The organism is Shewanella mangrovisoli, assembly GCF_019457635.1.
Lineage (GTDB): Bacteria > Pseudomonadota > Gammaproteobacteria > Enterobacterales > Shewanellaceae > Shewanella > Shewanella mangrovisoli.
Genome location: NZ_CP080412.1, coordinates 461,372 through 519,042, shown reverse-complemented (window position 1 = coordinate 519,042; position 57,671 = coordinate 461,372). Strand labels below are relative to the sequence as shown.

The 57,671-nt window shown below is 49.6% G+C and carries 49 protein-coding genes and 4 tRNA genes (2 of these 53 running past the window's edge); 33 read left to right on the top strand and 20 right to left on the bottom strand.

Features of this window, described 5'->3' with window-relative positions:
- Positions 1-425, bottom strand: partial view of a Ppx/GppA phosphatase family protein gene (locus K0H60_RS02400; RefSeq protein WP_220057148.1) — the start only. Its footprint begins 502 nt before the window's first position; only the first 425 of its 927 coding nucleotides appear in the window; it begins with the start codon at positions 423-425; the stop codon falls past the left edge of the window.
- Positions 426-1,745: an ATP-dependent RNA helicase RhlB gene (gene rhlB / locus K0H60_RS02395; RefSeq protein ID WP_220057147.1), complete on the bottom strand. Its 1,320-nt coding sequence runs from the start codon at positions 1,743-1,745 to the stop codon at positions 426-428.
- A 152-nt stretch (positions 1,746-1,897) separates the two neighbouring features.
- Here rhlB and trxA point away from each other — a divergent pair, with 152 nt between their 5' ends.
- The gene (gene trxA, locus K0H60_RS02390; RefSeq protein WP_011070766.1) at positions 1,898-2,224 is read left to right on the top strand and encodes a thioredoxin TrxA; all 327 of its coding nucleotides are present in this window, start codon (positions 1,898-1,900) and stop codon (positions 2,222-2,224) included.
- 211 nt (positions 2,225-2,435) lie between these two features.
- Positions 2,436-3,701, top strand: coding sequence for a transcription termination factor Rho (rho, locus tag K0H60_RS02385; RefSeq protein ID WP_011621213.1), 1,266 nt, complete (start codon positions 2,436-2,438; stop codon positions 3,699-3,701).
- A gap of 175 nt (positions 3,702-3,876) precedes the next feature.
- On the opposite strand, the gene K0H60_RS02380 is transcribed toward rho, so the two are convergent.
- Positions 3,877-4,806, bottom strand: coding sequence for a LysR family transcriptional regulator (locus K0H60_RS02380; protein ID WP_220057146.1), 930 nt, complete (start codon positions 4,804-4,806; stop codon positions 3,877-3,879).
- Between the two features lie 119 nt (positions 4,807-4,925).
- On the opposite strand from K0H60_RS02380, the gene K0H60_RS02375 reads away from it, so the two are divergent.
- Positions 4,926-5,948, top strand: a complete 1,023-nt coding sequence (locus K0H60_RS02375) for a zinc-binding alcohol dehydrogenase family protein (RefSeq protein ID WP_220057145.1) — start codon at positions 4,926-4,928, stop codon at positions 5,946-5,948.
- Entirely contained in the window at positions 5,945-6,229 is a 285-nt protein-coding gene (locus K0H60_RS02370) for a putative quinol monooxygenase (RefSeq protein WP_220057144.1), read from the top strand. The genes K0H60_RS02375 and K0H60_RS02370 overlap by 4 nt, the downstream gene beginning before the upstream one ends.
- 60 nt (positions 6,230-6,289) lie before the next feature.
- On the opposite strand, the gene K0H60_RS02365 is transcribed toward K0H60_RS02370, so the two are convergent.
- The 4 genes from K0H60_RS02365 to K0H60_RS02350 all read right to left on the bottom strand — a co-directional run bounded on the left by K0H60_RS02365 (position 6,290) and on the right by K0H60_RS02350 (position 10,692).
- Positions 6,290-7,021, bottom strand: coding sequence for a fumarate reductase iron-sulfur subunit (locus K0H60_RS02365; protein ID WP_220057143.1), 732 nt, complete (start codon positions 7,019-7,021; stop codon positions 6,290-6,292).
- Entirely contained in the window at positions 7,021-9,027 is a 2,007-nt protein-coding gene (locus tag K0H60_RS02360) for a fumarate reductase flavoprotein subunit (protein WP_220057142.1), read from the bottom strand. Before K0H60_RS02360 ends, K0H60_RS02365 begins: the two co-directional genes overlap by 1 nt.
- A gap of 63 nt (positions 9,028-9,090) precedes the next feature.
- Entirely contained in the window at positions 9,091-9,762 is a 672-nt protein-coding gene (locus K0H60_RS02355) for a fumarate reductase cytochrome b subunit (protein WP_220057141.1), read from the bottom strand.
- Between the two features lie 204 nt (positions 9,763-9,966).
- Positions 9,967-10,692 (bottom strand): fumarate reductase cytochrome b subunit, encoded by a 726-nt coding sequence (locus tag K0H60_RS02350; protein ID WP_088211919.1) that lies wholly within the window; start codon positions 10,690-10,692, stop codon positions 9,967-9,969.
- Positions 10,693-11,133: 441 nt separating this feature from the next.
- Between K0H60_RS02350 and prmA the strand changes: the two genes are divergently transcribed.
- The 5 genes from prmA (at position 11,134) to K0H60_RS02325 (ending at position 15,081) form a co-directional block, all read left to right on the top strand.
- A complete protein-coding gene (gene prmA, locus K0H60_RS02345) occupies positions 11,134-12,015 on the top strand; it encodes a 50S ribosomal protein L11 methyltransferase (RefSeq protein WP_088211920.1) in 882 nt (293 codons plus the stop codon).
- A gap of 174 nt (positions 12,016-12,189) precedes the next feature.
- Complete coding sequence (gene dusB / locus K0H60_RS02340; RefSeq protein ID WP_220057140.1) at positions 12,190-13,158, top strand: tRNA dihydrouridine synthase DusB; 969 nt, start codon at positions 12,190-12,192, stop codon at positions 13,156-13,158.
- A gap of 16 nt (positions 13,159-13,174) precedes the next feature.
- On the top strand, positions 13,175-13,480 hold the full coding sequence (gene fis, locus K0H60_RS02335; protein WP_006083371.1) for a DNA-binding transcriptional regulator Fis: 306 nt from the start codon (positions 13,175-13,177) through the stop codon (positions 13,478-13,480).
- 252 nt (positions 13,481-13,732) lie between these two features.
- On the top strand, positions 13,733-14,479 hold the full coding sequence (gene ric / locus K0H60_RS02330) for an iron-sulfur cluster repair di-iron protein (protein ID WP_220057139.1): 747 nt from the start codon (positions 13,733-13,735) through the stop codon (positions 14,477-14,479).
- Positions 14,480-14,577: 98 nt separating this feature from the next.
- Entirely contained in the window at positions 14,578-15,081 is a 504-nt protein-coding gene (locus tag K0H60_RS02325; RefSeq protein WP_011715618.1) for an AlbA family DNA-binding domain-containing protein, read from the top strand.
- A 4-nt stretch (positions 15,082-15,085) separates the two neighbouring features.
- Here the strand turns inward: K0H60_RS02325 and K0H60_RS02320 are convergent, their stop codons facing one another.
- The 7 genes from K0H60_RS02320 to lptM form a co-directional block, all read right to left on the bottom strand.
- Positions 15,086-15,664, bottom strand: a complete 579-nt coding sequence (locus K0H60_RS02320) for a HupE/UreJ family protein (protein ID WP_220057138.1) — start codon at positions 15,662-15,664, stop codon at positions 15,086-15,088.
- A gap of 146 nt (positions 15,665-15,810) precedes the next feature.
- The gene (locus tag K0H60_RS02315) at positions 15,811-16,533 is read right to left on the bottom strand and encodes an HAD-IA family hydrolase (RefSeq protein ID WP_220057137.1); all 723 of its coding nucleotides are present in this window, start codon (positions 16,531-16,533) and stop codon (positions 15,811-15,813) included.
- Complete coding sequence (gene xerC / locus K0H60_RS02310) at positions 16,533-17,432, bottom strand: tyrosine recombinase XerC (RefSeq protein ID WP_220057136.1); 900 nt, start codon at positions 17,430-17,432, stop codon at positions 16,533-16,535. The genes K0H60_RS02315 and xerC overlap by 1 nt, the downstream gene beginning before the upstream one ends.
- Positions 17,433-17,480: 48 nt before the next feature.
- Complete coding sequence (locus tag K0H60_RS02305) at positions 17,481-18,116, bottom strand: DUF484 family protein (RefSeq protein WP_011627404.1); 636 nt, start codon at positions 18,114-18,116, stop codon at positions 17,481-17,483.
- Positions 18,113-18,940 (bottom strand): diaminopimelate epimerase, encoded by an 828-nt coding sequence (dapF, locus tag K0H60_RS02300; RefSeq protein WP_220057135.1) that lies wholly within the window; start codon positions 18,938-18,940, stop codon positions 18,113-18,115. The genes K0H60_RS02305 and dapF overlap by 4 nt, the downstream gene beginning before the upstream one ends.
- Positions 18,941-19,010: 70 nt before the next feature.
- Positions 19,011-20,255 carry a diaminopimelate decarboxylase gene (lysA, locus tag K0H60_RS02295; RefSeq protein WP_220057134.1) on the bottom strand — a complete coding sequence of 415 codons (1,245 nt, stop codon included), beginning with the start codon at positions 20,253-20,255 and terminating at the stop codon, positions 19,011-19,013.
- Between the two features lie 42 nt (positions 20,256-20,297).
- Entirely contained in the window at positions 20,298-20,492 is a 195-nt protein-coding gene (gene lptM, locus K0H60_RS02290; RefSeq protein WP_088211940.1) for an LPS translocon maturation chaperone LptM, read from the bottom strand.
- A gap of 67 nt (positions 20,493-20,559) precedes the next feature.
- Here lptM and cyaY point away from each other — a divergent pair, with 67 nt between their 5' ends.
- Complete coding sequence (gene cyaY / locus K0H60_RS02285; protein ID WP_011621196.1) at positions 20,560-20,889, top strand: iron donor protein CyaY; 330 nt, start codon at positions 20,560-20,562, stop codon at positions 20,887-20,889.
- 39 nt (positions 20,890-20,928) lie between these two features.
- Here cyaY and K0H60_RS02280 read toward each other — a convergent pair whose 3' ends face one another.
- Positions 20,929-23,343, bottom strand: a complete 2,415-nt coding sequence (locus K0H60_RS02280) for a class I adenylate cyclase (RefSeq protein ID WP_220057133.1) — start codon at positions 23,341-23,343, stop codon at positions 20,929-20,931.
- A gap of 202 nt (positions 23,344-23,545) precedes the next feature.
- Here K0H60_RS02280 and hemC point away from each other — a divergent pair, with 202 nt between their 5' ends.
- The 19 genes from hemC (at position 23,546) to K0H60_RS02185 (ending at position 51,033) form a co-directional block, all read left to right on the top strand.
- A complete protein-coding gene (gene hemC, locus K0H60_RS02275; protein ID WP_088211942.1) occupies positions 23,546-24,478 on the top strand; it encodes a hydroxymethylbilane synthase in 933 nt (310 codons plus the stop codon).
- A gap of 4 nt (positions 24,479-24,482) precedes the next feature.
- Entirely contained in the window at positions 24,483-25,223 is a 741-nt protein-coding gene (locus tag K0H60_RS02270) for a uroporphyrinogen-III synthase (RefSeq protein WP_220057132.1), read from the top strand.
- Between the two features lie 60 nt (positions 25,224-25,283).
- Positions 25,284-26,513 (top strand): uroporphyrinogen-III C-methyltransferase, encoded by a 1,230-nt coding sequence (locus K0H60_RS02265; protein ID WP_220057131.1) that lies wholly within the window; start codon positions 25,284-25,286, stop codon positions 26,511-26,513.
- A complete protein-coding gene (locus K0H60_RS02260; RefSeq protein ID WP_220057130.1) occupies positions 26,510-27,676 on the top strand; it encodes a heme biosynthesis HemY N-terminal domain-containing protein in 1,167 nt (388 codons plus the stop codon). The genes K0H60_RS02265 and K0H60_RS02260 overlap by 4 nt, the downstream gene beginning before the upstream one ends.
- Before the next feature lie 388 nt (positions 27,677-28,064).
- Positions 28,065-31,952 carry a beta strand repeat-containing protein gene (locus K0H60_RS02255; protein ID WP_220057129.1) on the top strand — a complete coding sequence of 1,296 codons (3,888 nt, stop codon included), beginning with the start codon at positions 28,065-28,067 and terminating at the stop codon, positions 31,950-31,952.
- A 9-nt stretch (positions 31,953-31,961) separates the two neighbouring features.
- Positions 31,962-32,120 carry a hypothetical protein gene (locus K0H60_RS02250; RefSeq protein ID WP_220057128.1) on the top strand — a complete coding sequence of 53 codons (159 nt, stop codon included), beginning with the start codon at positions 31,962-31,964 and terminating at the stop codon, positions 32,118-32,120.
- Complete coding sequence (locus tag K0H60_RS02245) at positions 32,092-32,463, top strand: Ig-like domain-containing protein (RefSeq protein ID WP_220057127.1); 372 nt, start codon at positions 32,092-32,094, stop codon at positions 32,461-32,463. Before K0H60_RS02250 ends, K0H60_RS02245 begins: the two co-directional genes overlap by 29 nt.
- Positions 32,464-32,480: 17 nt before the next feature.
- Positions 32,481-32,966: an Ig-like domain-containing protein gene (locus K0H60_RS02240; RefSeq protein ID WP_220057126.1), complete on the top strand. Its 486-nt coding sequence runs from the start codon at positions 32,481-32,483 to the stop codon at positions 32,964-32,966.
- The gene (locus K0H60_RS02235) at positions 32,959-34,932 is read left to right on the top strand and encodes a beta strand repeat-containing protein (protein ID WP_220057125.1); all 1,974 of its coding nucleotides are present in this window, start codon (positions 32,959-32,961) and stop codon (positions 34,930-34,932) included. The genes K0H60_RS02240 and K0H60_RS02235 overlap by 8 nt, the downstream gene beginning before the upstream one ends.
- Entirely contained in the window at positions 34,925-36,817 is a 1,893-nt protein-coding gene (locus K0H60_RS02230; protein ID WP_258405784.1) for a beta strand repeat-containing protein, read from the top strand. The genes K0H60_RS02235 and K0H60_RS02230 overlap by 8 nt, the downstream gene beginning before the upstream one ends.
- Complete coding sequence (locus tag K0H60_RS02225; protein ID WP_220057123.1) at positions 36,807-37,217, top strand: Ig-like domain-containing protein; 411 nt, start codon at positions 36,807-36,809, stop codon at positions 37,215-37,217. The genes K0H60_RS02230 and K0H60_RS02225 overlap by 11 nt, the downstream gene beginning before the upstream one ends.
- Positions 37,214-37,450, top strand: coding sequence for an Ig-like domain-containing protein (locus K0H60_RS02220; protein ID WP_220057122.1), 237 nt, complete (start codon positions 37,214-37,216; stop codon positions 37,448-37,450). The genes K0H60_RS02225 and K0H60_RS02220 overlap by 4 nt, the downstream gene beginning before the upstream one ends.
- A gap of 8 nt (positions 37,451-37,458) precedes the next feature.
- Positions 37,459-42,687, top strand: coding sequence for an Ig-like domain-containing protein (locus K0H60_RS02215; protein WP_220057121.1), 5,229 nt, complete (start codon positions 37,459-37,461; stop codon positions 42,685-42,687).
- 88 nt (positions 42,688-42,775) lie between these two features.
- Complete coding sequence (locus K0H60_RS02210; protein WP_220057120.1) at positions 42,776-44,953, top strand: type I secretion system permease/ATPase; 2,178 nt, start codon at positions 42,776-42,778, stop codon at positions 44,951-44,953.
- Positions 44,950-46,332 (top strand): HlyD family type I secretion periplasmic adaptor subunit, encoded by a 1,383-nt coding sequence (locus K0H60_RS02205; protein WP_220057119.1) that lies wholly within the window; start codon positions 44,950-44,952, stop codon positions 46,330-46,332. The genes K0H60_RS02210 and K0H60_RS02205 overlap by 4 nt, the downstream gene beginning before the upstream one ends.
- 26 nt (positions 46,333-46,358) lie before the next feature.
- A complete protein-coding gene (locus K0H60_RS02200) occupies positions 46,359-47,774 on the top strand; it encodes a TolC family outer membrane protein (protein ID WP_088212629.1) in 1,416 nt (471 codons plus the stop codon).
- Positions 47,771-48,379 (top strand): OmpA family protein, encoded by a 609-nt coding sequence (locus K0H60_RS02195; RefSeq protein ID WP_220057118.1) that lies wholly within the window; start codon positions 47,771-47,773, stop codon positions 48,377-48,379. Before K0H60_RS02200 ends, K0H60_RS02195 begins: the two co-directional genes overlap by 4 nt.
- 18 nt (positions 48,380-48,397) lie before the next feature.
- Positions 48,398-49,105 (top strand): transglutaminase-like cysteine peptidase, encoded by a 708-nt coding sequence (locus tag K0H60_RS02190; RefSeq protein ID WP_088212627.1) that lies wholly within the window; start codon positions 48,398-48,400, stop codon positions 49,103-49,105.
- Between the two features lie 8 nt (positions 49,106-49,113).
- A complete protein-coding gene (locus tag K0H60_RS02185; protein ID WP_220057117.1) occupies positions 49,114-51,033 on the top strand; it encodes a bifunctional diguanylate cyclase/phosphodiesterase in 1,920 nt (639 codons plus the stop codon).
- Positions 51,034-51,217: 184 nt separating this feature from the next.
- Here K0H60_RS02185 and K0H60_RS02180 read toward each other — a convergent pair.
- The 4 genes from K0H60_RS02180 to K0H60_RS02165 all read right to left on the bottom strand — a co-directional run bounded on the left by K0H60_RS02180 (position 51,218) and on the right by K0H60_RS02165 (position 51,644).
- A tRNA-Pro gene (locus K0H60_RS02180) sits at positions 51,218-51,294 on the bottom strand.
- A gap of 53 nt (positions 51,295-51,347) precedes the next feature.
- A tRNA-Pro gene (locus K0H60_RS02175) sits at positions 51,348-51,424 on the bottom strand.
- 15 nt (positions 51,425-51,439) lie between these two features.
- Positions 51,440-51,515, bottom strand: a tRNA-His gene (locus K0H60_RS02170).
- Positions 51,516-51,567: 52 nt separating this feature from the next.
- A tRNA-Arg gene (locus K0H60_RS02165) sits at positions 51,568-51,644 on the bottom strand.
- Positions 51,645-51,852: 208 nt separating this feature from the next.
- Between K0H60_RS02165 and K0H60_RS02160 the strand changes: the two genes are divergently transcribed.
- Positions 51,853-54,483, top strand: a complete 2,631-nt coding sequence (locus K0H60_RS02160) for a sensor domain-containing diguanylate cyclase (RefSeq protein ID WP_220057116.1) — start codon at positions 51,853-51,855, stop codon at positions 54,481-54,483.
- 29 nt (positions 54,484-54,512) lie between these two features.
- Here K0H60_RS02160 and rep read toward each other — a convergent pair whose 3' ends face one another.
- Positions 54,513-56,528 carry a DNA helicase Rep gene (gene rep / locus K0H60_RS02155; RefSeq protein ID WP_220057115.1) on the bottom strand — a complete coding sequence of 672 codons (2,016 nt, stop codon included), beginning with the start codon at positions 56,526-56,528 and terminating at the stop codon, positions 54,513-54,515.
- A 214-nt stretch (positions 56,529-56,742) separates the two neighbouring features.
- Between rep and ubiK the strand changes: the two genes are divergently transcribed.
- The 3 genes from ubiK to K0H60_RS02140 all read left to right on the top strand — a co-directional run.
- Positions 56,743-56,997: a ubiquinone biosynthesis accessory factor UbiK gene (ubiK, locus tag K0H60_RS02150; protein WP_220057114.1), complete on the top strand. Its 255-nt coding sequence runs from the start codon at positions 56,743-56,745 to the stop codon at positions 56,995-56,997.
- Between the two features lie 163 nt (positions 56,998-57,160).
- Complete coding sequence (locus K0H60_RS02145; protein WP_220057113.1) at positions 57,161-57,493, top strand: hypothetical protein; 333 nt, start codon at positions 57,161-57,163, stop codon at positions 57,491-57,493.
- A gap of 59 nt (positions 57,494-57,552) precedes the next feature.
- A protein-coding gene (locus K0H60_RS02140; RefSeq protein WP_220057112.1) for a hypothetical protein crosses the window boundary here: on the top strand, positions 57,553-57,671 show its beginning. It continues 247 nt past the right edge of the window; only the first 119 of its 366 coding nucleotides appear in the window; its start codon is at positions 57,553-57,555; its stop codon lies beyond the right edge, outside the window.

Genomic DNA, 57,671 nt, shown 5'->3' with positions numbered 1-57,671 from the left:
GCACCACCAATATCGATCACTAAACGTCTACCTTGGCCGCAAGTGGTCGCCACCATGCCTTGATAAATAAGCTCAGCCTCACGCATGCCTGAGATAATCTCAATCGGATGACCCAATAGCGGAATCGCCTTCTGATTAAACTCATCGGCATTATGGATACAGCGCAATGTTGCAGTGGCAATCACAGCGACATGATTAGGGTGGATTTTATGCAGCGCTAACATCTGGGCAAACATCGCTAGGCAATCTAGGCCACGCTGCATCACTTCTGCGGTTAAATGACCATCTTCGCCAATGCCTTCGGCTAACCTTACTTTACGTTTGTATTTAGCAATAATCTGTGGCTGACCACCTTTTGTCTTAGCGATCAGCATATTAAAGCTATTAGAGCCTAAAGTAATGGCGGCATAAGCGGGTGTTGGCATTTAAGGCTGTCTACGCGTCCTGTCATGGCGAGGTGGACGTCCACCACTACGATGGGCACCTTGTGGTCGCCCTGCACCTGAGCGTTCGCGTAAATTACGTGCTCCCGCAGGGTGCTTGCGATGAATTTTGACCGGCGGCGGAATATCTTCCAGCAATGCATCACGGTCATAATTACTCACAGGAATAGAGTGATTGATGTAGGTTTCAATCGCAGGCAAATTCAGAGCGTATTCTTCACAGGCAAAACTGACCGATACACCTTTGTTACCCGCACGCCCAGTACGACCAATACGGTGGACGTAATCTTCACAATCATCAGGTAAATCATAATTGTAGACGTGAGAAACATCAGAGATATGCAGCCCGCGCGCGGCAACGTCGGTCGCGACCAGAATATCCAATTGGCCTTGGGTAAATTGCTCAAGAATACGAATACGCTTCTTCTGCGGCACATCGCCCGTCAGCAAGCCGACGCGATGGCCATCCCCTTCAAGCCAAGACCATAAATTTTCACAGCTGTGCTTAGTGTTTGAAAAAACAATGGCTTTCTCTGGCCAATCTTCTTCAATCAGCGTTAGCAGCAAACGCATTTTGTCTTCTTGGGAAGGATAGAAAATTTCTTCTTTGATGTTCTTGGAGGTTTTTTCTTCGGGGGCAATTTCGACTTTTACTGGATCATTCATATGATCGTAGGCGAGTTCCTGCACTTTCATCGAAAGTGTCGCCGAAAACAGCATATTCAGACGCTGATCGGCACTGGGCATACGTCGGAATAAGAAACGGATATCCTTGATAAAACCGAGGTCGAACATGCGATCGGCTTCATCTAGCACAACCGCTTGAATGCCGCCGAGATTGATAATGCCTTGGCGCACGTAGTCGATAATACGACCTGTGGTACCAATCAGAACGTCTACACCTTGATCGAGCGTCTTGCGCTGCACATCATAGCTTTCACCGCCATAGACAATGCCCACTTTTAAGTGGCTGTGTTTGGCTAGGAGAATTGCGTCTTTGGCGATTTGAATCGCCAGCTCGCGGGTAGGAGCCATAATGATGGCGCGCGGCTGATTTAGCTGACGGTTCTCAGGGACTGGTGTCGACAATAAATGGTTAAATGTGGCAACCAAAAACGCCATTGTCTTACCCGTGCCCGTTTGGGCTTGGCCGGCGATATCTTTTGATTGAAGTAATACGGGTAATGATAACGCCTGGATCGGCGTACAAAATTCAAAGCCGTTTTCGGCAAGTGCCTGTTTAACCTCTGGATGTAGAGGAAGGTCGGCAAATTTTTGATTAGATAAATGTGTTTGGCTCATAGCGCAAGCATACCATTTGGGGTTGCAATAAGATACTCGATCGTTTGAAATAGCCACATTGTAAAAAGGTAACTTGAAAAGCTATTTTTCAGCCCCAATATACATGGTAAGCCATTAACAAACCAGCAATGGCAACCAAACTGGAGAACATCATGAGCGATAAAATTATATACCTGAGCGACGACAGCTTCGAAAACGACGTATTAAAGGCCGATTTACCAGTATTGGTAGACTTCTGGGCTGAATGGTGTGGTCCATGTAAAATGATCGCTCCAATCCTTGACGACGTTGCCGAAGAGTACGCAGGTCGTGTGACTATCGCTAAATTAAACGTTGACCAAAACAACGTTTCTCCAGCGAAATATGGCGTTCGTGGTATCCCAACTTTACTGTTATTCAAGAACGGTGAATTAGCGGCAACTAAAGTTGGCGCACTGTCTAAAACTCAATTAAAAGAGTTCATCGACGCACAAATCTAATTTGTTGTCGCTATGAGTGACCTCCGGCACAAGCTTTAATTAATTGTGCCGGAATACCCCTAAATTTCTGGACGCCCCGCTTTGTTAGTGCTACTTTAATAACCAGATTCTTTCTAACTAAACCACTTCTCGCTCGTCAATCACTATCCTGAATCACAAACTTTACTGATTGATTGCGGTAAGCTTTGTCGCGTAACACAAGATCCCCAACATGAACTTAACTGAATTAAAAGACACGCCGATATCCGACCTAGTCTCGCTAGCCGAAAACATGAAACTCGAAAATATGGCCCGCGCTCGCAAGCAGGACATTATTTTCTCTATTCTTAAAGCCCACGCCAAAAGCGGCGAAGACATTTTCGGTGGCGGTGTATTAGAAATCCTCCAAGACGGATTCGGTTTCTTACGTAGTGCAGATGGATCTTACTTAGCTGGCCCGGATGATATTTATGTATCACCAAGCCAAATTCGCCGCTTTAACATGCGAACGGGCGACACCATTTTTGGCAAGATTCGCCCACCAAAAGAAGGTGAACGTTATTTTGCCCTGCTAAAAGTTAACGAAGTTAACTTCGATAAACCTGAAAACTCTCGCAACAAAATCCTCTTTGAAAACTTAACCCCACTCCACGCAGAAGAACGTATGCGTATGGAGCGTGGTAATGGCTCTACTGAAGACATCACTGCCCGTATTCTGGATTTATGCTCTCCTATCGGTAAGGGACAACGTGGTCTGATCGTCGCGCCACCAAAAGCAGGTAAAACCTTATTACTGCAAAACATTGCTCAGTCAATCACCTACAACAACCCTGAAGTCGTGTTGATGGTACTGCTGATCGATGAACGTCCTGAAGAAGTGACCGAGATGCAACGCCTAGTTCAAGGCGAAGTGATTGCATCAACCTTCGACGAACCAGCCAGCCGTCACGTGCAAGTGGCTGAAATGGTCATTGAAAAAGCCAAGCGTTTAGTTGAGCACAAGAAAGACGTTGTGATCCTACTCGACTCTATCACCCGCTTAGCGCGTGCTTACAACACTGTAATCCCATCATCGGGCAAAGTGTTAACCGGTGGTGTGGATGCAAACGCCCTGCACCGTCCTAAGCGCTTCTTCGGTGCTGCTCGTAACATCGAAAACGGCGGCAGCTTAACTATTATTGCTACCGCACTGGTTGATACCGGCTCGAAAATGGACGAAGTGATTTACGAAGAGTTCAAAGGTACGGGTAACCAAGAACTGCATCTGTCACGCAAGGCCGCTGAAAAACGCGTCTTCCCTGCAATCGACTTTAACCGCAGCGGTACTCGTCGCGAAGAAAAACTGACCACGCCTGATGAGCTGCAAAAGATGTGGATCCTGCGTAAGATCTTAAATCCAATGGATGAAGTCAGCGCAATGGAGTTCCTGATCGATAAGCTTGCAATGACTAAGACTAACGAAGAATTCTTCACCGCGATGAAACGCGCTAAGTCTTAATCCTAAATTTAGGTCAATCTTCCAAAAAAGCCGCTTAATGCGGCTTTTTTATTGCGCCGAGTTTGGCAGCACAATATTCCATCACAAAGCGATGAACCGCCTTTCGAATGGAATAGCACACAATCGACTCACCAAGACTGAGCGAGTTCTCCTAGATTACCGCATCCAATGGCTATTAAAACTGCGTTTCAGCTTTGAGGTATGTAGCTAGGGCGCGGCTTAAGCTTTGAGTCTGTTGCCTGAGCATTTCACGAAGCAGCAGCACTACTGGAGTGACATGCTCGCGCCCTGGGCACACTAAATATAAATTAACCGGCTCGCCCCGATATTCGGGCAGCAAAGGTACAAGACGCCCTGCCATAATATCCTCCGCCAGATCTAAGCTCGATTTAAATACTAAGCCCTTACCAGCCACCGCCCAACGGCGCGCAATTTCCGCATCGTTAGCGCTGCGATTGCCCGTCACGCGGATTTTAAATTCCTGACAATCACGCTCAAATCGCCATTGATCGTGGGTTCTCTCATCTAATTTATAAAACAAGCAATTATGTTGCGTGAGTTGCTCTAAGGTTTCAGGCTTGCCAAATTTGGCAAGATATTCAGGCGAGGCACATAACACTCTGTCCGCAGTACAAATCGGGAAGGCGACCTGATTAGAATCCTGCGGCTTACCGTAACGCACCGCCACATCAATTTTGTCGTGGTAAAAGCTGCTGATATTGTCGCCCAAATGCAGCCGTACCTGCAGCTGTGGAAAATCAAGGAGGAAGTCATCGAGCCAAGGGACGAATAAGTTGCGCCCAAAATCGGATGAAACCGACAGGCTCAACGTGCCTGAGACCTTGCCTTTATCACTGGCGATCGCCTGCTCTCCGAGGGCGAGATCACTTAAGGCACGCCGGCAATGGATAAGATAGCGCTCACCTTGAGCGGTTAATCTCAGGCTTCGAGTCGTACGCACAAACAAACTAGTATCAAGTTGTTTTTCAAGGCGTTTAATCGCAGCACTCGCCGATGCTGCTGAGAGTTCCATCTCGGCTGCCGCCGCAGAAATGCTGCCGCAATCGGCAACGCGAACAAATAATGCGAGATCATTCAGCAGCATGATTATCAAATTTCCTTTGAAAAAATTACAAACTTTACCCCGTTTATCTAGGAATTAATATTTCACACAATGGCATTCAATGACAAGTGACAGACACGAGTCGCCAGTGAGGAATAAATATGAGAGCCATAGGTTATCAAGCCGCAGGGGCAATCGACGCTCCAAATGCATTAAAAAACATTACACTAGCCGAACCCACACCACAGGGTTTTGACCTGTTGGTCGAGGTGAAAGCCATATCCGTGAATCCTGTTGATACCAAGATCCGCGCATCCAGTTCTGCAGCCGCTGGAGAATATAAAATCCTCGGTTGGGATGCGGTCGGAGTCGTTAAAGCTGTGGGTGATAAGGTGAGCCTGTTTAAAGTAGGTGATGAGGTCTGGTACGCTGGCGATATTAGCCGCAGCGGCAGCTATGCCGAATATCAGTTAGTCGATGAGCGTATCGTGGGCCGTAAACCGCAAACCTTAAGCAATGCACAAGCAGCAGCGCTCCCCTTAACCAGCATCACGGCTTGGGAATTGCTGTTTGACCGTTTAGGTCTACCGCAGGACGGCTCAGCCTCGGATGCACGTATTGTGATTATCGGTGCCGCTGGCGGCGTAGGTTCTATCATCACTCAACTTGCGGTCAAGCTAACTGGCGCCGAGGTGATTGGCACTGCATCACGGCCAGAATCCGCAACTTGGGTTAAAAACTTAGGTGCCGATGCGGTCATAAATCACAACAAGCCGCTCTCGGAGGAGCTAAAGCAGTTGGATATTGCCGACGTTACCCATGTGATTAGCCTAACCCAAACCGATAAGCACTTTGACGAAATTGTAAAAGTGCTTAGACCGCAAGGAAAACTGGCGCTGATTGACGATCCTGTCGGCCCTTTAGATGTGATGAAGCTTAAACGTAAAAGCCTGTCGCTACATTGGGAGCTTATGTTCACCCGCAGCCTGTATCAAACTGAAGATATGATTGCACAGCATCATCTGCTCAACCGTATCGCCGAGCTGATTGATGCAGGCACAGTGCAAAGTACTTTTGGTGAGCATTACGGCACTATCAATGCACAAAACTTGCTTAAGGCGCATGCACAAATAGAGTCAGGTAAGGCCATAGGTAAAATTGTGCTGGAAGGATTTAATCAATGAAAGTGACGGTTTTTGCGCAAATCCAAGCGCATCCAGGTCAAACTGATGCGCTGTTTAACTTGCTCAAACAGTTAGTGTGGGATACCCACACAGAGGCTGGTTGTTTTGAGTATACGCTGCATCGCTCTTTAGATAATGCAAATCACTTCTGGATGTATGAAGTGTGGCAATCTCAAGCAGCCTTAGATGCACATATGGCAAGTCCACACTTTAATGCTTTTGTAACCGCCTCAGAAGAACTCGTTAAGCAGGTTGATATTCATAAAACCTATGCCTGCTAACGACCAAAAGTAAAGCGCCTAAAAAGGCGCTTTACTTTTTGAATCAAATAGCTAACAGAATTACACTAAGGTCATCGCCATTTTGCGGCGCAGATAGGCAATCTGCTGCATATGGGGCAAATCCTTCGGACAGTTGTCTTGGCAGCCGAGCAAGGTCATACAGCCAAATACGCCGTCCTGATTACCAATCACATGGTAAAAATCTTCAGCCGTACGCGCATCGCGACTATCGAGTTCAAAGCGGGCGATTTTCATAATGCCCACAGCGCCGACAAAGGTTTCACGCATTTGTTTAGTGGCACAGGCAGACACACAAACCCCACACTCGACGCAGCGCTCTAACTCATAGAGCCGCGCCGCTTCCTCCGGCGCCATCGGCTCCTCTAGGCGATGGATACTGATATCATTCGCTTTGGGGTGTAACCATAGCTTTAAGCGCTCGGCGAGTTCGCGCATAAACTTCCCCGTGTTAACCGATAAATCACCAATCAATTCAAAGCCCGGTAATGGCATCAGAGTGATTTCACCTTTGGGATATTTGGCGGTGAGCGTTCGGCATGCCAAAGTCGGGAAGCCGTTGATCACCATGGCGCAGCTACCGCAAATCCCAGCACGGCAGACAAAGTCAAACTGCAACGACGTATCTTGCTCTTCCCTTAGCTTATTGAGGGCGATAAATACCGTCATCCCCGGCGTTTCGGTGAGATGATAACGCACCATCTTCGGCTTATCGTTTGGCTCCTGCGGATCATAACGAAAAATATTAAAGGTTAGCTGACGACCTTGGTTCATTATGATTTTTCTCCTAGCGCATTGGCAGATGGTCTTTGTAAGGTATCACTTAAACGTTCATTTTTAGCTTGTAGGCTCGGCGGCAGCTCAAAGGGCATCAGCGCCGCCTGGCGTTGATAACGATCGGCATCGTCATCCAGCCCTGCCAAAATCTCGGCAATTTGTTGCTCGCGTTTGGCGGTATCGGGGTGAGCAATGGCATTGTCGATACCATAACCCCGGTATCCCGGCGGCAACTCCATCTTCATCACATCTAGCGGCTCGTAGCTTAATAAGGGGGCTAGTGCATTGGCGTCAGGCCAACTGGCGAGAGTACGGTTGAGCCAATCTCTGTCATTACGCTGCGGATAATCCTCACGGGCGTGGGCACCACGGCTCTCGGTACGCGCTGCTGCGCCACAGGCCACAGTTAGCGCCACTTTGAGCATGCGCTTCACCCTTAGCGCTTCAACCAGCTCTGGGTTAGCGTGGCGTTTCTTGCACTTAATGCCAAGCTTGCGTGAACGCTCAAGCAGGGCTTTTAGCTCAGTTACCGCTTTATCAAGCTCTGGGCCGTTACGGAAAATCCCCACGTAGTCCATCATAATTCGCTGCATTTCGCGCTTAAGTTCGAAGGGACTTTCGTGGCCTTCGCCATCGACTAAGGTATCGATTTCAGTCTGCACCTGTTGCATAAACTTTTCGGCAAGCTGAGTGTCGATTTCAAGGCTATTATTTTCACAAAAATCAGCAACATATTTGCCGATAATCATGCCACCAACTACAGTTTCGGCGAGCGAGTTACCGCCCAAGCGGTTAAAGCCATGCATATCCCAACAGGCTGCTTCGCCCACGCTGAATAAGCCCTTAAGCTGTGGACTTTCGCCCGTTGCCTTAGTGCGGATCCCGCCCATGGAATAGTGCTGAGTCGGACGCACGGGGATCCAATCCTTCGCTGGGTCGATCCCGAGGAAATTCTCGCAAATCTCCTGCACTTCACGCAGGTTGGTTTCGATATGTTTGCGCCCAAGCAGGGTGATATCGAGCCATAAATGTGGGCCATAGGGGCTATCGACCCCCTTACCTTTACGCATGTGTTCTGTCATACGGCGAGACACCACGTCCCGCGACGCCAGCTCTTTCTTCTCAGGCTCATAGTCCGGCATAAAACGATAGCCGTCTTTATCCCGCAGCAAGCCACCGTCACCGCGGCAACCTTCTGTGGTTAAAATCCCTACGGGCACAATCGCCGTGGGGTGGAATTGCACCGCTTCCATATTACCAAGGGTCGCGACCCCCGTTTCGAGTGCCAGTGCCTGACCTATCCCCTCGCAGATAATCGCATTGGTTGAGACTTCATAAATACGGCCATAGCCACCAGTGGCTATGGTGGTCGATTTCGCGACGTAGGCACGCAACTCACCCGTGATTAAACAGCGGGCAATCACCCCGTGACAGCGTTGACCGTCGTGGATAATCGCCAGCGCTTCGACGCGTTCATGGACGGGAATATCCATCGAAATCGCTTTGTTATCCATGGCATAGAGTAAAGAGTGGCCGGTACCGTCGGCGGTGTAGCAGGTGCGCCACTTTTTGGTGCCACCAAAGTCGCGGGCATTGATCAGCCCGTGGGCTTCTTCGGCTTCCTGCAACGTGACTTTTTGGGCGTTAACAATCACTTCCCTAGGCCCTGCACTTACGCGCGACCAAGGCACGCCCCAGTTAGCTAACTCGCGTACCGCCTTAGGCGCACAATGGGCAAACATCCTGGCGACTTCTTGATCGCAGCCCCAGTCCGAACCTTTCACAGTGTCTTGAAAGTGCACGTCTTCATCATCGCCCATGCCTTTAACTGCGTTACCAAGGCTTGCCTGCATTCCCCCCTGCGCTGCGGCGGAATGAGAACGTTTGGCAGGAATAAGCGAAAGCACTAAGGTATCCAGCCCACGCTCTTTAGAGGCAATGGCCACCCTCAGGCCTGCCAATCCGGCACCAACCACTAATGAATCGGTATAAATCAGTTTCACGCCTGCTCCTTAACGGGTACTGCTGTTATTGTTTTAGGACAACACTCTTTTGTTATATTTCGCTTAACTCGCGTGGGGTAAAAATGCCAATAAGGAGGCAATCCCTACAGTGACAAACGCGATACTCACAATGGTTTTGATTTTACGTAAACGGCTGCGACTATTGAGATCCCCCGCCGCGCCCCACTTCAGTGCCACGCGGTAAATCCCGATGGCCGCATGTAACTCAACCGTCAGCAATAGCGGCAGATACACCATCCACACGCCTTGGTTCCAAATCCGCTCGGCGCTACCCTGCGGACCAATGGTTTCTGGCGCCGAGCCGATAAGCCACAGATGCACTGGCAGCAATAACAGGATCACCACGCCCGTAATGGCCTGCCAACGCCAGAGGCGAGTATCACTGTGATTGATCACTTGCATCTGTTGTTGCAGCGCCCTTTGCTGACGCAAACTCATGGGTAACTTTTGCAGTGCCACAATCACATGCACTAGCGCTAGGGCGGCAATACCAACGGCAATACAAGTCACCACCCAGGGATAGCCATGGCCATCACTGGAGAGGAAACTCAGCTCCATAGTGCGAGCCACCCAGTTCATAGCATCGCCACCCAATAAAATGGACGACACCAATACTAAGTGGGTCCACAAAAACACCGCCAGAATGACACCCGACAAACTCTGGCTTAAATCCAGCCACGCACTCCATTTTTTTATACTTAGTTTGATTGCCATTACTTTCGCCTCGCGCCACAGGCTCCGTGAGCCCTGCTCATTAAGTTGTCCTCGAAAATTAATATCGCTCACAAATCCATCAAAAAACCTGAGTTAGATCAAGTAGGAGGCGAATAATTAATCGAATGCTTAAATATTAGCAGCGAAACAAAATCCTGCTGCGCCCAATTCCTCATGGGATAACGCAGCAGTATTGGGTTTCAATCAATGGGGTACGTAGGGCTGCACGGGCACACTTAGCTCGCTACCGATAAACATGTAGGAGACTAAGCTCGCGCTACCTAGGCATAACAAATAGATAATCAATACCTTAGCAAGTTTACGTAGGCCGGAGCGCTGGGTCGTGATGCCCCACTTAACCGCCACTCGGTATAAGCCAATCATGGCGTGGATAACCACGGCTGGTAGCAACAAGGCATAGAGCAACCAGGCATTATCGTGATAGACGCGCTCGGCCGATAAATGTGGGCCAATTTCAGGATTTAAGATCATGGTAAAGAGGTGCACTGGCACGAGGAAAAACAGAATAAAACCCGTGATCAACTGCCAAAACCACGCATGGGTATCACGGTGTTTAATGCCACCTAAGTGTGAGCGCAACGCTCGCCACTGCCCAAGCTGCGCCGGAAATCGTCTAAGGGCAACGGCGGCGTGCAAGATGACGACGAATAGCATAAAGACTGAGAAGACTTTAGTAACTATCGGAAAGCCATGGCCACTACTGCTAAACATACCGCCTTCGAGCAACTGCACCACATGGTAAAAGGCTTCTTTACCCAGCAGAATGCTCGACTCGAAGTGCATATGTAACAACAGAAAGCATCCCAGCATAATACCAGTCGCGCTCTGTAATCTATCGGCCTTAGCCGACCAAGGGTGACCTATCCCCTGTGTTTTCACGCTAGTGTGAACGCGCGTTACGCTTGTCATCTTGCTTTTACCCTTTAATGGTTTGTTGACGCCTCTTTGCAAACTACACCATAGCAGCAACAAAAAACGCGGCTGAGTGTCACAGATTTAAAGCGTGAGGCAACTCACGGGATAAGCGTCAACTCTTAGAAGACGATCACAAAAAAGCCGTAAAAACCAAACAAAGGTAAAACCAATTAACCATTATATTTCATGGCTTTATATTAAAAATCGAAACGAGCGGTTCGATTTTGCGTACAACCAACAGCTGACAAGCTAACTCCTTGTCCATGCTGAAATAAACCTCGTTTACTATCCAACCCCCCTAGATTGTTAGCACGAATCCCTCAATCCACCTCCTCACCATCACTAACGTTTAATTGCCACCGAATTCTGCAAATTAGCGCGGTTTGGGTATACAATAGCGCGATATTTTTTAAACCTAGCCACAGGATTTTACCCATGCCTTGGATCCAACTTCGCATTAACACCAACAGTGATGATGCTGAAACCATCAGCGACTTACTTATGGAAGAAGGCGCCGTTTCTATTACCTTTGAAGATGGTAAAGACACCCCGATTTTTGAGCCTAAACTGGGCGAAACCCCTCTGTGGCAAGATACCGTAGTTGTTGCCCTATTCGAGGCTGACACGGATTTAGCACCGACTATTGAGATGCTGAAAACCCTGCCGTTTTTAGGTGAAAGCTTCAGCCACAAAATCGAGCAAATTGAAGACAAAGACTGGGTTCGCGAGTGGATGGATAACTACCACCCAATCCAATTCGGTAAACGCCTATGGATTTGCCCAAGCTGGCGTGAAGTCCCCGATCCAAGCGCAGTAAACGTGATCTTAGATCCGGGTCTAGCCTTCGGCACAGGCACCCACCCCACAACGGCATTGTGTTTAGAGTGGTTAGATAGCTTAGATTTAAGCCAAGAAGAAGTGATCGACTTTGGCTGCGGCTCAGGCATCCTCGCCGTGGCAGCGCTGAAACTCGGCGCGAAAAAAGTCACAGGTATCGATATCGACTATCAAGCCATCGAAGCCTCTAAAGCCAATGCCGAGCGTAACGATGTTGCCGACCAATTGGCACTTTATCTGCCAGAAGATCAACCCGCCGATCTTAAGGCCGATGTATTAGTTGCCAATATTCTCGCAGGTCCACTGCGTGAACTTGCCCCCCTTATCGCCGAGCGCGTCAAATCTGGCGGTAAATTAGCCCTCTCTGGACTACTGAAAGAGCAAGCGCAAGAAATCTCTGACTTCTATAGCCAATGGTTCGACATGGACGAAGCGGCTCACAAAGAAGATTGGAGCCGCTTGACAGGTAAGCGCAAATAACGCTAAAGGGTGGCGCAACATGCGCCACCACTGGCTTAGGCTTATTTTGTCGATGACTTCTCAAGGCTAAAAAGTCAAGAAAAAAAATTGCTCCTAGGTCATTTATTGACCTTTTCACGGCCAATAAAAAGGGCTACTATAGCGCCCCTTTGAAGAGCTAAGGTGAAACAGTAAATGCAGATTGGACCCTATCAACTGAAGAATCAGCTGATCGTGGCACCAATGGCAGGTGTCACCGATCAAGCTTTCCGCAATCTCTGTCTTCGTTATGGCGCAGCCTTAGCGGTGTCGGAGATGCTTTCATCGAATCCTGAGGTCTGGGACACAGATAAGAGCCGCCAGCGTATGACGCATTCCGGCGAGGAAGGTATTCGCTCAGTGCAAATTGCAGGTGCAGATCCAGAGTTAATGGCGCAGGCCGCCCAGTTCAACGTCGAACAAGGTGCCCACATCATTGATATCAACATGGGATGCCCAGCAAAAAAAGTGAATAAAAAGCTGGCAGGTTCAGCCCTAATGCAAAACCCACCCTTAGTGAAAGAAATTTTACAAGCCGTGGTCGCTGCAGTAACGGCGCCTGTCACGTTAAAGATTCGCACAGGCTGGGAGCCTGAACACAGGAACGGTGTTCAAATCGCCCAGATTGCTGAGGATTGTGGTATCGCCTCGCTCGCCGTTCACGGCCGCACGAGACAATGCATGTACAAAGGCAACGCCGAGTACGACACCATCAAGGCAATTAAACAGAATGTCTCGATTCCTGTTGTCGCGAATGGGGATATCGACAGTCCGGAGAAAGCCCGCTTCGTGCTGGACTATACCGGTGTCGATGCTCTGATGATAGGACGGGGTGCTCAAGGACGGCCTTGGATTTTCAGAGAAATCCAGCACTACTTGGACACGGGTAATAAGCTAGCGCCCATTGAGGTGGCTGAACAGCGTCAAGTGATGCTGGAACACCTCACCAAACTTTATGATTTGTATGGTGAATATAAGGGTATCCGCTTCGCCAGAAAGCATATTGGATGGTACCTAGACCAAGAGGATCAGCGCCAGTTTCGGGCTGACTTTAATCAGCTGGAAACCGCTGCAGAACAGTATTCCCTAGTGGAATATTATTTTGATGAATTAGTACAGAATTAATAAAGAGCAGAATAGAATGTTTGATCAGACAACTAACACAGAAGTTCACCAGCTTACCGTTGGCAAAATCGAAACCGCAAACGGCACTATCAAGCCCCAGTTATTACGTGACGCCGTTAAGCGTGCCGTAACTAACTTCTTCGCACAGTTGGACGGTCAGGAAGCACAAGAAGTGTACGAAATGGTGCTAAGTGAAGTTGAAGCACCTCTGCTTGACATCATCATGCAACACACTCGCGGCAACCAAACCCGCGCAGCAAACATGCTAGGTATCAACCGTGGTACTCTGCGTAAAAAATTAAAGAAATACGGCATGAACTAATCCTTAGGGATTAACAGCTTGTATTAAAAAGGCGAGTCAGCAATGATTCGCCTTTTTGCTTTCTTAACCATAATTCTCCGCCACAGCACAGCAATAGAATTGCACCTGCCTTAAGGTAACTTAGCTACTCCCTTAGAGATATTTCACCGCATGAAATGTGATATGCCCGACTAATTTAGTCAGGATTTATTGCGCCAATATAAAGCTGCAAATATTATGCATGTAAAATTATTCTCGCTTTGGAGTGTTGCTATGTTATCTGCCCATCTCTCATCCGAAAACCCAGTTGAAGCACCGTCAACCTCAATCACCCCATGGCTTGAACGCAAAGTGGGTGAATTGGTCGCTGAGGATTTTCGCCGCGCCCACGTATTTAGCCAATTTGGTATCGATTTCTGTTGCGGGGGTGGTCGAGCACTCGCCAATGCCTGCGAGCGAGCAGAGGCCAATCCTGAGCAAGTCGTCGCCGCACTGGAGGCCGTTTCCCACTCGGGTGCTAAAGAAGATGAACTCAATCAATTGCCACTCGATCAGTTGATCGATTATATCGAGCGCACCCACCATCAATACGTTCGCGCTAAGGCACCGTTATTACTCGAATATTCAGAGAAAATGGTACGCGCCCATGGCGAGCATTATGCGGAGATTATTCCCTTCGCTGGCTGGGTGCGCGCCTTAATCGAAGACTTAATGCCGCATTTGATGAAGGAAGAAAATATCCTCTTCCCGGCGATCCGCGCCATGAGCCAAGGCGAGCAAGTACAAGGTTGTTTCGGCCATATAGGCAACCCCATCAATGCGATGCAATACGAGCACGAAGAAGCTGGGCAAATTTTGCAAAAGCTACACGAGTTAACCAATGACTTTACGCCGCCGGAATACGCCTGCACCACATGGCGCGTTTGTTACGCGACTCTGGTCGAATTTGAGGCGGACCTGCACCGACACATCCATTTAGAGAACAACATTCTCTTCCCTAAGGCGCTGCAACTCGCCTAGTACAGACTGCTCGCTCACAGCAAAGGCCAGCACAACTGCTGGCCTTTGTTATTTTGGCATGTTACAAAAAGTGGTGTGCTACGCAAGGAGCCGCCGCCATGACATACCCAACATTCGCACTCGATGATATTGGTTCACTGCATGAATCCGCCCAAGTGGAGTTTAAACTCGCGCGAGGACGCGATGGCCAAGGTCAACTCCCCGAAGATATTTGGGCGACCTATAGCTCCTTCGCCAACACCTTAGGTGGCGAGATTATCCTCGGGGTACGTGAAGAACACGGTCATTTCACCATTGAAGGCATTCCGAATCCCCTACCCGTGTTGCAGGAGTTTTGGGAGATCCTCGATGATCCAAGCCGTACCAGCCATAATATTCTAGCGATTTCCGATGTGCAGCTAATTGAAATTATGAATAAAAAGCTGATAAGAATTCGTGTACCACTCGCGCCAGAGCACCTTAAGCCGGTGTTTATCGGCACCGATGCTTATACGGGGACTTATTTTCGCGTGGGGGATGCCGACATGCACGCCAGCCGAAGACAGGTCACGCAAATGCTGCGCCGCGCCCATCATTGCACTAAGCAACTCAAGGCGCGTTAAACCATTAAAAGCCTGCGAGTAAATATCCACCCATGGCTGCAATCGCCACGCCCGATATGCGCATTAAGCTGCGCTGGCCCGTCAGGCGCTGCATGCCTAATCCCAACATGACCCCGCCGAGATGAATGACCGCAGTGCCAAACAAGAAACCGAAGGCATAGAGTACGGGACTGGCGAGTTCAGGCATTTCCATCCCATGGGCATGACCATGGAAAATCGCAAACACGCCCACAAAGGCCATGGCAAACAATAGCGGAAGTTGGCGGTCGAAGGCTATCGCGAGCCCAAGCAATAAGACAGATAGCGCAATGCCAATTTCGACAAAGGGCACAGGAATCGCATAAAGACCTAAAATGCCACCCACCAACATAAAACACATAAAGGCTAAAGGCACAGTCCAAATGGCGCGGCCGCCCAATTGAGTACTGAGCATACCCACACTAAGCATGGCAAGGAGATGGTCAAAGCCTAAAACGGGGTGATTAAAGCCCGCCATAAAACCACCACCGGAGTGGATTTCGTGCGCCGAGGCGGGGGCAATAAAGGATAGACTCAAGAGCAGCAACAGACTTAAACGCACCATACAAATTCCTTGTTAGTGATGGCGTAACAACCGAGTGAAATGATTGTGAACACTCTACGGTAAAGCCGCGAAGCAGTCTTTGATCCTTATCACCTAAAGCTATCGCTTAATTCAACCGATAACATCGCTCCAGTTCTTAAACCAAGTTAAGGCAGCAACATCTCCAGTAGCGCATCGAGGGTCGCAATTTCCATATGGGGTAAGAGTGCTGCGATAGGCAGCGACGCCACGCGGCCAAAACTCGGGTTGAGCCAAACCGACTGGCACCCTGCTAAGCGTGCACCTCGAACATCGGCATTCATACTATCGCCAACGTGCAGCAGTTCATCTAAGCCGATATCTAGTCTTTCGCAGGCCTGTGAAAACATATCCTTAGCAGGCTTCATCCGTACACCACTGCCAGGATGCAGCACAAATTCGAACACATTACTTAAGCCAATACGCTCTGCGTCCACATTGCCATTGGTGATACCAATCAACCGAAAATGGGCCGATAAGCGTATAAGTAACGCCAAGACGTCGTCTGAAACCTGAAAATGGCTGCGATGGAAATAAAAACAATCCAAGCCTTCCTGCGCGCCCCGTTTTGCCTCAGGCTCGCTATAACCGAGCAGCGATAAGCCTTTGTGCAGGGTCGCAATTCGCGCCGCCGAGGTGTCATGGGCTAGGGCAGGATTTTGCTGTATCAGCTGCAACTTGAGTAGTCGCCATTGCTGCGATTGCCAAGCCTGCGTCAGCGGAAAAGCCTGATGCAAAAACTGCGTTAGCTCGGCTTCGGCATTCAGAATATGAGGCTCGTTATCGTATAAGGTATCGTCGAGATCGAAGCTGATCGCACGAATATTCTGGGGTCTAAGATAACAACGCATTATTTATCCTGTTGTTTTTTCGCTCTAGGATGGGCGTTATCATACACCTTAGCTAAGTGTTGGAAATCTAAACTGGTATAAATTTGCGTGGTCGACAGGTTTTCGTGACCTAATAATTCCTGCACCGCCCGTAAATCGGCACTGGATTCCAGCATGTGCGTCGCAAAGGAATGGCGTAACTTATGGGGATGCACCCGCATAGAAAGCGCCTGCTCCTGACCCCATTTGCTCATACGCGCCTGAATGCTGCGATGGGATAAACGCTTGCCCTTCTCGGTGACAAACAATGCGTTATCTTCACAGGAAATTTGTTTGCGGCACTTAAGCCAAGCGCTGATGGCCTCTATGGCGTAACGCCCAACGGGGACGATGCGCTCTTTGTTGCCTTTGCCTAACACGCGTACTTCATGCTGGTCGTATTGCACACTGGATAAATCCAGCGCCGCCAGTTCCGCCAAACGCAACCCGCTGGAGTAGAACAGCTCCATAATGGCTTTATCACGCAGGGTTAGCGGATCATTACCCTCAATCGCGAGCAGATGCGAGATAGAATCGACGTCGATATTCTTAGGTAACGGTTTGGCCTGTTTGGGTGCGCTCAGGCCCTTGGCGGGATTGAGTTCAATCACGCCTGTGCGCAATAAAAACTCTCCCCACTGTTTGATGGCCGACAACCACAATGATAGCGAGCGCGGGCTCAAGCCCTTGCGGTGCAGCTTAGCCAGCACCTGTTGCCAATGCTCACGGCCCACATTGAGCAAATCAACGCCCTCGGGCAGTAACTCACTCCCCCGCTGCAACTCGTACATATAATTGCGAACCGTATGCGCCGATAACTGGCGCTCAGACTGCATATAGGTTTCAAACTGCCGCAAATAGGACTGACACTGCGGGGTCATCTCCAGCTCCTCATCATTAGGGAATTGAGGCAAGGCGAGCCATCTACCTTAAAGCTTGGCCAGCATATGTGCGAGTAATCGGCGTAATTGTTCGAGCAACATATTGTCCATATCGGGATGGAAATGCGCCGCATCTTGGCTGGCAACGGCAAAAATCATCGGAATTTCATCGGCTAACTTCACTAACGCGACAGATCCCACTTCGCTACCAAACAGGCGTTTCGCTTCCTGCTGAGTTAAGCGGCCAAAGTAGTAATCCTTACGCAGACGCTGCGCCCAAATCGCTTGCATCTCCACATCGGCATCTAACACGCTGATCAGACGCACGTGGGTAAAATTAAACTGCGTCTTTAAACTATCGGCCAGCACTTCTTTAAGCGCTTCTAAATTAACGCAATTAAGTAATTTAAAAGACAGCTCGGTATTGAAGAGGAATATCTTTTCATTGCGCGCCGCCATCGCCAGCAGACTGGTGATTTCCTCTTCGAGTTGCCCAACCCGTTGGCGCAGCAACTCTTGACGACGCTCGACCAAAGAAATCGCGCCGCGCTCCGAATGGGGCAAACGCATCGCCAATAACAGCTCGGGATAACGATTAAAAAAGTCAGGGTTATCGAGTAGGTACTCGCGAATAATCAACTCATCGAAGGGAAGATCGGTCTGCGGCATCAAAGGCTCGGTCATAACTGAATTTGTCCATCGTAAACGTGCTGCGCAGGTCCCGTCATCCACAAGGGCTTACCTTCGCCTTCCCAATTGATGGTTAAGGTGCCACCCGGCAAGTCGACACGCACCTGTTGGTCAAGTTTACCTTGGATCTGCCCTACCACCACGGCGGCACAAGCGCCAGTGCCGCAGGCTAAAGTCTCGGCCGCACCACGTTCATAAACTCTAAGCTTGATATGGCCCGAATTTACCACCTGCATAAAGCCAACGTTTACTCCGCGCGGGAAGCGCTCATGCTTAGTGAGCAGTGCACCAATTTCGGCGACATTGGCGTTAGCAACATCTTCGACATCGAGCACGCAATGGGGGTTACCCATAGAGGCCGCGCCACATAAAAAGGTTTGTTGCGGCGTTTGCAACAGATAGGTTTTTTCAGCCTTTTTGGCTTTGAAAGGAATTTGGCTAGGGTCGAGCACGGGCACGCCCATGTTCACAGTAACGGTGCCGTCTCGTTCGAGGCGCAGAGTCATCTTCCCCGTAGAGGTGCTCACGCGAATTTTATTCTTATTCGTCAGCCCTTTATTGCGAACAAAGCGCGCAAAACAACGGGCGCCATTACCGCAGTTTTCGACCTCACCACCGTCGGCATTAAAGATACGATAGTGAAAATCCAAATCGGGATCATAGGGCGGCTCAACCAGCAAAAGTTGGTCGAAACCTATGCCAAAGTTACGGTCGGCTAAACGGCGGATCTGCTCAGGCGAAAAGAACACGTTCTGCGTGACACCATCGACCACCATAAAATCGTTGCCCAGTCCGTGCATCTTAGTGAATTGGATCAAGATACTTATCCTTTAAGCCTAGGCGCCGCCATTAACTAGCCAAGCGCCTGAATCAATATAATTTTCTAGTTTACGGCAGGAGTTGCTCACCTTGCCAGAGCTGCGCTAATTTTTCTCGTTCACGCACCAGATAAGCCTTGTCACCATCGACCATCACCTCGGCCGCACGCGGACGAGTGTTATAGTTAGAAGCCATAGCAAAACCGTAGGCCCCGCTCGAGCGCACAACCAGTAAATCCCCCGCCGTAATCGCGAGTGCTCTGTCTTTACCTAAAAAGTCACCGGTTTCGCACACTGGCCCTACGATATCAAATACTTGCGCCTGTTCATCCCTTGGGTTTACCGGAATGATATTTTGCCAAGCGCTATAGAGTGCGGGGCGAATTAAGTCGTTCATCGCGCCGTCGACAATCGCAAAACGCTTGTCGCTGTTTTCTTTAAGGTACAGCACCTGAGTGACGAAAATCCCCGCGTTAGCAGCAATGGCGCGACCCGGCTCGAAAATTAACTTGAGCTTACGATCGCCTAAACGCGCGAGCAGTGCAGCGGCGTAAACATCGGGATGCGGCGGGGTTTCATCGTCATAGGTTACCCCTAAACCACCACCCACATCGAAGTGTTCAATCACTATGCCTTGCTCGGCCAGACGGTCGATAAGGGCTAACATTCTGTCCATCGCATCGAGGAAAGGCTGGATCTCGGTCAGCTGTGAACCAATATGGCAATCGACCCCTTTGACCTGCAAATGTGGCAGCGCATGGGCACGGGCGAATACGACTTCGGCCTCATCCATGGCGATACCAAATTTGTTCTCTTTAAGGCCGGTTGAGATATATGGATGCGTACCGGCATCGACATCGGGATTCACCCGCAGCGACACAGGGGCAACTTTACCTAAGCGGCCTGCAACGTCATTAAGTTGTTCAAGCTCGGCGCTCGATTCGACGTTAAAGCAATAAATACCAAGGTTAAGCGCCTGCTCCATTTCGGCAACGGTTTTACCCACGCCCGAAAACACCACTTTGGCAGGGTCGCCACCGGCTTCAATCACCCGCGCTAACTCACCGCCCGAGACAATATCAAAACCACTGCCTAAACGAGCCAAGACGTTAAGTACGGCTAAGTTCGAGTTGGCTTTCACCGCGTAACACACTAAATGTGGATGGTCGGCCACCGCATTATTAAACGCATGCCAGTGACGTTCGAGCGTCGCACGGGAATAGATATACAGTGGCGTGCCATACTGCTGGGCTAAATCATTGACCCGACAGCCTTCGGCGTACAGGGTATTGTCTTGGTAGAGAAAGTGATCCAATGTCCGATTCCTTACTGCGCTTTGTTGTAATTATGCTGATTATTATTGTGTTTTTTCAGTTTCAGCTTGAGGCTCCGCCGTGTCGGCTGGTGTTGCTTCACTCTTCGGCGCCTTGATTTTTGTAGGCTGACTCACCTCTGCGGGAGAGGATTTATACAGGGGGCCTTTTTGACCGCATGCTGTAATGAATAGGCTACCAAGCAATAACAATAAAAACAGTCTCATTTTTCTCAACATCTGTGCATCTGGTGACTAATAGCCTTATAATCGCACCCATCTTGACGAAAGCAAAGGACAGAAATGCATGGCCATGACAGATACAGAATTTCACCAGCTCGCCGATGACATGTTCCAAGCGATAGAGACCGCTATCGAAACCGCAATTGATGAACAAGACGCCGATGTCGATATTGATGCCAGCGGTAACGTGTTACAGCTGGAATTTGTCGATGGTTCGAAAATCGTCATCAACAAACAAGAGCCTTTGCATGAGATTTGGGTTGCGACCCGTTTCGGTGGCTATCACTTTGGTTTTGTTGATGGTAAATGGATTGATGGTCGTAATGGCGGCGAGTTTATGCCCTTTGTTCAGGACTCCATCCTTCGCCAGAGCGGTATCGCACTGAGCTTCTAATAAGCGCGTGCAGCATTGCTAAGCGGGAGCAACTCCCGCTTAAAACTCCACGTTAGCGTTATTGATATCGACCCCAAAGGGCATCACCGTTAGCTCGCCCGCCACCCGCACCAGATGGAAAAACTGCGGAATATTAAATCTCGCCTTCGCGGCATAATACTCATCAAACACATAGTGATGACTCACTTTGTTGACCAACTCCACCATATTCGAGCCCGGCTGCACATAATGGCTAAGCTGATTATCTTCATCGAGAATAAACACGTCCAAGCTTTCGGGCCGCTGCCGTAAGAAATATTGAATCGCTCCCTTAGCCGCAAAGTTCTGAATAATTTTCGGCATACTCGAAAAGGGATCGTCGCCCAACTCGGGCCGAGGCAATTGCACTAGATGACTGCGTGACAGCTGCTGATAGAAGGATTTGGCATCGCTCAAATCCTGATACGCCATCCCCAAGGGATTAAAGAAGATCCCATAACGGGTATGGCTGATTTGCAGCGGCTGCACTAAGGTGCTCGATTGTTGCACCTGTTGACAGAGGCGCACGGTTTGTTTCAGCAGGTTTTTCACCGCTAACTTAAGCTGAGGTCTGAGTTTTTGCGAGCAGCTAATCACATCCATATCCACTGGATGGGTCGCTCGCCTTAATCCCGGGGTGACAAACGATAGCGCCTGTAACACCGCGGTTTCGCCCTCAAAACGGTGGCATTGCCACTCTCCCCAACTATTGAGACAGATGGCATCGAGGGCGCCGAGCATATTTTCCTTCTTACGGCCCAATGAAAACACGTTGGCATTCATCACATCTACCATCATCTCCTGCCCGTGCCAGTGGACGGTAGGGTCGCAGTCGAGATTAAGTACAAAAATAAGCTTTCTAAAATGCCAAGGCTGGCATAGGTCGAGTTTCGATACCCGCCAGTCGTGGTCGATAAAGTTAAGCAGTCGCCTTGATGCCTCGGTTAAGCGCCGAGACTTAACCTTACTCTGGCCAAACTCGTACCATTTGGTTTCTGGCGTCGACACACCATTCAAGCAAGCCCAGATCATCAATGCCGAGGGGGTTTTTCCCTTGCAGATCGCCGATTCACCCAACAGATTTTGCGGCTTTGGCCCCTGGCGGTAGAGGTAGTATTGGTTTTCCTTGGTGCTAGACACCATGGTCACTTCAGATTCGGCGACCGAGCGGCTCCAAAGCAGGTTTAACTTAGCGATTTGGTCTTCATCTTGGCTGAAGTAAGTGTGCAGCTTGCGGGTGAGCATCCCCAGCTCTTCAATCCTGAGTCCCTCGTTCAACTCATGGGTCGAGGCGAAGCGCAGCAGCGTCTGGTAACTCGCCAGCAGCAACTCGTTGAGCTGCTCATTGAACCAGTTCAGTTGTCCGCTGTGCCAATGCTCACAGTCATCTAAGGTCGAAATCAAGCTGTCGGGCCACTGCCATTCTTGCACGAGCTTTTGCATTTTGGCGTAGCGCCAGTCTTTGCCTTGGTCCGCAACACTCAAATACACGCCACATTTGAGATAAAAACAGCGGCGTACAATCTCGAGTCGACGATTATCATTCTGTTTTAACAGGTAAGCCTCGATGACCTCATAGATCGCGTAATAGGCATCGTTAGAGGTAGAGAAATCGCCCGCTAAGGTCTTTTGCCACAACCTGTCGCACAACAGTTGCGAATGGGGATATTCACTCGCATAGGCTTCCAGTAGCAGTACTTTTATTAAGGCCTTATGGGGTTTATTGAGGCCTTTATAGAGCTGCCATAGCGACGCCCCAAAGTACTCACTCGCCGGCAGCTCGTGCACATTACCTAGATACAATAGCTCAGGATTGAGCTTGGCATCGGGCCACCATGCAATGGTTTTACCCGCTAACCGAATTTGGCTACGGTAAAACTCCTCCAACAATAGCCAATGTTGTGTGCTGCCGCTGTGTTCATGGGCCATCGACGATTGGCAACCCGAACGCTGCGACATATCGCCACAAAATTGTTGCGGGTGAACCAAGTAAAAGTTCACCTCAAATTGATACTCAGCAAACCAAGCGGTTAAGCGCTCGGTTTTTAATTTGATTGAGGCTAAGTCGTCATCACATAGCTGTGCATGGTGCACTAACCATACATCCACATCGCTCTTGGCATTCTGACCAAAACTGGCCGTACTGCCCATGGTATAGACCCCTTCAAAAGCCGGATTTTCAGCCTCGCTGGCGCTAAAGGGGAGCTTAAACACATCGCAGGCCTGCGCCTCAAATGAGTCTGGGCTATAGCCTTGAATGCCACTTGGGGTATTGGGGTCAACAAAGCCAGGATACTGAACGCTATTCTGCTGAATAAGAAAGGGGATTAAACGGAACAAATGCTTTTGCAGCGGCGACAACAAGGCTAAAGCTCGTGCGATACGAACTTGATTAAGTCTTTCTGCGATATCAGGAAATTGACCTTGTTGATCCATCCAAGAAAACGACGCTCAAGCACGAGTAAGAAGTGTGCTCATGTTAACACTTTTGCAAAGCTGAGCAACTAAATGAGAACTCCATCACACTTTTTGACCATTTAGAACACCGCCGACTTCAAAGAATCGATACGGCTTCCTTACATTCACGAATAGCCAATGTTAGCATTGGCGCAACTAAGATCTCGGATGGAAACTAGGCATGTCTGAAAACCGCATACGTATCGCTACCCGCAAGAGTCCGCTGGCCATGTGGCAAGCTGAATTTGTTAAAGCAGAATTAGAACGCGTTCACCCAGGTATCGTGGTGGAGCTATTGCCAATGAGCACTAAGGGCGATGTTATCTTAGACACCCCATTAGCTAAGGTTGGCGGTAAAGGCTTGTTTGTAAAAGAACTCGAAGTCGCCATGCTGGAAGACCAAGCCGATATCGCAGTGCACTCAATGAAAGACGTGCCAGTGGATTTCCCCGAAGGCTTAGGGCTGGAAGTGATTTGTGAACGTGAAGATCCGCGCGATGCCTTTGTGTCTAACCTGTATAAGTCAATCAGTGAACTGCCACTTGGCGCCACAGTCGGCACCTCAAGCCTACGCCGTCAGTGCCAACTGCGCGCCTCACGCCCAGATCTGATTATCAAAGATCTGCGCGGCAACGTGGGGACTCGCCTCGCGAAACTCGATAACGGCGAATACGATGCGATTATCCTTGCTGCTGCAGGTTTAATTCGCCTGAAGTTATCAGAGCGCATTGCCAGCTTTATCTCTGCGGAAGAATCCTTACCCGCCAACGGTCAAGGCGCTGTCGGTATCGAGTGCCGCACTAACGATGCACGCGTAAAAGCGCTTTTAGCTCCTTTAGAGCACTTAGAGACTCGCTACCGCGTGATTGCCGAGCGCGCCATGAATACTCGCCTCGAAGGTGGCTGCCAAGTACCTATTGGTGCCTTTGCCGAAATCCACGGTGATGAAATGACTCTGCGCGGCCTCGTGGGTAATCCCGATGGTAGCGAAATCATCGAAGGCGTGATCACAGGTCCAAAGACCGAAGCGACGCAACTCGGTGTTGCCCTTGCAGAAGAGCTGCTCAGCAAAGGCGCTAAAAGCATCCTCGACGCTGTTTACGCAAAAGCCTAAGACGATGAAAGTCTTACTGACGCGCCCCGAGGGGCGCAATCAGTCCATGGTCGATGCCTTAACTGAAAAAGGTATCGACCACTGCGTTACCCCACTCCTCTGTGTTGAGGCCACGCCTCCTCTGCCGCCTGACACTTCGCATCCCCTAGCCCATGTCGATATGGTTATCTGTATCAGCGCTAATGCGGTGAGCTTTGCTGATGCAGCGTTTAAAGTCGATACTGCCCAAGTTAAAGACTGGCCAAGCGTGCCTTATTTCGCCGTGGGTCATGCAACTTGGGAAGCGCTGCAAGAGAAGGGAATTGAGGCTCTCGAAGCACCGGATGATTGCCAGCAAACGGAAGGCTTGCTGACATTGCCTCAGCTACAACATATCCAAGGCAAACATATCACTATCATTCGTGGTGTCGGTGGTCGTGAAGCCCTCGCCGAGCAACTAAGAGCCAGAGGCGCGAAGGTGCGCTATTGGGAAGTCTATCAACGCGCTTGCCCGCCGCTCGATGGCGCAGCGGTTAGCCAACACTGGCGTGACTTTGGGATAGATACTATCGTCGTAACGAGTGGTGAAGTACTGGATAATCTGATTAATTTAGTGCCAAAAGAGTTATTTGCATGGCTGCGCTCATGTCATATCATAGTCCCCAGTAACCGAGTAGAAGCTCAAGCTCATGCCTTTGGTATAACCCAAGTCACCAATGCCAATGCCGCCAACAGCAAAGCCGTGCTAAACGCCCTTAAACTCTAAGCGCTATTTAGCCCGATTTTACTCGAATTTCGGCAGTAGCATGATTTTAAGGACTGTTAAATGGATAACAACAAGCACGACGCCCAAAGCCCAGAGTCACAGGCTACCCCAGTTCTCGCTCCGTCGGTCAATACCGATGACGCTGCATCACAGACCCAAGCTTCTGAATCACAGGTAAATAAGCTCGAAGAACAAGAAGCAAAACCTGCCGACACTAAGCCGCAAGCAAGCAAACCCGAATCGACTCAAGCGACTCGCCAAGTGGTGCAAGTGAATCGCAGTTCATGGGCCATTCGTTTCGGTGTGTTATTGGCCTTAGGCTTAACCGTTTGCACCATAGGTGGCGGCTATTTGCTGTATCAACAAATGCAGCAACAGCTTCAACTGCAAGAGACGAAAAATCTAGCCCTACAAGATCAGCTGCAGCAGGCTTTACTCGCCCCGAATCAACGCATTGCACAGCTTGAGCAACAACAACTGTCCGATGCCAAAACCTTCCAAGAGCTAGCTAAACTCGCTACAGACCAGAGTCAGTTGCAGGACAGATTAAATAAACTGGCCCAGCGCAGCCCAACTCACTGGATGGCCTCGGAAGCCGAATATTTGGTGAACATGGCGGGGCGTAAGCTTTGGCTCGAAAAAGATCCACGCACGGCGACCGACTTATTAAAGTCCGCCGATGAAACCATTGCCGCAATGAACAACCCAGCCTTACTGCCAATCCGTAAGGCACTAGCCAGGGATATCGCCGCGACCACCAATATTAAGAGTGCGGATATTGAAGGCAGTGTGTTAGCAATCGATGCCTTAATCGATCAACTCGACAAATTACCGCTAAACCGTGCCGATGCGGATGCAAGCGCTCCAGAAGATACCGCCATTTCTGGCGATCTGAATGATTGGCAAAGCAATCTAAGTAAAACTTGGAAGGCGTTGACCCAAGATTTTATTACCATTCGCCACAGAACCGCCGATGCGCCAGCCCTGCTCGCACCGGAGCAACAATGGTATCTGGTTGAGAATGTGCGCCATAAACTGCTGCAAGCGCAACAGGCACTCTATCGCTATGATAGAGCCGCTTATCATCAATCACTGATGATGGCGCGCCAGTGGATCCAAACCTATTTTGATGTTCAAGCCCATCAAACTAGTGAAGCGATTGCCGAAATCGACAAGTTGGCAACACTCGAGCTTGACCCGATCACCCTGAAATCCTTTGCCGCTAAACCGCTGTTATTACAGTTAACCAGCTATGGTGAACTCACCTCTTCAGAGGAACCACAGCTATGATTAAGGCATTGATATTTCTTGGGATCATTTTAATAGGCCTGTGTATCAGCCCTTGGATTGTCGGCAATACTGGCTATGTGTATATTGCCGCTGGCGATTATCAACTTGAGACCAGTTTAGTCTTTGGGATCATCATGTTAATCGTGTTCTATGCCCTATTCCAAGTACTGGAATGGCTAGTGATCACTGTGATTAATCTGCTGCTACGTAGCCGTTTTATCCCGCAGCATTGGCGTCGCCGCTCCGCCAAAAAACACACCCTCATCGGCGCACTCGCCATTGCCGAAGAAGATTGGCCAGCGGCAGAACGCGCCATGATTAAAGGGGCCGACAACGGTGAACTGCCCGCATTAAATTTGTTAGCCGCAGCACGTGCCGCGCAACACCAAAATAAAATCGCCGAGCGAGATCAATACCTTGCCCGTGCAGAAGCCCAACCTATGACGGCCAATGCGGTGGCAACCACTCGTACCCGTTACTTGCTCAAGCAAGGGGAATTAACCTTAGCCAGAGCGGAACTCGATAAGTTAGCTCCAACCAGCAAGAGCAAAGCCCCTGTACTGAAACTCGCCCTAGAGTTGTACCGGGCGCAACAAGATTGGGAAGCGCTTAAGTTATTGCTGCCAATCTTGAAGAAACGCCAAATTCTAGATGATGCAAAGTTAACTGCACTCAGCGTTGAAACCCATTGTGCCCTGTTAAAAACAGCGAGTCTTAAAGGGGAAGACGCCCTAGAGCAATGCTGGCAATGGCTTTCACGCGATGAGCGTAACCAGTCTGAGTTTTTAGCGATTTACGCCATGGGCTTATGCCGCTTCAATCGCAAAGACCAAGCGCTTAAATTACTCTCGAAAAAGCTGCGTAGTTCGCCAGAATCGGCATTGTTAGAAGTGATACCACAAATAGTCACCGCCCATGACGAAGAGATCCGCAAACAATTACTCAAGCATGAAATCACCCATGAGAATAATGCTGATTACCAAAAATGCTTAGCGCTGTTGTATCAACAAACCCGCGACATGAAAGAAGCGAAAACCTGCTGGCAGAATGTGTGTCGTCTTGCGCCGAGTAAAGACTCTTGGCTAGCACTCGCTCGTATTCAAGAGCAATTAGGCGAACAGGGCAACGCTAATCAAAGCTATCGTCAAGCGGTAAACCTCTAGCGTCTTTTCCTATGCCGCGATTCGATAGAATGAATTGCGGCAATTCCCTTCTCACGCTCCATCTCATCCCCGAACATATACAATTCATAAAATATTAATCTCTATTACCAGAATAATTTGTTATAAATATGTTTCTATATAGAAATCAAAGACACTAAATGCAGTTTGATTTTCACGTTAAGATACAACATCTAGTTATCCAGCCTTAAAGCGCCAATTTTTCGCATCACTCCCCGCCAACCCCAGTTATAGCAAGCGATAAGCCAGCGTCAAAAAATTGACTTGCGTTCAATACCAAGCTAAAATTTCACCACTTGTATCACAATCCATCACATTTGTTGGATCTGTGCATCTTTGGATTAACACAGTTAGCTGTTGGGAGCTTATTATGGGATCGATCATTACAACAAAGAAAGGTTTGCTCAAACTGGTAAAAGGGCAAATCGAAGTCGAGGTTAATGGTTCAAATCAACCCGCTAAGGACGGCGAACAACTCCCAAAAGGTGCTGTTCTCCATATCGGTGAAAATGCAACCTACGAAATCACCTTCGATGATGGCACTAAGCTGTCTAACGAAGTTGCACCGAGTATTGCTGCCACTCCCAACGCTGGCGATCAAGCGACCCAAGACGAAATCCAAGCACTACAAGATCTGATCGCCTCTGGTGAAGACCCAACTCAAAATCTACCAGAAACCGCCGCAGGTAATGCTCCAGCAGGCCGTGACGGCAACTCAGGTTATGTCACCCTTGCCCGTGATGGCACTGAAGCCTTGGCAACATCAGGTTACTCAACCTCTTCACAAACACTGACAGCAACGACGACAGCAGCTCCTGAACAAACCGTAGCAACAGATTCTCCTTCTGTATTAGCAAACGACAGTATTACCGTTGATGAAGATACAGTTGCTTTAGGCAATGTGCTCACGAATGATGTAGATGCAGATACAGTATTGAGTGTGGCGGGTTTTAATATTAATGGTACCGACTTCGCCGCAGGCACGATTGTTACCCTTGAAGGCGGCAGCTTTGTACTCAATGCCGATGGCTCTTACACCTTCACACCAAATGAAAATTGGAACGGCCAAGTACCTGTCATCACTTACACTACTAATACAGGTTCAACTGCAACATTAACCATTAGCGTCACTCCTGTTGATGACCCATCGGTATTAGCAAACGATACCAATACTGTCGATGAAGATACGATTGCTACAGGCAATGTGCTCGACAACGACACCGATGTAGATTCAACCTTAAGTGTTGTTAGCTTTACTGTATCAGGCAGCACTTTTGCAGCGGGTACCACTGTCGCTCTAGAAGGTGGCAGCTTAGTACTCAATGCCGATGGCTCTTACAGCTTTACTCCAAATGCTGATTGGAACGGTCAAGTTCCAGTTATCACCTACACCACTAATACAGGTTCAACTGCAACATTAACCATTAACGTCACTCCTGTTGATGACCCATCGGTACTAGCAAACGATACTAATACCGTCGATGAAGATACGGTAGCTACCGGAAATGTCTTAGATAACGATAGCGATATTGATAACACTCTTTCTGTCGTCAGCTACTCAGTTAACGGACAAACCATTGCAGCGGGCACCGCGGTGACTCTCGAAGGTGGTTCATTACTGATTAATGCCGATGGTTCTTACACCTTCACTCCCAATGCAAATTGGAACGGCCAAGTTCCTGTAATCACCTACACCACCAATACTGGTTCAACTGCAACATTAACTATCAATGTCACTCCTGTGGCCGATGGTGGTCCAAGTGTTACTATCACAACAGATACTAACGATGATGGCTTTATCAGTAATGCTGAACTCGGTGGTGCAACCGAAGTTAGTGTGACTATTGGTTTAGGAGGCACTGGTGCAAATGCAGGCGATACTCTGACGGTCAATGGTGTTGACTATGTGTTGACACAACAAGATATCAACAATGGTTTTGTCAATTTAACACTGCCTGCGCCAGCTGAAGGTGAAACCATTACTGTGGTAGCAACCATCACAGATCCTGCGGGTAACACCTCGCCTGAAGGTAGCGATTCAGCCCTACTCGACACAACTGCACCAACAATTACGGTCAGTGCTCCTGATGATACGCAAGACACTACCCCAACAATTACTGGTACTACTGATGCAGCGCCTGGCAGTGTGATCACTATTGTTGTAACAGACAGTAACGGTGTGCAACAAACTCTCACTACAACCGTTAACCCCGATGGTACTTATGCTGTCGATGTAACAGATCCTATCCCTCATGGTGGCTATACCGCAGTAGCGACAGTAACAGATCCTGCTGGCAACACAGGTAAAGCAACGGATAACGGTAATGTCGATGTTAAGATTGACGAGGACGGCGACGGCAACACCGTGGCCATCACCAGCATCACCCAAGACACTGGCAGCTCCAGCACGGACTTTATCACCAACGACAACACCTTAGTGTTCCACGGTACCGTCGATTTGGATGACAACAGCACCTTGGCCGTCACCATCAACGGCGTGGTCTACACCACCGCCAACGGCTTAGTGATTGATGCGCAAGGTAACTGGAGTGTCGACTTAACTGGTACCGTGCTGCCTGACGGCACCTACCCTGTGGTCGCCACCGTCACCGACGTGGCCGGTAACACCACCAGTGCCACCCAAGATGTGGTGATTGATACCAAGATTGATGAGGACGGCGACGGCAACACCGTGGCCATCACCAGCATCACCCAAGACACTGGCAGCTCCAGCACGGACTTTATCACCAACGACAACACCTTAGTGTTCCACGGTACCGTCGATTTGGATGACAACAGCACCTTGGCCGTCACCATCAACGGCGTGGTCTACACCACCGCCAACGGCTTAGTGATTGATGCGCAAGGTAACTGGAGTGTCGACTTAACTGGTACCGTGCTGCCTGACGGCACCTACCCTGTGGTCGCCACCGTCACCGACGTGGCCGGTAACACCACCAGTGCCACCCAAGATGTGGTGATTGATACCAAGATTGATGAGGACGGCGACGGCAACACCGTGGCCATCACCAGCATCACCCAAGACACTGGCAGCTCCAGCACGGACTTTATCACCAACGACAACACCTTAGTGTTCCACGGTACCGTCGATTTGGATGACAACAGCACCTTGGCCGTCACCATCAACGGCGTGGTCTACACCACCGCCAACGGCTTAGTGATTGATGCGCAAGGTAACTGGAGTGTCGACTTAACTGGTACCGTGCTGCCTGACGGCACCTACCCCGTAGTCGCCACCGTCACCGACGTGGCTGGCAACAGCAAAACCGTCACCCAAGATGTGGTGATTGATACCAAGATTGATGAGGATGGCGACGGCAACACCGTGGCCATCACCAGCATCACCCAAGACACTGGCAGCTCCAGCACGGACTTTATCACCAACGACAACACCTTAGTGTTCCACGGTACCGTCGATTTGGATGACAACAGCACCTTAGCCGTCACCATCAACGGCGTGGTCTACACCACCGCCAACGGCTTAGTGATTGATGCGCAAGGTAACTGGAGTGTCGACTTAACTGGTACCGTGCTGCCTGACGGCACCTACCCCGTAGTCGCCACCGTCACCGACGTGGCTGGCAACAGCAAAACCGTCACCCAAGATGTGGTGATTGATACCAAGATTGATGAGGATGGCGACGGCAACACCGTGGCCATCACCAGCATCACCCAAGACACTGGCAGCTCCAGCACGGACTTTATCACCAACGACAACACCTTAGTGTTCCACGGTACCGTCGATTTGGATGACAACAGCACCTTAGCCGTCACCATCAACGGCGTGGTCTACACCACCGCCAACGGCTTAGTGATTGATGCGCAAGGTAACTGGAGTGTCGACTTAACTGGTACCGTGCTGCCTGACGGCACCTACCCCGTAGTCGCCACCGTCACCGACGTGGCCGGCAACAGCACCGTCACCCAAGATGTGGTGATTGATACCAAGATTGATGAGGATGGCGACGGCAACACCGTGGCCATCACCAGCATCACCCAAGACACTGGCAGCTCCAGCACGGACTTTATCACCAACGACAACACCTTAGTGTTCCACGGTACCGTCGATTTGGATGACAACAGCACCTTAGCCGTCACCATCAACGGCGTGGTCTACACCACCGCCAACGGCTTAGTGATTGATGCGCAAGGTAACTGGAGTGTCGACTTAACTGGTACCGTGCTGCCTGACGGCACCTACCCTGTGGTCGCCACCGTCACCGACCGTGGCCGGTAACCACCACCAGTGCCACCCAAAGATGTGGTGATTGATACCAAGATTGATGAGGATGGCGACGGCAACACCGTGGCCATCACCAGCATCACCCAAGACACTGGCAGCTCCAGCACGGACTTTATCACCAACGACAACACCAGTGTTCCACGGTACCGTCGATTTGGATGACAACAGCACCTTAGCCGTCACCATCAACGGCGTGGTCTACACCACCGCCAACGGCTTAGTGATTGATGCGCAAGGTAACTGGAGTGTCGACTTAACTGGTACCGTGCTGCCTGACGGCACCTACCCCGTAGTCGCCACCGTCACCGACGTGGCTGGCAACAGCAAAACCGTCACCCAAAATGTGGTGATTGATACCAAGATTGATGAGGATGGCGACGGCAACACCGTGGCCATCACCAGCATCACCCAAGACACCGGCAGCTCCAGCACGGACTTTATCACCAACGACAACACCTTAGTGTTCCACGGTACCGTCGATTTGGATGACATGACAGCACCTTAGCCGTCACCATCAACGGCGTGGTCTACACCACCGCCAACGGCTTAGTGATTGATGCGCAAGGTAACTGGAGTGTCGACTTAACCGGTACCGTGCTGCCTGACGGCACCTACCCTGTGGTCGCCACCGTCACCGACGTGGCTGGCAACAGCAAAACCGTCACCCAAGATGTGGTGATTGATACCAAGATTGATGAGGATGGCGACGGCAACACCGTGGCCATCACCAGCATCACCCAAGACACTGGCAGCTCCAGCACGGACTTTATCACCAACGACAACACCTTAGTGTTCCACGGTACCGTCGATTTGGATGACAACAGCACCTTAGCCGTCACCATCAACGGCGTGGTCTACACCACCGCCAACGGCTTAGTGATTGATGCGCAAGGTAACTGGAGTGTGGACTTAACTGGTACCGTGCTGCCTGACGGCACCTACCCGTGGTCGCCACCGTCACCGACGTGGCTGGCAACACCACCGTGCCACCCAAGATGTGGTGATTGATACCAAGATTGATGAGGACGGCGACGGCAACACCGTGGCCATCACCAGCATCACCCAAGACACTGGCAGCTCCAGCACGGACTTTATCACCAACGACAACACCTTAGTGTTCCACGGTACCGTCGATTTGGATGACAACAGCACCTTAGCCGTCACCATCAACGGCGTGGTCTACACCACCGCCAACGGCTTAGTGATTGATGCGCAAGGTAACTGGAGTGTCGACTTAACTGGTACCGTGCTGCCTGACGGCACCTACCCTGTGGTCGCCACCGTCACCGACGTGGCCGGTAACACCACCAGTGCCACCCAAGATGTGGTGATTGATACCAAGATTGATGAGGATGGCGACGGCAACACCGTGGCCATCACCAGCATCACCCAAGACACTGGCAGCTCCAGCACGGACTTTATCACCAACGACAACACCTTAGTGTTCCACGGTACCGTCGATTTGGATGACAACAGCACCTTGGCCGTCACCATCAACGGCGTGGTCTACACCACCGCCAACGGCTTAGTGATTGATGCGCAAGGTAACTGGAGTGTCGACTTAACTGGTACCGTGCTGCCTGACGGCACCTACCCTGTGGTCGCCACCGTCACCGACGTGGCCGGTAACACCACCAGTGCCACCCAAGATGTGGTGATTGATACCAAGATTGATGAGGACGGCGACGGCAACACCGTGGCCATCACCAGCATCACCCAAGACACTGGCAGCTCCAGCACGGACTTTATCACCAACGACAACACCTTAGTGTTCCACGGTACCGTCGATTTGGATGACAACAGCACCTTGGCCGTCACCATCAACGGCGTGGTCTACACCACCGCCAACGGCTTAGTGATTGATGCGCAAGGTAACTGGAGTGTCGACTTAACTGGTACCGTGCTGCCTGACGGCACCTACCCTGTGGTCGCCACCGTCACCGACGTGGCCGGTAACACCACCAGTGCCACCCAAGATGTGGTGATTGATACCAAGATTGATGAGGACGGCGACGGCAACACCGTGGCCATCACCAGCATCACCCAAGACACTGGCAGCTCCAGCACGGACTTTATCACCAACGACAACACCTTAGTGTTCCACGGTACCGTCGATTTGGATGACAACAGCACCTTGGCCGTCACCATCAACGGCGTGGTCTACACCACCGCCAACGGCTTAGTGATTGATGCGCAAGGTAACTGGAGTGTCGACTTAACTGGTACCGTGCTGCCTGACGGCACCTACCCTGTGGTCGCCACCGTCACCGACGTGGCCGGTAACACCACCAGTGCCACCCAAGATGTGGTGATTGATACCAAGATTGATGAGGACGGCGACGGCAACACCGTGGCCATCACCAGCATCACCCAAGACACTGGCAGCTCCAGCACGGACTTTATCACCAACGACAACACCTTAGTGTTCCACGGTACCGTCGATTTGGATGACAACAGCACCTTGGCCGTCACCATCAACGGCGTGGTCTACACCACCGCCAACGGCTTAGTGATTGATGCGCAAGGTAACTGGAGTGTCGACTTAACTGGTACCGTGCTGCCTGACGGCACCTACCCTGTGGTCGCCACCGTCACCGACGTGGCCGGTAACACCACCAGTGCCACCCAAGATGTGGTGATTGATACCAAGATTGATGAGGACGGCGACGGCAACACCGTGGCCATCACCAGCATCACCCAAGACACTGGCAGCTCCAGCACGGACTTTATCACCAACGACAACACCTTAGTGTTCCACGGTACCGTCGATTTGGATGACAACAGCACCTTAGCCGTCACCATCAACGGCGTGGTCTACACCACCGCCAACGGCTTAGTGATTGATGCGCAAGGTAACTGGAGTGTCGACTTAACTGGTACCGTGCTGCCTGACGGCACCTACCCTGTAGTCGCCACCGTCACCGACGTGGCCTGGCAACACCAAAACCAGTGCCACCCAAGATGTGGTGATTGATACCAAGATTGATGAGGATGGCGACGGCAACACCGTGGCCATCACCAGCATCACCCAAGACACTGGCAGCTCCAGCACGGACTTTATCACCAACGACAACACCTTAGTGTTCCACGGTACCGTCGATTTGGATGACAACAGCACCTTAGCCGTCACCATCAACGGCGTGGTCTACACCACCGCCAACGGCTTAGTGATTGATGCGCAAGGTAACTGGAGTGTCGACTTAACTGGTACCGTGCTGCCTGACGGCACCTACCCCGTGGTCGCCACCGTCACCGACGTGGCTGGCAACAGCAAAACCGTCACCCAAGATGTGGTGATTGATACCAAGATTGATGAGGATGGCGACGGCAACACCGTGGCCATCACCAGCATCACCCAAGACACTGGCAGCTCCAGCACGGACTTTATCACCAACGACAACACCTTAGTGTTCCACGGTACCGTCGATTTGGATGACAACAGCACCTTAGCCGTCACCATCAACGGCGTGGTCTACACCACCGCCAACGGCTTAGTGATTGATGCGCAAGGTAACTGGAGTGTGGACTTAACTGGTACCGTGCTGCCTGACGGCACCTACCCCGTAGTCGCCACCGTCACCGACGTGGCTGGCAACAGCAAAACCGTCACCCAAGATGTGGTGATTGATACCAAGATTGATGAGGATGGCGACGGCAACACCGTGGCCATCACCAGCATCACCCAAGACACAGGCAGCTCCAGCACGGACTTTATCACCAACGACAACACCTTAGTGTTCCACGGTACCGTCGATTTGGATGACAACAGCACCTTAGCCGTCACCATCAACGGCGTGGTCTACACCACCGCCAACGGCTTAGTGATTGATGCGCAAGGTAACTGGAGTGTGGACTTAACTGGTACTGCGCTGCCTGACGGCACCTACCCCGTAGTCGCCACCGTCACCGACGTGGCTGGCAACAGCAAAACCGTCACCCAAGATGTGGTGATTGATACCAAGATTGATGAGGATGGCGACGGCAACACCGTGGCCATCACCAGCATCACCCAAGACACTGGCAGCTCCAGCACGGACTTTATCACCAACGACAACACCTTAGTGTTCCACGGTACCGTCGATTTGGATGACAACAGCACCTTGGCCGTCACCATCAACGGCGTGGTCTACACCACCGCCAACGGCTTAGTGATTGATGCGCAAGGTAACTGGAGTGTCGACTTAACTGGTACCGTGCTGCCTGACGGCACCTACCCTGTGGTCGCCACCGTCACCGACGTGGCCGGTAACACCACCAGTGCCACCCAAGATGTGGTGATTGATACCAAGATTGATGAGGACGGCGACGGCAACACCGTGGCCATCACCAGCATCACCCAAGACACTGGCAGCTCCAGCACGGACTTTATCACCAACGACAACACCTTAGTGTTCCACGGTACCGTCGATTTGGATGACAACAGCACCTTGGCCGTCACCATCAACGGCGTGGTCTACACCACCGCCAACGGCTTAGTGATTGATGCGCAAGGTAACTGGAGTGTCGACTTAACTGGTACCGTGCTGCCTGACGGCACCTACCCTGTGGTCGCCACCGTCACCGACGTGGCCGGTAACACCACCAGTGCCACCCAAGATGTGGTGATTGATACCAAGATTGATGAGGACGGCGACGGCAACACCGTGGCCATCACCAGCATCACCCAAGACACTGGCAGCTCCAGCACGGACTTTATCACCAACGACAACACCTTAGTGTTCCACGGTACCGTCGATTTGGATGACAACAGCACCTTGGCCGTCACCATCAACGGCGTGGTCTACACCACCGCCAACGGCTTAGTGATTGATGCGCAAGGTAACTGGAGTGTGGACTTAACCTGGTACCGTGCTGCCTGACGGCACCTACCCTGTGGTCGCCACCGTCACCGACGTGGCCGGCAACACCACCAGTGCCACCCAAAATGTGGTGATTGATACCAAGATTGATGAGGATGGCGACGGCAACACCGTGGCCATCACCAGCATCACCCAAGACACTGGCAGCTCCAGCACGGACTTTATCACCAACGACAACACCTTAGTGTTCCACGGTACCGTCGATTTGGATGACAACAGCACCTTAGCCGTCACCATCAACGGCGTGGTCTACACCACCGCCAACGGCTTAGTGATTGATGCGCAAGGTAACTGGAGTGTCGACTTAACTGGTACCGTGCTGCCTGACGGCACCTACCCCGTAGTCGCCACCGTCACCGACGTGGCTGGCAACACAAAACCGTCACCCAAGATGTGGTGATTGATACCAAGATTGATGAGGATGGCGACGGCAACACCGTGGCCATCACCAGCATCACCCAAGACACTGGCAGCTCCAGCACGGACTTTATCACCAACGACAACACCTTAGTGTTCCACGGTACCGTCGATTTGGATGATGACAGCACCTTAGCCGTCACCATCAACGGCGTGGTCTACACCACCGCCAACGGCTTAGTGATTGATGCGCAGGTAACTGGAGTGTCGACTTAACTGGTACCGTGCTGCCTGACGGCACCTACCCCGTAGTCGCCACCGTCACCGACGTGGCTGGCAACAGCAAAACCGTCACCCAAGATGTGGTGATTGATACCAAGATTGATGAGGATGGCGACGGCAACACCGTGGCCATCACCAGCATCACCCAAGACACTGGCAGCTCCAGCACGGACTTTATCACCAACGACAACACCTTAGTGTTCCACGGTACCGTCGATTTGGATGACAACAGCACCTTAGCCGTCACCATCAACGGCGTGGTCTACACCACCGCCAACGGCTTAGTGATTGATGCGCAAGGTAACTGGAGTGTCGACTTAACTGGTACCGTGCTGCCTGACGGCACCTACCCTGTGGTCGCCACCGTCACCGACGTGGCCGGTAACACCACCAGTGCCACCCAAAATGTGGTGATTGATACCAAGATTGATGAGGATGGCGACGGCAACACCGTGGCCATCACCAGCATCACCCAAGACACCGGCAGCTCCAGCACGGACTTTATCACCAACGACAACACCTTAGTGTTCCACGGTACCGTCGATTTGGATGATGACAGCACCTTAGCCGTCACCATCAACGGCGTGGTCTACACCACCGCCAACGGCTTAGTGATTGATGCGCAAGGTAACTGGAGTGTGGACTTAACCGGTACCGTGCTGCCTGACGGCACCTACCCTGTGGTCGCCACCGTCACCGACGTGGCCGGTAACACCACCAGTGCCACCCAAAATGTGGTGATTGATACCAAGATTGATGAGGATGGCGACGGCAACACCGTGGCCATCACCAGCATCACCCAAGACACTGGCAGCTCCAGCACGGACTTTATCACCAACGACAACACCTTAGTGTTCCACGGTACCGTCGATTTGGATGATGACAGCACCTTAGCCGTCACCATCAACGGCGTGGTCTACACCACCGCCAACGGCTTAGTGATTGATGCGCAAGGTAACTGGAGTGTCGACTTAACTGGTACCGTGCTGCCTGACGGCACCTACCCCGTAGTCGCCACCGTCACCGACGTGGCTGGCAACAGCAAAACCGTCACCCAAGATGTGGTGATTGAAACTGCCGCACCAAATGCACCGACCGTATTAATTGTCGATGACGGTAACCCTGGTGATGGTCTGTTAACCGCCGCAGAAATGGGCAACGATGGAGTGCAGCTTACAGTGTCAATCAACGGCACTGATTTTGAAGCGGGTGGCTATGTCACACTCACCATCAACGGTGGCGCAGCGATTGAACTGAGCTTTGCCGACTTCACCGATAATGGCAGTGGTACCCTGACCTTTGGTAACTATACCTATGCTAACGGCGTCATCAGTTGGAGTGAAACCGCACCTGCCGCAGGCCAAAGCATCACAGTTACTGCGACTCAAACTGATCCTGTTGGTAATTTATCAGCTTCAGGCTCTGACTCTGCAACCGTATATCAACCTAACTCTTGCAGTGTGACGGTTAATGAAAGCAGTCTACGCGATAATATTCCTGATACTTTCTCGAATACTATTAACTTTACCGCGGGTAATCAGAACATTACACAATTCCGTTTTAACGCTTCTTCTATCACTGCGGCAACTAACCTTGCTGTAGGTGTCAGTATTGTTTGGGCAATAGCGAATGGTGCGCTGGTCGGTACTGTCGGTGGTGTTGAGGTAATTAAAGTCACCCTTAGTGGAACTCCTGTGACATCAGGACTTGCTGCAGGTACTACGGGTACTGTTACCGTTAATGTTGAGCTATTAGACAACATCAAGCAGGTTAATGGATTAAGTGGCGAGAATCTCAGTTCACTGATCAATGGAATCGTCATTGAAGCTGTAGGTGCCGATAATAGCGTATTGACCGGTAATGTAAGTATTACCATCAATGATGACGTGATCGCTATTGCTCCAAGTACTGGTTCAGGCGTCAATAGCGCTACTGCCGCAGATATTGTTGGCGCCCTCAATATCCTAGGCGCAGATGGTAATGATCATACTGCTATGGATAACTACAGTGTAAGCCTGAGTGCAAACGTGGCTGGTTGGAACGGCACAACGACAACCTTCGCCAACTCAGGCATTACAGCGGGTGGACTCACAGTCTATTACTATGTCGACCCTACTCATCCAAATGTGTTGATCGCCTATACCGATACCAACGGCACGGCTTCTGCTTATACAGGCGCAGAAAATCAGACGTTGATCTTCACCTTAACAACCGACCCAACAACTGATCAATACACTCTCGATATGAATCAGAGTATTGATAAGCTTTCAACAATCCAAATTGCTGGGCTTATTGGAGGAAAAGGTGGTATCGGTGAAGCAGTGTATGTCACTTATGATCCTGACACCCATGGTTATGGTGTTTATAACGATATAACTAAGATTCCAGCAGATGCGGATATCGCCTTCACCCTCACGGCACGTGATGGCAATAATAACGTTGCTCAAGTAAACGGTACTAATAACGGTTTCGGTGTTGCAAACCCATTTGTGGATGGCAATGAAGTATTAATTGTGGATTATTCCGAAGATGCTGCGACCGCAAGCTTTAGCTTCACAGGAGCGGCACAAATCCACTATAAAGCCTATGATGATCAAGGTAACTTGTTACATGAAGGCAATATTACAAGTGGTCAACTCATCCAAAACGTGGGTTCTATCGCTTACATTGAGCTATCTGCACTGAGTGGTACCAGCTTCCAATTCACTGGTACTACTGCACAAACCATTGTGAGTTCAAGCCAAAGCCTCGATCTGAACTTTGTCGTAACTGCCACAGACAGTGATGGAGATAAATCAACTGGTAATCTGAATGTACATTTAGATCCACCAAGTACTACACCGCTTGCGCCTGTAGCACTGACACCTAATACTTTTGCCACCTTGAATGAAGCCGATTTACAAGCAGGAGCACCAGATTCAAGTGTTCAAACACTAAGCTTTAAATCAGGTAGCAACTCGATTGGTAGCTTCCAGTTTGGTGATATTAGCAATATTTCTGTGGTGGGTATCAACGCTCAGATTCATTGGGCACTAAATGACCAAGGCCAATTGGTCGGTACTGTATATGGACGTGAGGCGATTCGCTTAACCCTAGATTGGGATCGTATTAATGCGGGTGAGCAAGGTGATGTCACTGTGACTGCAGAGCTACTAACGAATCTGCCACACAGCGTCAATACCAATAGCCTAACTGTAAATGGTATTCAGGTTATTGCCGTCGATGGCGTAGGTAATACCGCACATTCCAACGTGACTGTCACTGTCGCAGATGATACCAACATCGCCCAAAACGATACGGCTCAACTTGATGTAGTGGTTGATTCCTTTAACTTCTCAGGCATTGTTGCCAACTGGACCAGTACGACTGGAGGCTCCAATGTCAACACATTCGACGGCCCAGACAACGACAGTGGAAAAGACCAACTCCGCTGGGGTTCAACCTATGGTAGTCAGTCAGGTTATGGTTTTGCCGATAATGATGCCGCACTAAATGGCGCATTATCTTTAAACCAAGACATAGTGCTAGGTACATTTACACACTACAACTATTCGATTACTTCAGGTACTTCAATCACTGCAGCGACCATGAAAGTAACGTTTAATGTGACGGATGCTTACGGTGTAGTAACACCAGTTACATTAATGCTGAACTTTAGCCATAATGAAACACCTAATAGCAACGATCCTATGGCATCTCGCGATATCGTTACTGTCGGTCAAACCAGTGTAACCTTCAACTACGAAGGCCAAATGTACACAATGCAAGTTATTGGTTTTAAAGATAGTAATGGTAACATTGTGACATCTATCTACACCAATGAGGATGCTGCAACCAGCTATGAGTTAGTCGTGCGTATGGTGGCTGGAGATGGCTATACCCTGCCGCATACTGATGGCAACGTGCTCACTAATGATGTGGCTGGTGCCGATGGTGCGTTAACAGTCATTGGCGTTGCCAGCGGAGACCACACTGATACAGGTGTTTCAGGTCAAGTTGGCACAACGATAACAGGAACCTACGGTAATCTTATCCTTAATGCTGATGGTACTTACCACTATCAGTTAACGGCGAGTGCGAACACCATTCCAGCAGCAGGTGCAATCGAAACCTTCACCTACACCACCCAAGATGGCGACGGTGATAAAGCAAGCGCCACCTTGAAGATTGATGTCAATCCGATTAATGCCGATGGTATTAATATTGCTGACGCCAATGCTATCTCAACTCAAGGCTCTAGTTTAAATGACACCATCCTTGTCGTTGACGGTGAAAGTGCATCTAATCGAAATCAAAAAATATTAAATGTCACACTCGGAGGATCGCATGGTGGCTTTATCACTAATAGCTCTGGTGATGAAGTAGCTGCGACTTATGGCATCCACAAGAGTTATACCAATAGCAGCGCTCAAGTGGTAAGTGGTGGTGACGGCAATGATCATATTGAAACTGGTAAAGGTGACGATGTTATCTATGCAGGTAAGACTGGTACTGCCAACTATGGCTCAGATGATGACTTAGAATTGTCAGTCAATGACTTACTGACTCACCATATTATGACCGGTACTTTAAGTGGCTCCAATAGCATAGTTGATGGTGATGGTCTGCTATTAGCCAATGACGTTGCCTCTCAAAGAGCAGATGTGGTCAATGGTGGTAGTGGCAACGATCGAATTTATGGTCAGTCTGGCTCAGACATCCTCTACGGACACACTGGGGACGATTACATTGATGGTGGTAGCCACAACGATGCTCTTCGTGGTGGTGCTGGTAACGACACCTTAATTGGTGGCCTAGGTGATGACGTCCTGCGTGGTGATAGCGGTAATGATACCTTCCTGTGGCGTTATGCAGATGCCGACCAAGGTACAGACCACATCATGGACTTTAATGTGAGAGAAGATAAGCTGGATCTTAGCGATCTACTCCAAGGAGAAACCGCTAATACTCTAGAAAGCTATCTGAACTTTAGCTTAGATAACAATGGTTCAACTGTCATTGATATCGATGCAAACAAGGATGGCGTATTCGATCAACATATCGTACTAGATGGGGTTAATCTGTTTAACCAATATAGTGCAACCGACAATGCAGGAGTCATCAATGGGCTATTGGGCACTAATGGTAACGGCCCTCTGATCATCGATACAGCCCCTGTCACACCTGATGCACCACAGGGCGTAACACCATTGACCGATCCACATAACAATAATGGCACTATAATTCCTTAGAAGATCTGTTCATATGGCCTATAGAAATATAGGCCATCATGACCCATACTTCTGATAATCAAATAAAAATCAAAGGATAGATAAGTAGGTGCCTGTTACAGCCTCAGAAAAAGTTGAGCAGTGGACTATTTCCGCTTCACAGCGGGTAATAGTCGACCCTCTACTTGATTGTTTAGTGTTGCTCACTGAACATTTTGGAAATCCATGCTCAAGTGATTCACTTGCGGCAGGCCTGCCTTTGTCTGGAGCAGCATTAACGCCAGATTTAGTCCCTCAAGCAGCCTCACGGGCAGGATTAGCAGCAAAATTATCGCGCAAAGGGTTAAATGAAATATCCCCGATATTGCTGCCATGTATTCTGTTATTGAAAGACAAAAAAGCCTGCATCCTACGCGAACTCAACCTCGAGTCCGATAGGGCGGTGATTCAACTGCCTGAAACTGGCGGTGAAGAAGTACTCACAATAGAGTCACTCGAAACCTTATATGTCGGCTATTTATTCCTCGTGAAGCAGGAATACCGAGGCGACATGGGGTTCGATGTTTACTTGCATGACAATAAGACCCATTGGCTCGTGCAAACCTTAAAAGACTCTGCGCCAATTTACCGAGATGCGTTAATCGCCTCGGTACTGGTCAACATCTTTGCGCTCGTATCTCCTCTGTTCATCATGAACGTGTATGACAAGGTTGTGCCTAACCTAGCCTTCGAGTCGCTTTGGGTATTAGCTATAGGTGCATCCATCGCCTATTTATTTGACTTAGTCATGCGACAACTACGCAGCTACTTAATTGATGTTGCGGGTAAAAAGGTCGATATTATCGTATCGTCTCAGTTGTTTGCTAAAGCGATTGGTATCCCTTTAGAAAGGCGCTCCCCCAGTATCGGCGGCATGGCGAAACAGCTCGGTGAGTTCGACAATATTCGCGAGATTTTAACGTCAGCAACTATCACCACGCTGGTCGACTTACCGTTCGCGCTATTTTTCCTCATCATTATTTATATTGTTGCTGGTGATTTAGCAGTTATTCCCGTAGTCGGCGGCTTAATCATTATCGGTTTTACCCTTTATACCCAACCCAAGTTAAAGGCGGCGATTGAGGAAGGAAATAAGTTTTCCAGCTTAAAACACGGTCATCTGATCGAAAGCCTCTCGGCACTGGAATCAATTAAAGCCAACGGTGCCGAAGGGATTGTGCAGCGAAGCTGGCAGCAGATGATAGGCCATAGCGCAAACTGGCAACTAAGATCGAAAAAGCTCTCCAACTCAGTTTCCAATATGGCAAACTTCATCGTGCAATTTACGGTTGTATGCGTAGTGATTTTAGGGGTCTACCGAGTTGCCGATAACGCCATTTCCATGGGCGGCATTATTGCGGCAGTGATGTTATCAAGCCGAGCCATAGCACCAATGGCGCAGCTAGCAGGTTTGATGACCCGCGCCAACCATACAGCCAGCGCATTGCGCCAGCTCAATGAGCTGATGGTGCAAGAAGACGAATTCGAGAATAAAGGCCATCTCGTCAGCAAACAACGCTTGATGGGTAAAATCAACGCCGATCACGTAGGCTTTAGCTATCCAGGTTCTGAAAAGCCCGTACTCTACCCTATGACGCTCACCATTAATCCTGGTGAGCGCCTTGCCATCATTGGCCGCAATGGTTCAGGTAAGAGTACGCTAGCCAAGCTGTTAGTTGGCCTATTCCAACCCACAACCGGAAGCCTGCGTTACGATGGCGTCGACTCAGCGCAAATTCATCCTAGCGATCTGCGCCGTAACTTTGGCTATTTGCCACAGGACGTCACCCTGTTCCATGGCACCATCAGAGATAACATTCTGTTTGGAACCCGCCAAGTAACCGAGCATCAACTGATCCGTGCAGTACAACTTTCTGGCGTCAGTCAGTTCACCCACTTGGAAGCGGAAGGATTAGATCAGCAAGTTGGTGAAGGCGGTATGTCATTGAGCCGCGGCCAACGACAAACCGTTGCGCTTGCCCGTGCGACACTGAACGATCCGCCAGTGCTGTTAATGGATGAGCCTACAGCCAGTTTGGATGCCCGAGCAGAGCAGCAATTTATTCGCTCCATGCAAAATGTCAGTAAGGACAGAACCTTACTGCTGATCACTCACAAAATGCATTTATTACAATTGGTTGACCGCATAATCGTGTTGGAACGTGGCCATGTGGTTGCTGATGGCCCTAAAGCCGAAGTGTTAGAAAAACTCAATTTTGGCCTAGTGACTGGAGGCCCTAAAAAATGAGTAAAAATCTAACCGCAAATGATTTGGACATGGTCGATGATGTTTATGGCGCTATGATGACCGATGCCCCCAGTGGGCATAGGCTCATTATTTGGGCCTTAGCGGCAATGGTTGCCTGCTTCCTGCTATGGGCCGGGTTTGCTCAATTAGACAAGGTCACCACAGGTTCAGGTAAAGTGATCCCCTCATCGCAAGTGCAGGTCATCCAAAGCCTCGATGGTGGGATCATGCAGGAGCTCTATGTCCGTGAAGGCGATCTCGTCACTAAAGGCCAACCTTTGGTTCGCATCGATGACACGCGTTTTCGCTCCGACTTTGCTCAGCAGGAACAGGAAGTCTTTGGCTTAAAAACCAATGCGATCCGTATGCGTGCCGAGCTAGATAGCATATTGATTTCGGACATGACCTCCGACTGGCGTGAGCAAGTAAAAATCACTAAAAAGGCGTTAGTCTTCCCAGAGAATCTGACAGAGGCTGAACCTGCATTAGTGAAAAGGCAGCAAGAGGAATACAACGGCCGTTTAGATAACTTGAGCAATCAGCTGGAAATTTTGGTGCGTCAGATCCAACAAAGGCAGCAAGAGATTGACGATCTCGCCTCAAAAACCACGACCTTGACCACCAGTATGCAGCTGATTTCTCGTGAGTTAGAACTCACTCGACCACTGGCGAAAAAAGGCATTGTGCCTGAGGTAGAATTACTGAAGCTTGAGCGCGCCGTAAACGACGCCCAGGGTGAGCTCAATTCCTTACGATTGCTAAGACCTAAGCTGAAGGCCGCATTAGACGAAGCGATTCTCAAACGCCGTGAAGCCGTATTCGTTTACGCCGCCGATCTTCGTGCGCAGCTGAACGAAACTCAGACTCGTTTATCACGCATGAACGAGGCTCAAGTCGGCGCGCAGGATAAAGTCAGTAAAGCGATTATTACCTCACCGGTGAACGGCACTATTAAATCTGTGCATATCAACACTCTGGGTGGTGTTGTTCAGCCTGGTGTCGATATCGTTGAAATCGTGCCCTCCGAGGACCAACTACTGATCGAAACCAAGATCCTGCCTAAGGATATCGCGTTTCTTCACACCGGATTACCCGCAGTAGTTAAGGTCACAGCCTACGATTTTACCCGTTACGGCGGCCTAAAAGGTACAGTCGAGCATATTAGTGCCGATACATCACAGGACGACGAAGGAAATAGCTTCTACCTTATAAAGGTGAGAACCGAAGAATCCAGCTTAATAAAAGACGATGGCACAGAGATGCCAATTATCCCGGGGATGTTAACAACTGTTGACGTTATCACCGGACAAAGATCCATTCTTGAGTACATTTTAAATCCAATTTTAAGGGCTAAGGATACTGCGCTCAGAGAGCGTTAAGCCTGTTATAAACCGGGAGGTTTGCAATGAAGACTTCAGTAAGACGACAATTTCAATGTTCAAAACTAGCTGTTGTATTGTCAGTGATACTGTTACCACTTTCGGCTCAAAGCCAAACACTAGAGCAAGCGGTAGCATATACACTCGATACCAATCCAGACTTGCGCGTTGCCTTTAACCGCTTCAAAGCCAGAGAAGAGCAAGTAAACCAAGCCATTGCTGGCTACATGCCAACCATTGATGTGACTGGCGGCTATGGTTATGAGCAAACAGACAGTGTATCGACTCGCCGACGTCCTAATGTAGGTGATGTTGATAGCAGTGGTGTTGCTGAGCTGAACCGTGGTGAGTTTGGCGTTAGCTTAAAGCAAATGCTATTCGATGGTTTTTATACCAGCAGTGAAGTTGATCGTTATAGCTTTGAAGCCAGTGCAGACCAATGGGCTCTGCTTGCGGCAGCAGAGGATATGGCCCTAGATGTCAGTAAAGTCTACTTAAACTATCTGCGTACCGATGAAGTGCTCAAGCTGGCAGAGAAAAATCTCAACAGCCATAAAGAGATTTACGAGCAAATCAAACAACGTACCGACTCAGGTTTAGGTTCCACTGCGGATCTCTCGCAAATCACTGGTCGTCTCGCACGTGCCAATGCTAACGTGATTTCGGCACGTAATAATTTGCTTGATGCCAAAGCACAGTTTATCCGTGTTGTTGCAGCCGATCCTGTTGATTTAATTCAGCCAGTACCGGATGCGGATCTACTGCCTAAGGACCTCAACTCAGGTCTTACCGATGCGCAGGAAAACCATCCCATTCTCAAATCTGCGGCCAATGATATTCGTGCTGCGGAAAATGAGCGTTCTTCAGTACAAGCCAGTTACTACCCTCAGGTTTCGTTAGAACTGAATGGTAACTGGAACAACGATGTGGGCGGCGAAGACGGCGTTAGCGCATTAGCCAGCCAAAACGTCGGTGGCTACAACAACGATCTCGTGGCCATGGTGAGAGTAAGGTACAACCTGTTCGCAGGTGGTAAAGATCTCGCCCGCGAAAAAGAAACCGCTTACAAATTAGGTGAAGCTAAAGAAATCCGTCAACGCGCACAACGCGAAGTGGTTGAAGGCGTGAACTTGGCTTGGAACGCCTATGAAATGTTAGCGCCGCAAAAGCAATATATTCGTGACCATGTGATGGCGGCAAAAGATACTCAATCTGCCTACGCCCAACAGTTTAATTTGGGTCAACGCAGCTTACTCGACTTACTCGATACCGAAAACGAACTGTTTGAGGCGCGTAAGGATTACTTACAGGCCGAGTACGATGAAATCACCGCCAAATACCGTGTACTCAACTCAACTGGACGTTTACTCGACTCCTTGAAAGTGACTCGTCCAGAAGCATGGCGTGGTGAACGTAACTACGAGGGAGGAGCCAACCAATGAAAACCGCAATCCTATTTATGAGCGTGGCACTTTTAGCTGGTTGTTCCATGCGTGATACAGTTAATATTGAAGAAATGACAACGACTCAAGCCTATGATCTGTCGGATAAAGATGGTGATGGTGTGATTGAGGCCCGTGAGCGCTGTAACGACACAGCCAAAGGTGCTGGCATTGATAATTACGGCTGTGGTCAAATAAAAGCAATCAATGAGCGTAAGGATATCAATATCTTATTTCCAAACGACTCAGCTTATATTGCACCAGAGTACTATCCACAGATTGAAGAAATTGCGATGTTTCTCCGTCAATACCCAACGACCAAAGTGACTATCGAAGGCCACACGAGTCGAACAGGTACTGATGAACGAAACGCCGTGCTGTCGCAGGAACGTGCCGATGCCGTGACTGCCGTACTCGCCGATCGCTTCAGTATCGATAGAGCGAGACTGACCGCCATTGGCTACGGCTCCAGCCGTCCACTGGTGCTAGAACGCACGCCGGATGCTGAAACACGTAACCGTCGAGTGGTCGCAGAAGTCACTGGTGATGATACGACGGCAGATATGAAATGGACCATTTATTCTGTCGATGAAACAACCAAATAAAGGCTAACAGAATAGGCTATGAACGGCAGGCTGGGAGATAAAAATTCGTTTTTGCGGGCCTGTCGCTTAAGCCTAATCGCGTCTGCGCTAGCGGTCGGCTGTTTGTATGCCAGTCCGACCCAAAAGCTAGATGAAGCCAAGATTACCTCAACGCTGGAGAAGCGTTACGGTGAGCGCGCGGGTATGCGCGCAAGAGCTTGGTTTAAAGTGGTGGCAGAGGCCAGCACACTCGATGAAAAAGAAAAACTATTGAAAGTGAACAACTTCTTTAACTTATTCCGTTTCGTCGATGACATAAAATTATGGGGAGAATCAAACTATTGGGCCACTCCGATGGAGTTTATTGGCGTGAATGGTGGCGACTGTGAAGACTTTTCCATTGCCAAATATTTCACATTACTCCAATTAGGCGTGCCCGAAGATAAGATGCGGATCACTATGGTTAAAGCCACTAGCGTGAATCAGTATCATATGGTGTTGGCTTACTATGACACCCCTTCGTCAGTCCCTTTAGTTCTCGATAACCTCGACCATGTCATTAAACCTGCCACCCAGCGTAGAGATCTCGTTCCTGTTTACAGCTTCAACGGTAAACAGTTATGGCTGAATAAAGAACAGGGACGAGGCGTTTTAGCAGGCTCGTCGACACGACTCGAAAAATGGAATGACCTTAACCATAGGTTAGGGGTTGACCGACTCAGGCAGCCCAAATTAAAACTGGAGTAGCACCAAAGATGACACTGTTTAGACAGATATATTCGCTGCTTTTTAGCCTGTTCTTGCTGGTTGTTGCAAGCCTTGGCTATGTGCAATTTACTGAGACACAAAGCTTTTTGACCAAGCAAATGGAATCGGATCTAAACAATACCAGTACCTCGCTTGGACTCATGCTTACTCCTGCACTGCAAGCTGGCGATACCGCCGCAGCCGAAACCTTAGTCAATGTGATTTTTGAGGGCGGCTATTACAAGAACATTAAGCTGACCTGGATGGTTGATGGCAAACAGCAAGAATGGAACAATCCACTCAAAATTGAAGACGTTCCTCAGTGGTTCATCAATTTAAAGCTATTTAAGACCATCAAAAAAGAAAGCACTATCACTTCTGGATGGTTACAACTCGCTCAACTAGAAATCACCGCTCATCCTGGCTTTGGTTACCATGAGCTATGGCGAATTATGTCTAATACCATTATCGCCTTCTCACTCCTCTTTTTAGTCGCTATTTTCACCGCAAGATTAGGTTTAACTTGGATTTTAAAACCGCTGCATGCCTTATCTGATCATGCCAAAAAGATCGCCGCACGCCAGTTTGGCCCCGACATGCCATTACCTAAGACCACTGAACTCAAAGACTTGGTTACCGCATTCAACAGCATGTCGGCCCAGCTTAAACAATTATTCCAATCCCTCGATGAAGAAGTCGGCTCTTTACGCAAAAAGAACCTCACCGATCCTGCATCAGGGTTACCTAATCGCCAATACGTGGTCAGTCGACTCAATGGTTGGTTGAGCGAACCGAGCAGCGGCGCCCTATTCTTAGCTAAACTCGACTGGCTCGAGGAGGTTCACAGCAAATACGGCTATCAGGTTCGCGATGAAACCATTCGTCTCTTAGCCGAAAAACTGGTTCAACAGTTAAATGAAATCACCCCATCGGTTATTGCGCGTATTGCTGCGTTTGAATTTGCTTTCCTCGTTACCGATGTCGAGCACGATCAAATCAGTAAGTACCTGCAAACCCTGATCCGCACTATCAACCAAGAAATCTCTAAAGCAGGCTGTAAGCCCAATGAGAACTTTGCCATCGGTGTCGCTGAACGCATCGGTCAGATGAAGGTGTCCGATATTCTGGCGCAGGCGGATAACGCGCTGCAAAAAGCCCTTAAGGAACATAAATCCTTTCATTGGTTCGAAACCACAGAGCAGCAGTTGTTCACCCGTGAGCAATGGCGTGACAATTTGAGCCATGCTATCAGCAATAAGAAATTTAAATTCCGCTGGCAGCCTATTCAGTTTTGTAATGGCGATGGTATCGCCCAGCGAGAGCTCTATTGCCAACTCGAGCTTGGCGATAAGGTTGCCCATGCAGGCCAGTTTATGCCCTATATCGAACTGCTCTCACTCGGCTCTCTGCTCGATAAGTGCCTGATTGAGACTGTGTATGAGCAAAAGCTACTTGAGCGTAACTATGAGCCACTGGCAATCAACCTGACGCATCAGAGTATTAGTGATACCCAGTTCCACGACTGGCTCAATCACTTCCTGCGCAGTACGCCACAGGTTGAACGCATCTGCTTTGAAATCCCTGAAGCGGGCGTCTATAGCGATTTAGAATCCTGTGTGCAGTTATGCAATATTATTCGTGATAATGGTGCTAAGTTTGGTATCGACCACTTCGGCCGTCAATTTGGTTCAATGTCGTACCTCCAAGAACTAAGACCAAGTTACGTCAAGCTCGACCAATCCTTCTCCTACTATGACGAAGCCTCACATAATAGCGAACTCTGCCGCGCCATTATCAATGTCGCTAAGGGATTAGATATTCAGGTGATAGTGACAGGTATCCAAGAGAAAGCGCAGTTAGAACGCTTTAACGAGCTTAAAACTGACGCCTATCAAGGCTTTATCGCCCCACCAGAGAATATTGACTAAGTCGAATCTCGTTACATTAAGGCTCCTGCGGGAGCCTTAATTATTTGAAGGGGAGAGTAAATAAAGTATCGCAGCATCTCATTGCGCAATCACGACGATACTACATGGCACGAATAAAGACGTTTAAAAAGCAGAGACAAAAAAGCCCCAGTGATTCCGAAGAATGCTGAGGCTTCAATGTAATTGGTCGGTGATAGAGGATTCGAACCTCTGACCCTCTGGTCCCAAACCAGATGCGCTACCGGACTGCGCTAATCACCGTAACTGTCAACTATTTGCTTGAAAACTCAAGCGCGCTAGCCATGCGAAGAATGTGGTCGGTGATAGAGGATTCGAACCTCTGACCCTCTGGTCCCAAACCAGATGCGCTACCGGACTGCGCTAATCACCGAGATGTTAAATGAAATGGGGTGACTGATGGGGCTCGAACCCACGACAACCGGAATCACAATCCGGGACTCTACCAACTGAGCTACAATCACCACTGACTTTCACTTTACTGCTAACCTCAAGCTCACAACTCATTCGGAGAGATGGTGCGCCCAAAAGGATTCGAACCTTCGGCCTCACCCTCCGGAGGGGTGCGCTCTATCCAGCTGAGCTATGGGCGCTCGCCTTGGTTAGCGCCGCATATAGTATGGACAAATAGCCCTTGAGTCTATAGCTGTTTTGCACTTTTTTTACTGACTGCTCAAGTTTTGATACATTCGCATGCTTTTTCAGCGAAAGACCATCGTAAATATGGCTTGGATGTTACGGTATTTCATGTTAATTATAACGTTTGATAAACAATTAACGCAGAACTGATTAGTGAGTATCATGTTTAGGGATGAAGATGGAACTACCCCGCCTCGAGCTCATGAGGTTGAACGCTTAAAAAAGAGACTGAATCGCCTCAAATATTTGGCGCATAAGTATAAGCGTGCCGAAGTCGTTCAAAATGCGTTACTCGAATTATCCCATATTGCGACTCAGGTTCCTTCCCTCGAAGAATTCTATCTAGGTGTGCATCATCACCTAAAGCAACTGATCTCTGCCGATAATTTTTTTATTGCCACTTTAGATGTGAATAGCGGAGACATTTCGGTTCCCTTCTTCGCAGATGAAAAAGACGCCCACCCCGCCCAACTTTATCCCGAGCAATCGCTTTCCACACTGCTACAACAAGGCTTAACTGGCTATGTCTTTCGCACTGGCGAAACCGTATTGTGCGATGAGGCTAAAGTTGACGAACTGGTTCAAGCGGGAGAGATAGTCAATCTCGGCTCGCCTTGTCACCTGTGGCTAGGTGTGCCCATTAAACATGAAGGCATAGTGACCGCGGTACTCGTAGTGCAAACCTATGATACCAATGTGAGTTATGGCGATATCGAGGTCGAGTTAATGACCTTTATTTGCCACCACATTGCCGGCGTAATGGAAAGGCTTAAACATCAAGAACAACTAGAACAAGCCATTCAGCAACGCACCAAGGAACTCAGCCAAGCCTACGATAAACTCAAGCAAGAAGTGTACGAGCGACGTAGAGCCGAGCGGCTGCAAAAATCATTATTTGAGATAGCAGAGCTAGCAAGTTCAGGTTCTGACAACCCAGACTTCTATTCCCAGCTGCATAATGTCATTCGCCATCTTATCCCGGCTAATAACTGCTATATCGCGCTTTTAGATGAAGAAGGTACTCACCTAACCTTCCCGTTTTACGTGTCGCAATTAGGTAAGCAACATCCAGGTTCTAGGCCCTTGCAGGATGGGTTGACCGAGTATGTGCTGAAACACAAGCGCCCACTCTTGCTCGATCAAAATGATATCAATGAGCTGATCCAATCAGGTGAACTCTACGCTAAGGCACCAACGCTAAACCACACTCAAACTATGCATCAATGGATAGGTATTCCATTGTTTATTCATGATGAAGTGCGTGGCGCCTTGACCATCTACAGCTTCAGCATGACCCAAAACTACCAAACGAAAGATTTGGAGTTGCTGACGTTTGTGTCCCAGCATATTGGGGCAGCCATCGAGAAAAAACTCGTCGCGGAATCATTACGCCGTAGTTATGAAGAATTAGAAGAAAAAGTGGCGGCCCGCACCACGGCTCTTGCCGAGTTGAATAAGGATCTTGAAAAAGAAATCCGCCAACGTCGCAACATGGAGGCCAAGCTCGTCCATGATGCTAAGCACGATGCGCTCACAGGGCTGCCAAATCGCGCCATGTTTATGGAACGCCTCAACCAAGCCATTAAACACGTGCGTCGCCATAGCCTAGAGCAGTTTGCCCTGCTGTTTATCGACCTCGACCGCTTTAAGCAGATTAACGACACTATGGGGCATTTAGAGGGGGATAGATTCTTAATTGAAACCGCCACCCGCCTACGCGCCTGTATTCGCAGTAACGATACCTTAGCCAGACTCGGTGGCGATGAGTTTGTTATTCTGCTCGATAGCATCAACGGCATAAACGATGCCCGCGATGTGGCCGAGCGGGTGATTCAAAAAATCTCACTCTCTTATAAATTAGGCGCAGTGGAATTCCACTCAGGCGCAAGTATCGGCATCACCATCAGCGGCAATAAGCTGGATACTAGCGAGTCTATGCTGCGCAATGCCGATACAGCCATGTACCAAGCCAAGGCGAATGGTAAAGGCTGCTATGTGATTTTCGACGATAGCGCATCTCAGCAAAAGATGCAGGATATTGCCTTCGAGAATGATTTTAAACAGGCGCTGCAAACCGGTGAGTTACAGCTTCAATTCTTACCTGTTGTTGATTTACAGACGCAGCAAACCCAAGCTTTAGAATGCCGTTTAACTTGGGAACATCCACAGTGGGGTACCATTCCACAGGAGATCCTCAGCCAGTTAGCCGAGCAAGCTAACCTTATGGTTGAACTGGATAAGTATACGATTAGCTTGCTGGATAAGAGTTATCATCAACTGCTGGCCAGCCAAGGGGATAAAGTCGAATTACACCTTATGCTGTCGAGCCAACATCTAAAGCATAAGCACGTACTGCGCGGCCTTAAAAACGCCCTAAAACAGACTAAGCTTGCGCTGCCGCAACTCTGGCTGTTTTTTAATGAAAAGGCGTTAGTGCTGGAAACAGAGAATCACATTAATGGCTTTGAGTTGTTGAAAAAGCTGGACGTGAACTTGGGGATCAGCCACTACGGCAGTGGCCATAGCTCATTAAATAGTTTGTTATTTTTACCTATCAAGGGCTTAAAGCTCGATGGGAACATCATCAAGCAACTGCCGGATGAACAGCATATTAAGCTGATGTCAGCCTACCAAAAAGCGGCCTCGACCTTAGACTTACAAACCTTTGTCGATGGGCTGCAATCCGCAGAGCAGATTAAGATATTCCAGGCCTTAGGTTACTGCTACGGCCAAGGCGGTGCCTTAGCCCACCCTTTTTTATTGGCAGACACCACACAACAGGTCTGTGCCTGAATGCAGTGATCACATGATAAATCCTGTGATTACTGCTTTTTAAACATATCCCTTAAATTTGAGATATGGCTGCGCCCGGTCTGCATGCGCTCCTGCTCGGTTTGCTGCGGTTTACGGTTTTCCCAAATAAGGTCATCCTGCGGTAACTCATGCAGAAAACGGCTCGGCTCGCAACGCATGGTCTCACCAAACTGGCGACGCTCAAGGCAGAGGGTAAACCACAGCTCGCGTTGTGCGCGCGTAATTCCCACATACGCCAGACGACGTTCCTCGTCGACGTTATCTTCATCTATGCTGGTTTGATGCGGCAGAATGCGCTCCTCAACCCCCACCATAAACACGAAGGGGAATTCCAGCCCTTTAGAAGCATGCAGCGTCATTAGCTGCACCTGATCACCGCCTTCATCCTCGCTGTTACGCTCCATCATATCCCTAAGCGTCAGGCGGTTAACCACCTCAGGTAAGGTCATAGGTTCTTCTAACTCATCCCCCGAGAGCATTTCCGTCACCCAGCGATACAACTCGGAGATGTTTTTCATCCGCATCTCGGCGGCCTTGGCACTGGTACTGGTCTCGTATAAATAGTCTTCGTAATTAATCTTACGGATCAATTGTTTTACCGCCTCAACCGGCTCACCTCGCTCGGAGTGCTCCCCAGTATCCACAATAAAGCGGCCAAATTGATACAAGGCCGACATGGCATTAGGCGGTAAATGATGATTCAGTTCAGGGTCAAAAATCGCCTCAAACATGGAGATATGTTTCTCGTTTGAGAAGTTGCCCAAACGCTCTAAGGTCGACGGACCTATGCCGCGCTTAGGTAAGTTCACCACCCGCAAAAAGGCGTTATCATCGTCGGGATTTACCACTAATTTGAGGTAACCCATGATGTCTTTAATCTCGGCTCGGGCAAAAAACGAGGTGCCACCGCTTAACTTGTAGGGGATACGGTTAGTCATCAGTGCCCGTTCGAGCAGGCGAGACTGGTGGTTACCCCGGTACAGAATCGCGTAGTCACCAAATTGGGTACGGCCGACAAATTTGTGGCGAATGATTTCGGCGACGACACGCTCGGCTTCTTGCTCCTCATTGGCGGCAAACAGCACCCGCATCGGCTCACCATAAGCCAGTTCGCTAAATAACGACTTATCGTACACATGGGGATTGTTGGCGATAAGGATGTTAGCCGCCCGCAAAATTCGTTGGCTAGAACGATAATTCTGCTCGAGTTTAATCAACTTAAGCTTGGGAAAGTCTTTGCCCAACAACACTAAGTTCTGCGGCTTAGCCCCTCGCCATGAATAGATGGACTGGTCATCGTCCCCCACCACGGTAAAACGCGCGCGCTCGCCCACCAGTAGCTTGACCATTTCATACTGGGAAGTGTTGGTATCCTGATATTCGTCCACCAGCAGGTATTGGATCTTGGTTTGCCAGCGCGTACGCACTTCTTCGTGATGTCTTAGCAATAGGGTTGGTAGCAGAATTAAGTCATCGAAATCTAAGGCGTTGTAGGCTTTCATATGCTGGGCATAACGCTGATACAACATGGCAAACAACTGCTGTTGTTCATCCTTTGCCAGCTTGCGCGCCTGATCGGGGATAATCAGCCCACCCTTCCAGTTAGAAATCGCCCCCGCAAGAGCTTTGAGTAAGTCTTTATCTTCCTGTAATTCTTTTTGAGTCAACTCTTTGAGGAGCGCGAGCGTGTCTTGATCATCGAATAACGAGAACCCAGGCTTTAGTCCCAGCACTTTATGCTCACGTTTTACAATCTCAAGCCCCAGTGTGTGGAAGGTCGAAATCCACAAACCTCTGGCCTCTTTGCGCCCCATAGACTGTGCGACCCGCTCCTTCATCTCGCGCGCCGCTTTGTTGGTAAAGGTTACCGCCGCGATATTGCGCGCATTGTAGCCACACTTTTGCACTAGGTAGGCAATCTTGTTGATAATTACGCGTGTTTTGCCACTGCCCGCGCCCGCTAACACTAAGCAGGGACCCGAAACATAATGAACAGCATCATTTTGGGCAGGATTGAGTTTCATCTTCGCGCAATATCCAAACAAGTCTTCAGAAGGGGATGGGATCATAGCAGAAGCTAAGGTTTTAAGGCCAACAAATCCCCTTGCAATCGTTATCACACCGCCGTGACAAACCGCGCAATCGTGGCGATGAGCACGGCTCAATCCGCGGCTTTACTTTTGAAAGCTAACGTACTGAGTTACAATTCATCCATTCAGCAAAGAGGCGGACAAGATTATGATCAATCCAAAGAAAATCGAAGAAATGGCGAAGCAACTGAGCGACAGTTTGCCCAGCGGTCTTAAGCAATTTGCCGGTGAATTTGAAGAGCGCAGCAAGCAAGTGCTGCAAAATCAATTGCTCAAGTTAGATCTGGTTTCCCGTGAAGAATTTGAAGTACAGCAGCATGTACTACTAAAAACCCGCGAGAAGTTAGAAACCCTGCAGGCGCAAGTTAACGAGCTTGAGAAAAAGCTGAACGCTGCGGATTAATCTCGCCTCGTGGTTCTACACTCGCACGGGTGAATTGTCGCCCGAGTTCAAGCTACAAATGGCAATCTAAAATACAAAAGCACAGCAACTCATGCTGTGCTTTTTGCTATCCGTCCTATCGTTTTATATTCTATTACCTCAATCCTAATACGCCGAGTTTTGTATGCAGTCACTCGCCAGCTATATTCTCGCCATTCAAGGTTATCCAAGCCCGGTTTCAGTCGTGAGCCACGCCCAAGAACAGCACAGTTATCGGGACGATAATGCTGAGATTTGCGAATCTTTGACCTTATATCACTTTGACAACGGGGTTGTGGTCAGTCTGTTAAGCGAGCAAGATACACAGGTTGATGAGTCAGACATGGTTTGTGCAGATTATTGGCTGAGCTATCGCGTTGTGGCGGCCGATATCGCGATTTCGCCGCCGCAAAAGTCCTTTAGTAATCTCTGCCAACAAGGTTTTTGGCTTAAAATGCAGCAAGGGCTTACCGAGTGAGAATAGTTGTGGGCGCCAAGACTTAAGCGCTCGAGTTCGAATCGTCAGGGAAGAAGACAATGGATACCGCAAGCACCACTTTCTATCAGGACTATCTGCTTTGGGGATTGTTACTCCTTGGCGGCCTGCCACTGCTCAGTTATCCCTTTGTAGTCCTCGCCAGCCTGATGGGGCTTGC

Bases quoted from the DNA above. Each gene is read 5' to 3' on its own strand.
- K0H60_RS02380 (WP_220057146.1), bottom strand. From the start codon at position 4,806: ATGCTGCTGAATGATCTCGCATTATTTGTTCGCGTTGCCGATTGCGGC.
- ubiK (WP_220057114.1), top strand. From the start codon at position 56,743: ATGATCAATCCAAAGAAAATCGAAGAAATGGCGAAGCAACTGAGCGAC.
- K0H60_RS02270 (WP_220057132.1), top strand. From the start codon at position 24,483: ATGAAAGTCTTACTGACGCGCCCCGAGGGGCGCAATCAGTCCATGGTC.
- K0H60_RS02195 (WP_220057118.1), top strand. From the start codon at position 47,771: ATGAAAACCGCAATCCTATTTATGAGCGTGGCACTTTTAGCTGGTTGT.
- K0H60_RS02370 (WP_220057144.1), top strand. From the start codon at position 5,945: ATGAAAGTGACGGTTTTTGCGCAAATCCAAGCGCATCCAGGTCAAACT.
- rhlB (WP_220057147.1), bottom strand. From the start codon at position 1,745: ATGAGCCAAACACATTTATCTAATCAAAAATTTGCCGACCTTCCTCTA.
- K0H60_RS02205 (WP_220057119.1), top strand. From the start codon at position 44,950: ATGAGTAAAAATCTAACCGCAAATGATTTGGACATGGTCGATGATGTT.
- xerC (WP_220057136.1), bottom strand. From the start codon at position 17,432: ATGACCCCGCAGTGTCAGTCCTATTTGCGGCAGTTTGAAACCTATATG.
- K0H60_RS02375 (WP_220057145.1), top strand. From the start codon at position 4,926: ATGAGAGCCATAGGTTATCAAGCCGCAGGGGCAATCGACGCTCCAAAT.
- K0H60_RS02265 (WP_220057131.1), top strand. From the start codon at position 25,284: ATGGATAACAACAAGCACGACGCCCAAAGCCCAGAGTCACAGGCTACC.
- rho (WP_011621213.1), top strand. From the start codon at position 2,436: ATGAACTTAACTGAATTAAAAGACACGCCGATATCCGACCTAGTCTCG.
- ric (WP_220057139.1), top strand. From the start codon at position 13,733: ATGTTATCTGCCCATCTCTCATCCGAAAACCCAGTTGAAGCACCGTCA.
- K0H60_RS02355 (WP_220057141.1), bottom strand. From the start codon at position 9,762: ATGGCAATCAAACTAAGTATAAAAAAATGGAGTGCGTGGCTGGATTTA.
- trxA (WP_011070766.1), top strand. From the start codon at position 1,898: ATGAGCGATAAAATTATATACCTGAGCGACGACAGCTTCGAAAACGAC.
- K0H60_RS02350 (WP_088211919.1), bottom strand. From the start codon at position 10,692: ATGACAAGCGTAACGCGCGTTCACACTAGCGTGAAAACACAGGGGATA.
- K0H60_RS02325 (WP_011715618.1), top strand. From the start codon at position 14,578: ATGACATACCCAACATTCGCACTCGATGATATTGGTTCACTGCATGAA.
- rep (WP_220057115.1), bottom strand. From the start codon at position 56,528: ATGAAACTCAATCCTGCCCAAAATGATGCTGTTCATTATGTTTCGGGT.
- dusB (WP_220057140.1), top strand. From the start codon at position 12,190: ATGCAGATTGGACCCTATCAACTGAAGAATCAGCTGATCGTGGCACCA.
- K0H60_RS02255 (WP_220057129.1), top strand. From the start codon at position 28,065: ATGGGATCGATCATTACAACAAAGAAAGGTTTGCTCAAACTGGTAAAA.
- K0H60_RS02320 (WP_220057138.1), bottom strand. From the start codon at position 15,664: ATGGTGCGTTTAAGTCTGTTGCTGCTCTTGAGTCTATCCTTTATTGCC.
- cyaY (WP_011621196.1), top strand. From the start codon at position 20,560: ATGGCCATGACAGATACAGAATTTCACCAGCTCGCCGATGACATGTTC.
- K0H60_RS02315 (WP_220057137.1), bottom strand. From the start codon at position 16,533: ATGCGTTGTTATCTTAGACCCCAGAATATTCGTGCGATCAGCTTCGAT.
- K0H60_RS02305 (WP_011627404.1), bottom strand. From the start codon at position 18,116: ATGACCGAGCCTTTGATGCCGCAGACCGATCTTCCCTTCGATGAGTTG.
- K0H60_RS02160 (WP_220057116.1), top strand. From the start codon at position 51,853: ATGTTTAGGGATGAAGATGGAACTACCCCGCCTCGAGCTCATGAGGTT.
- fis (WP_006083371.1), top strand. From the start codon at position 13,175: ATGTTTGATCAGACAACTAACACAGAAGTTCACCAGCTTACCGTTGGC.
- prmA (WP_088211920.1), top strand. From the start codon at position 11,134: ATGCCTTGGATCCAACTTCGCATTAACACCAACAGTGATGATGCTGAA.
- K0H60_RS02200 (WP_088212629.1), top strand. From the start codon at position 46,359: ATGAAGACTTCAGTAAGACGACAATTTCAATGTTCAAAACTAGCTGTT.
- K0H60_RS02190 (WP_088212627.1), top strand. From the start codon at position 48,398: ATGAACGGCAGGCTGGGAGATAAAAATTCGTTTTTGCGGGCCTGTCGC.
- K0H60_RS02280 (WP_220057133.1), bottom strand. From the start codon at position 23,343: ATGGATCAACAAGGTCAATTTCCTGATATCGCAGAAAGACTTAATCAA.
- K0H60_RS02260 (WP_220057130.1), top strand. From the start codon at position 26,510: ATGATTAAGGCATTGATATTTCTTGGGATCATTTTAATAGGCCTGTGT.
- K0H60_RS02365 (WP_220057143.1), bottom strand. From the start codon at position 7,021: ATGAACCAAGGTCGTCAGCTAACCTTTAATATTTTTCGTTATGATCCG.
- K0H60_RS02145 (WP_220057113.1), top strand. From the start codon at position 57,161: ATGCAGTCACTCGCCAGCTATATTCTCGCCATTCAAGGTTATCCAAGC.
- K0H60_RS02185 (WP_220057117.1), top strand. From the start codon at position 49,114: ATGACACTGTTTAGACAGATATATTCGCTGCTTTTTAGCCTGTTCTTG.
- lptM (WP_088211940.1), bottom strand. From the start codon at position 20,492: ATGTTGAGAAAAATGAGACTGTTTTTATTGTTATTGCTTGGTAGCCTA.
- hemC (WP_088211942.1), top strand. From the start codon at position 23,546: ATGTCTGAAAACCGCATACGTATCGCTACCCGCAAGAGTCCGCTGGCC.